Annotated in this window: 55 protein-coding genes (1 of these 55 cut by a window edge); 31 read left to right on the top strand and 24 right to left on the bottom strand. The window is 64.3% G+C overall.

The window, feature by feature from the left end:
* Window positions 1-241: 241 nt before the first annotated feature.
* The 12 genes from J2X62_RS04470 (at window position 242) to J2X62_RS04415 (ending at window position 11,143) form a co-directional block, all read left to right on the top strand.
* Entirely contained in the window at window positions 242-1,240 is a 999-nt protein-coding gene (locus tag J2X62_RS04470) for a substrate-binding domain-containing protein (protein ID WP_027495727.1), read from the top strand.
* A gap of 34 nt (window positions 1,241-1,274) precedes the next feature.
* Window positions 1,275-2,264, top strand: coding sequence for an ABC transporter permease (locus J2X62_RS04465; protein ID WP_027495728.1), 990 nt, complete (start codon window positions 1,275-1,277; stop codon window positions 2,262-2,264).
* Window positions 2,261-3,043 carry an ATP-binding cassette domain-containing protein gene (locus J2X62_RS04460; protein ID WP_027495729.1) on the top strand — a complete coding sequence of 261 codons (783 nt, stop codon included), beginning with the start codon at window positions 2,261-2,263 and terminating at the stop codon, window positions 3,041-3,043. Before J2X62_RS04465 ends, J2X62_RS04460 begins: the two co-directional genes overlap by 4 nt.
* The gene (locus J2X62_RS04455; protein WP_027495730.1) at window positions 3,021-3,947 is read left to right on the top strand and encodes a PfkB family carbohydrate kinase; all 927 of its coding nucleotides are present in this window, start codon (window positions 3,021-3,023) and stop codon (window positions 3,945-3,947) included. The genes J2X62_RS04460 and J2X62_RS04455 overlap by 23 nt, the downstream gene beginning before the upstream one ends.
* Complete coding sequence (locus J2X62_RS04450; RefSeq protein WP_027495731.1) at window positions 3,937-4,587, top strand: nucleoside/nucleotide kinase family protein; 651 nt, start codon at window positions 3,937-3,939, stop codon at window positions 4,585-4,587. Before J2X62_RS04455 ends, J2X62_RS04450 begins: the two co-directional genes overlap by 11 nt.
* 36 nt (window positions 4,588-4,623) lie before the next feature.
* The gene (locus J2X62_RS04445; protein WP_032374853.1) at window positions 4,624-5,634 is read left to right on the top strand and encodes a LacI family DNA-binding transcriptional regulator; all 1,011 of its coding nucleotides are present in this window, start codon (window positions 4,624-4,626) and stop codon (window positions 5,632-5,634) included.
* A 32-nt stretch (window positions 5,635-5,666) separates the two neighbouring features.
* Entirely contained in the window at window positions 5,667-6,689 is a 1,023-nt protein-coding gene (fbaA, locus tag J2X62_RS04440; protein WP_032367298.1) for a class II fructose-bisphosphate aldolase, read from the top strand.
* 93 nt (window positions 6,690-6,782) lie between these two features.
* Complete coding sequence (locus J2X62_RS04435; protein WP_310177856.1) at window positions 6,783-7,190, top strand: YciI family protein; 408 nt, start codon at window positions 6,783-6,785, stop codon at window positions 7,188-7,190.
* Window positions 7,191-7,198: 8 nt separating this feature from the next.
* Window positions 7,199-8,356, top strand: coding sequence for a DUF6596 domain-containing protein (locus J2X62_RS04430; RefSeq protein WP_310179332.1), 1,158 nt, complete (start codon window positions 7,199-7,201; stop codon window positions 8,354-8,356).
* A gap of 110 nt (window positions 8,357-8,466) precedes the next feature.
* Window positions 8,467-9,462, top strand: a complete 996-nt coding sequence (locus J2X62_RS04425) for an alpha/beta hydrolase family protein (protein ID WP_283548458.1) — start codon at window positions 8,467-8,469, stop codon at window positions 9,460-9,462.
* Window positions 9,463-9,526: 64 nt separating this feature from the next.
* Window positions 9,527-9,742, top strand: a complete 216-nt coding sequence (locus J2X62_RS04420) for a DUF2945 domain-containing protein (protein ID WP_027495736.1) — start codon at window positions 9,527-9,529, stop codon at window positions 9,740-9,742.
* A 192-nt stretch (window positions 9,743-9,934) separates the two neighbouring features.
* Window positions 9,935-11,143 (top strand): ricin-type beta-trefoil lectin domain protein, encoded by a 1,209-nt coding sequence (locus J2X62_RS04415; protein WP_310177846.1) that lies wholly within the window; start codon window positions 9,935-9,937, stop codon window positions 11,141-11,143.
* Here the strand turns inward: J2X62_RS04415 and J2X62_RS04410 are convergent.
* Both J2X62_RS04410 and J2X62_RS04405 read right to left on the bottom strand, forming a co-directional pair.
* Window positions 11,125-13,131 (bottom strand): hypothetical protein, encoded by a 2,007-nt coding sequence (locus J2X62_RS04410; RefSeq protein ID WP_310179329.1) that lies wholly within the window; start codon window positions 13,129-13,131, stop codon window positions 11,125-11,127. The genes J2X62_RS04415 and J2X62_RS04410 overlap by 19 nt on opposite strands.
* Window positions 13,132-13,172: 41 nt before the next feature.
* Window positions 13,173-14,414, bottom strand: a complete 1,242-nt coding sequence (locus J2X62_RS04405; RefSeq protein ID WP_027495739.1) for an acetyl-CoA carboxylase biotin carboxylase subunit family protein — start codon at window positions 14,412-14,414, stop codon at window positions 13,173-13,175.
* Between the two features lie 454 nt (window positions 14,415-14,868).
* Here J2X62_RS04405 and J2X62_RS04400 point away from each other — a divergent pair, with 454 nt between their 5' ends.
* The 3 genes from J2X62_RS04400 to J2X62_RS04390 are packed head-to-tail and all read left to right on the top strand — an operon-like array spanning window position 14,869 to window position 17,197.
* Window positions 14,869-16,185, top strand: a complete 1,317-nt coding sequence (locus J2X62_RS04400) for a ricin-type beta-trefoil lectin domain protein (RefSeq protein ID WP_310177842.1) — start codon at window positions 14,869-14,871, stop codon at window positions 16,183-16,185.
* A 54-nt stretch (window positions 16,186-16,239) separates the two neighbouring features.
* Window positions 16,240-16,581, top strand: coding sequence for a GNAT family N-acetyltransferase (locus J2X62_RS04395; RefSeq protein WP_204878601.1), 342 nt, complete (start codon window positions 16,240-16,242; stop codon window positions 16,579-16,581).
* 40 nt (window positions 16,582-16,621) lie between these two features.
* The gene (locus tag J2X62_RS04390; protein ID WP_052053454.1) at window positions 16,622-17,197 is read left to right on the top strand and encodes a hypothetical protein; all 576 of its coding nucleotides are present in this window, start codon (window positions 16,622-16,624) and stop codon (window positions 17,195-17,197) included.
* Window positions 17,198-17,215: 18 nt separating this feature from the next.
* Here the strand turns inward: J2X62_RS04390 and J2X62_RS04385 are convergent, their stop codons facing one another.
* A complete protein-coding gene (locus tag J2X62_RS04385) occupies window positions 17,216-18,148 on the bottom strand; it encodes a DAPG hydrolase family protein (protein ID WP_255032519.1) in 933 nt (310 codons plus the stop codon).
* 80 nt (window positions 18,149-18,228) lie between these two features.
* Here J2X62_RS04385 and J2X62_RS04380 point away from each other — a divergent pair, with 80 nt between their 5' ends.
* Complete coding sequence (locus J2X62_RS04380) at window positions 18,229-18,843, top strand: TetR family transcriptional regulator (RefSeq protein WP_310177832.1); 615 nt, start codon at window positions 18,229-18,231, stop codon at window positions 18,841-18,843.
* A gap of 15 nt (window positions 18,844-18,858) precedes the next feature.
* On the opposite strand, the gene J2X62_RS04375 is transcribed toward J2X62_RS04380, so the two are convergent.
* The 8 genes from J2X62_RS04375 to J2X62_RS04340 all read right to left on the bottom strand — a co-directional run bounded on the left by J2X62_RS04375 (window position 18,859) and on the right by J2X62_RS04340 (window position 27,104).
* Window positions 18,859-19,584 carry a YoaK family protein gene (locus J2X62_RS04375; RefSeq protein ID WP_045842079.1) on the bottom strand — a complete coding sequence of 242 codons (726 nt, stop codon included), beginning with the start codon at window positions 19,582-19,584 and terminating at the stop codon, window positions 18,859-18,861.
* A 50-nt stretch (window positions 19,585-19,634) separates the two neighbouring features.
* Complete coding sequence (locus J2X62_RS04370; protein WP_094695504.1) at window positions 19,635-20,387, bottom strand: TauD/TfdA family dioxygenase; 753 nt, start codon at window positions 20,385-20,387, stop codon at window positions 19,635-19,637.
* Entirely contained in the window at window positions 20,384-21,409 is a 1,026-nt protein-coding gene (locus J2X62_RS04365) for a D-alanine--D-alanine ligase (protein WP_094695503.1), read from the bottom strand. The genes J2X62_RS04370 and J2X62_RS04365 overlap by 4 nt, the downstream gene beginning before the upstream one ends.
* The gene (locus J2X62_RS04360; RefSeq protein ID WP_094695502.1) at window positions 21,409-22,695 is read right to left on the bottom strand and encodes an ATP-grasp enzyme; all 1,287 of its coding nucleotides are present in this window, start codon (window positions 22,693-22,695) and stop codon (window positions 21,409-21,411) included. Before J2X62_RS04360 ends, J2X62_RS04365 begins: the two co-directional genes overlap by 1 nt.
* Window positions 22,692-23,501: an O-methyltransferase gene (locus J2X62_RS04355; protein WP_236253865.1), complete on the bottom strand. Its 810-nt coding sequence runs from the start codon at window positions 23,499-23,501 to the stop codon at window positions 22,692-22,694. Before J2X62_RS04355 ends, J2X62_RS04360 begins: the two co-directional genes overlap by 4 nt.
* A complete protein-coding gene (locus J2X62_RS04350) occupies window positions 23,498-24,709 on the bottom strand; it encodes a sedoheptulose 7-phosphate cyclase (RefSeq protein ID WP_027495749.1) in 1,212 nt (403 codons plus the stop codon). Before J2X62_RS04350 ends, J2X62_RS04355 begins: the two co-directional genes overlap by 4 nt.
* A 57-nt stretch (window positions 24,710-24,766) precedes the next feature.
* On the bottom strand, window positions 24,767-25,432 hold the full coding sequence (locus J2X62_RS04345; RefSeq protein ID WP_032391892.1) for an HAD-IA family hydrolase: 666 nt from the start codon (window positions 25,430-25,432) through the stop codon (window positions 24,767-24,769).
* 115 nt (window positions 25,433-25,547) lie between these two features.
* Window positions 25,548-27,104, bottom strand: coding sequence for an adenylate/guanylate cyclase domain-containing protein (locus tag J2X62_RS04340; RefSeq protein WP_310177814.1), 1,557 nt, complete (start codon window positions 27,102-27,104; stop codon window positions 25,548-25,550).
* A gap of 154 nt (window positions 27,105-27,258) precedes the next feature.
* Between J2X62_RS04340 and J2X62_RS04335 the strand changes: the two genes are divergently transcribed.
* The 4 genes from J2X62_RS04335 to J2X62_RS04320 all read left to right on the top strand — a co-directional run bounded on the left by J2X62_RS04335 (window position 27,259) and on the right by J2X62_RS04320 (window position 32,360).
* Window positions 27,259-28,164 (top strand): diiron oxygenase, encoded by a 906-nt coding sequence (locus J2X62_RS04335; RefSeq protein WP_027495752.1) that lies wholly within the window; start codon window positions 27,259-27,261, stop codon window positions 28,162-28,164.
* Between the two features lie 38 nt (window positions 28,165-28,202).
* Window positions 28,203-29,696 carry an FAD-dependent oxidoreductase gene (locus J2X62_RS04330; protein ID WP_051365042.1) on the top strand — a complete coding sequence of 498 codons (1,494 nt, stop codon included), beginning with the start codon at window positions 28,203-28,205 and terminating at the stop codon, window positions 29,694-29,696.
* Window positions 29,697-29,795: 99 nt separating this feature from the next.
* Entirely contained in the window at window positions 29,796-30,893 is a 1,098-nt protein-coding gene (locus J2X62_RS04325) for a ferredoxin reductase (protein WP_045842078.1), read from the top strand.
* Between the two features lie 24 nt (window positions 30,894-30,917).
* Window positions 30,918-32,360 (top strand): acyl-CoA desaturase, encoded by a 1,443-nt coding sequence (locus J2X62_RS04320; protein ID WP_167325366.1) that lies wholly within the window; start codon window positions 30,918-30,920, stop codon window positions 32,358-32,360.
* Between the two features lie 84 nt (window positions 32,361-32,444).
* Here the strand turns inward: J2X62_RS04320 and J2X62_RS04315 are convergent, their stop codons facing one another.
* Complete coding sequence (locus tag J2X62_RS04315) at window positions 32,445-33,797, bottom strand: MFS transporter (RefSeq protein ID WP_027495755.1); 1,353 nt, start codon at window positions 33,795-33,797, stop codon at window positions 32,445-32,447.
* A 121-nt stretch (window positions 33,798-33,918) separates the two neighbouring features.
* Complete coding sequence (locus J2X62_RS04310; RefSeq protein WP_032391895.1) at window positions 33,919-34,806, bottom strand: DUF5996 family protein; 888 nt, start codon at window positions 34,804-34,806, stop codon at window positions 33,919-33,921.
* Between the two features lie 145 nt (window positions 34,807-34,951).
* Between J2X62_RS04310 and J2X62_RS04305 the strand changes: the two genes are divergently transcribed.
* Window positions 34,952-35,791: a class I SAM-dependent methyltransferase gene (locus J2X62_RS04305; RefSeq protein WP_032386751.1), complete on the top strand. Its 840-nt coding sequence runs from the start codon at window positions 34,952-34,954 to the stop codon at window positions 35,789-35,791.
* Window positions 35,792-35,822: 31 nt separating this feature from the next.
* On the opposite strand, the gene J2X62_RS04300 is transcribed toward J2X62_RS04305, so the two are convergent.
* Together J2X62_RS04300 and J2X62_RS04295 are read right to left on the bottom strand one after the other, a co-directional pair.
* Window positions 35,823-36,260, bottom strand: a complete 438-nt coding sequence (locus J2X62_RS04300) for an SRPBCC family protein (RefSeq protein WP_032386408.1) — start codon at window positions 36,258-36,260, stop codon at window positions 35,823-35,825.
* A 21-nt stretch (window positions 36,261-36,281) separates the two neighbouring features.
* Entirely contained in the window at window positions 36,282-36,749 is a 468-nt protein-coding gene (locus tag J2X62_RS04295) for an SRPBCC domain-containing protein (protein ID WP_032386407.1), read from the bottom strand.
* 195 nt (window positions 36,750-36,944) lie between these two features.
* Between J2X62_RS04295 and J2X62_RS04290 the strand changes: the two genes are divergently transcribed.
* Both J2X62_RS04290 and J2X62_RS04285 read left to right on the top strand, forming a co-directional pair.
* The gene (locus tag J2X62_RS04290; RefSeq protein ID WP_027495760.1) at window positions 36,945-39,125 is read left to right on the top strand and encodes a glutamine synthetase III; all 2,181 of its coding nucleotides are present in this window, start codon (window positions 36,945-36,947) and stop codon (window positions 39,123-39,125) included.
* A 98-nt stretch (window positions 39,126-39,223) separates the two neighbouring features.
* Window positions 39,224-40,297: an alkene reductase gene (locus J2X62_RS04285; RefSeq protein ID WP_027495761.1), complete on the top strand. Its 1,074-nt coding sequence runs from the start codon at window positions 39,224-39,226 to the stop codon at window positions 40,295-40,297.
* A gap of 97 nt (window positions 40,298-40,394) precedes the next feature.
* On the opposite strand, the gene J2X62_RS04280 is transcribed toward J2X62_RS04285, so the two are convergent.
* Genes J2X62_RS04280 through J2X62_RS04270 form a run of 3 tightly spaced genes read right to left on the bottom strand, consistent with a single transcriptional unit; the run spans window position 40,395 to window position 43,433 of the window.
* Complete coding sequence (locus J2X62_RS04280; protein WP_032366793.1) at window positions 40,395-41,900, bottom strand: tripartite tricarboxylate transporter permease; 1,506 nt, start codon at window positions 41,898-41,900, stop codon at window positions 40,395-40,397.
* Window positions 41,901-41,916: 16 nt separating this feature from the next.
* Window positions 41,917-42,447 carry a tripartite tricarboxylate transporter TctB family protein gene (locus J2X62_RS04275; protein WP_032366792.1) on the bottom strand — a complete coding sequence of 177 codons (531 nt, stop codon included), beginning with the start codon at window positions 42,445-42,447 and terminating at the stop codon, window positions 41,917-41,919.
* Window positions 42,444-43,433, bottom strand: a complete 990-nt coding sequence (locus J2X62_RS04270) for a tripartite tricarboxylate transporter substrate binding protein (RefSeq protein WP_032366791.1) — start codon at window positions 43,431-43,433, stop codon at window positions 42,444-42,446. The genes J2X62_RS04275 and J2X62_RS04270 overlap by 4 nt, the downstream gene beginning before the upstream one ends.
* 113 nt (window positions 43,434-43,546) lie before the next feature.
* Between J2X62_RS04270 and J2X62_RS04265 the strand changes: the two genes are divergently transcribed.
* The 3 genes from J2X62_RS04265 (at window position 43,547) to J2X62_RS04255 (ending at window position 46,497) form a co-directional block, all read left to right on the top strand.
* Window positions 43,547-43,954 carry a universal stress protein gene (locus J2X62_RS04265; protein ID WP_236253864.1) on the top strand — a complete coding sequence of 136 codons (408 nt, stop codon included), beginning with the start codon at window positions 43,547-43,549 and terminating at the stop codon, window positions 43,952-43,954.
* A 120-nt stretch (window positions 43,955-44,074) separates the two neighbouring features.
* Window positions 44,075-45,481 carry a hemolysin family protein gene (locus J2X62_RS04260; RefSeq protein ID WP_094621569.1) on the top strand — a complete coding sequence of 469 codons (1,407 nt, stop codon included), beginning with the start codon at window positions 44,075-44,077 and terminating at the stop codon, window positions 45,479-45,481.
* The gene (locus J2X62_RS04255; RefSeq protein ID WP_032374841.1) at window positions 45,478-46,497 is read left to right on the top strand and encodes a hemolysin family protein; all 1,020 of its coding nucleotides are present in this window, start codon (window positions 45,478-45,480) and stop codon (window positions 46,495-46,497) included. Before J2X62_RS04260 ends, J2X62_RS04255 begins: the two co-directional genes overlap by 4 nt.
* A 316-nt stretch (window positions 46,498-46,813) precedes the next feature.
* Here the strand turns inward: J2X62_RS04255 and J2X62_RS04250 are convergent, their stop codons facing one another.
* On the bottom strand, window positions 46,814-47,293 hold the full coding sequence (locus J2X62_RS04250) for a DUF6764 family protein (protein WP_032386402.1): 480 nt from the start codon (window positions 47,291-47,293) through the stop codon (window positions 46,814-46,816).
* A 207-nt stretch (window positions 47,294-47,500) separates the two neighbouring features.
* On the opposite strand from J2X62_RS04250, the gene J2X62_RS04245 reads away from it, so the two are divergent.
* A complete protein-coding gene (locus J2X62_RS04245) occupies window positions 47,501-47,854 on the top strand; it encodes a VOC family protein (protein WP_032366786.1) in 354 nt (117 codons plus the stop codon).
* Here J2X62_RS04245 and J2X62_RS04240 read toward each other — a convergent pair.
* A complete protein-coding gene (locus J2X62_RS04240; RefSeq protein WP_027495770.1) occupies window positions 47,851-48,225 on the bottom strand; it encodes a helix-turn-helix domain-containing protein in 375 nt (124 codons plus the stop codon). The two genes, J2X62_RS04245 and J2X62_RS04240, sit on opposite strands and share 4 nt — an antisense overlap.
* A gap of 114 nt (window positions 48,226-48,339) precedes the next feature.
* On the opposite strand from J2X62_RS04240, the gene J2X62_RS04235 reads away from it, so the two are divergent.
* Window positions 48,340-49,194: an SDR family oxidoreductase gene (locus J2X62_RS04235; protein WP_310177788.1), complete on the top strand. Its 855-nt coding sequence runs from the start codon at window positions 48,340-48,342 to the stop codon at window positions 49,192-49,194.
* 34 nt (window positions 49,195-49,228) lie between these two features.
* Window positions 49,229-49,840: an FKBP-type peptidyl-prolyl cis-trans isomerase gene (locus tag J2X62_RS04230; protein WP_094621571.1), complete on the top strand. Its 612-nt coding sequence runs from the start codon at window positions 49,229-49,231 to the stop codon at window positions 49,838-49,840.
* Between the two features lie 69 nt (window positions 49,841-49,909).
* Here the strand turns inward: J2X62_RS04230 and J2X62_RS04225 are convergent, their stop codons facing one another.
* Both J2X62_RS04225 and J2X62_RS04220 read right to left on the bottom strand, forming a co-directional pair.
* A complete protein-coding gene (locus J2X62_RS04225) occupies window positions 49,910-50,539 on the bottom strand; it encodes a lipocalin family protein (RefSeq protein ID WP_094695500.1) in 630 nt (209 codons plus the stop codon).
* A complete protein-coding gene (locus J2X62_RS04220) occupies window positions 50,536-52,590 on the bottom strand; it encodes an MMPL family transporter (RefSeq protein ID WP_310179326.1) in 2,055 nt (684 codons plus the stop codon). Before J2X62_RS04220 ends, J2X62_RS04225 begins: the two co-directional genes overlap by 4 nt.
* A 147-nt stretch (window positions 52,591-52,737) precedes the next feature.
* On the opposite strand from J2X62_RS04220, the gene J2X62_RS04215 reads away from it, so the two are divergent.
* The gene (locus J2X62_RS04215) at window positions 52,738-53,217 is read left to right on the top strand and encodes a MarR family winged helix-turn-helix transcriptional regulator (RefSeq protein WP_032381597.1); all 480 of its coding nucleotides are present in this window, start codon (window positions 52,738-52,740) and stop codon (window positions 53,215-53,217) included.
* Between the two features lie 217 nt (window positions 53,218-53,434).
* On the top strand, window positions 53,435-53,836 hold the full coding sequence (locus J2X62_RS04210; RefSeq protein ID WP_048320598.1) for an STAS domain-containing protein: 402 nt from the start codon (window positions 53,435-53,437) through the stop codon (window positions 53,834-53,836).
* A 143-nt stretch (window positions 53,837-53,979) separates the two neighbouring features.
* Here the strand turns inward: J2X62_RS04210 and J2X62_RS04205 are convergent, their stop codons facing one another.
* Both J2X62_RS04205 and J2X62_RS04200 read right to left on the bottom strand, forming a co-directional pair.
* Window positions 53,980-54,168, bottom strand: a complete 189-nt coding sequence (locus J2X62_RS04205; protein ID WP_027495777.1) for a hypothetical protein — start codon at window positions 54,166-54,168, stop codon at window positions 53,980-53,982.
* Window positions 54,169-54,418: 250 nt separating this feature from the next.
* Window positions 54,419-56,367 carry the 3' portion of a DUF222 domain-containing protein gene (locus J2X62_RS04200; RefSeq protein ID WP_310177779.1) on the bottom strand. 16 nt of this gene lie beyond the right edge of the window, so the window shows 1,949 of its 1,965 coding nt (coding positions 17-1,965); the start codon falls outside the window, past its right edge; its stop codon occupies window positions 54,419-54,421.

The following is a 56,367-nucleotide window of genomic DNA, read 5'->3' as shown; positions in this document are numbered from 1 at the left end:
GCGCGCATTCGCTGGATGCGCGCGGAATAGCTGGGCGATCGGGCACTATTCCGCGCGCGGATGGCAAACGCGCGCGCGTTTGCGGGAACTGGGGCTGAGCGGCGTGGTGACGAGCTGACGCCGGCCGGTCGGAAAAGTTTTCGGATTTATTTCGCGAAAGCGCATGCGCAAGCGCTTGTATTGGTCGTACGCTCCTGCAATCGAGCGACGCGACCTGCGGAGCGAGGACAAGGGAGTCCAGATGTTCAATCACCGTCGGAAGACCACGCTGACGATCGGAACCGCGTTGATGGCCGGTTCCCTCGTACTCGGACTGACTGCATGCAGCGGTTCGGATTCGGACAGCGTCAAGGTCGGACTCATCACCAAGACGGATTCCAATCCGTACTTCGTGAAGCTCCGCGAGGCAGCTCAGGCCAAGGCGGACTCCAGTGGAGCCGAATTGGTCGCTCTCGCAGGTGCATTCGACGGTGACAACGAGGGTCAGGTCGCGGCGATCGAGAACTTGGTCGGCCAGGGTGTCAAAGGCATTCTGATCACCCCGAACTCCTCCACCGGAGTCCTCGACGCGATCAAGAAGGCACGCGACGCAGGCGTCGTCGTCATCGCCCTCGATACGGCCACCGACCCTGAGGACGCAGTGGACGCGACGTTCGCCACCGACAACAAGGCGGCAGGCGTCAGCCAGGGCGAATGGGTCAAAGGCACGTTGGGAACCACTGCGCCCCAGGTCATCATGCTCGACGGCACCGCGGGCGGCACCGTCGACACGTTCCGTCACGACGGCTTCCTCGAAGGAATGGGCCTGACCGACAGCTCTCCCGAGATCGTCGGCCAGGAAAACACCAACGGCGACCAGACCAAGGCGCAGACGGCCATGGAGAACCTGCTGCAGCGTGCACCGGGCGTCAATGCGCTCTACACGATCAACGAGCCCGCCGCGGCGGGTGCCTACCAGGCGATTCAGTCCGCAGGCCGCGCCGATCAGATCACCATCGGCTCGATCGACGGTAGCTGCACCGGTATCGCGAACGTCAAGTCCGGCATCATCGGTGCGACGGTGCTGCAGTTCCCGGCGAAGATGGCCGAGCAGGGCGTCGACGCTGTGGTCAAGTTCGCCCAGGACGGCACCAAGCCCAGTGGCTTCAACGACACCGGTTCTCAGCTGGTCACCGACAAGCCTGTTGCCGGAATCGAATCCCAGGACACCGCATGGGGCGAAGCGAATTGCTGGGGCTGATCGCAGAAATACGTCGAGGACCAGGAACTGATTCGTGAGCACCGATACCGCCGCGCCTCCCAAGGCTCCGAGCCGGTTCAACGTGGGAACCATCCTGCGTGAACCGCTGCTCGGGCCCATGGCCGCGCTCGTCATCGCCATCATCGTGTTCAGCTCGATTTCGAGCTCGTTTCTCAACCCGCAGAACGTTTCTCTGATTCTGCAGCAGTCCGTGGTGGTCGGCATTCTGGCCGTCGGCCAGACGCTCATCATCCTCACCTCCGGTATCGATCTGTCGATCGGCGCGGTGGCCGTGATGGGCACCATCGTTATGGCGCAGACCGCTGGTGCCAACGGCCCGGTGGTGGCGCTCGGTTCGACGCTTGCCGTCTGTGTCGCATTCGGCGCGATCAACGGCGGGTTGGTGACGATGCTGCGACTGCCGCCGTTCATCGTCACACTCGGCACGTTCACCGCGATCCAGGCAGCCACCAGGTTGCTGGCCGGCTCCGAGACCTACCAGGTGCCGAGCGGGCCGCTGACACTGCTGGGGACGTCGTTCAAGATCGGTAGCTTCTCCACCACGTACGGCGTGGTGGTGATGCTGCTGGTGTACGCCGTGATGTGGTACGCACTGTCCCAAACATCCTGGGGCAGGCACATATACGCGGTGGGTGGTAGCCCGCAGGCCTCGGACCGCTCCGGCATCAAGTCCGGTCGCGTGCTGTTCTCGGTCTACATCGTCACCGGTGTCATCGCCGCGATCGCGGCATGGGCAGCGCTCGGACGGATCCCCAATGCCGACCCGAACGCCTATCAGAACGCCAACCTCGAAACGATCACCGCGGTCGTCATCGGTGGAACCAGCCTGTTCGGTGGCCGCGGCACCGTCATCGGGACTCTCATCGGAACTCTGATCGTCGGGGTGCTGCGCAACGGGCTCACCCAGGCCGGCGTCGACAGCCTGTACCAGAACGTCGCGACCGGCATTCTCGTCATCGTCGCGGTGGCCGTCGATCAATTCGCACGCAGGAGGTCACAGTGACTGCGCCCCTCGCTCTGGAAGCACGTGGTCTGGTCAAGACCTACGGCAGCGTGACGGCCATCAACGGCGCGGATTTCGAGCTGCGGGCCGGTGAGGTACTGGCAGTGATCGGCGACAACGGTGCCGGAAAGTCAAGTCTCATCAAGGCTTTGGCCGGAGCTGTCATTCCGGATTCGGGAGAGATCCTGATGAACGGCTCGCCGGTGTCGTTCAAGAACACCCGCGATGCCCGGGCGGCCGGGATCGAGACGGTCTATCAGGACCTGGCCGTCATTCCTGCGCTCGACATCGCCTCGAATGTCTACCTCGGACGCGAGATCAAGCGCAAAGGCATCAGCGGCAGCATCTTTCGGCGATTGGACATGCCGAGAATGCGCGACGAGTCGTCGAAGCATCTGCAGGACCTCAAGATCGGGATCAAGTCGGTCAACCAGGCCGTCGAGACGTTGTCCGGTGGGCAGCGTCAGGGCGTCGCAGTGGCTCGAGCAGCGGCATTCGGCCGCGGGGTGATCATCATGGACGAGCCGACCGCAGCTCTGGGCGTGCGGGAATCGGGCATGGTGATCGACCTGATCCGAACGATTCGCGACCGTGGGATACCCGTGGTGCTCATCAGCCACGACATGCCGCACGTGTTCGAGGTCGCCGACCGTATCCACATCCACCGCCTCGGCAAACGCGCAGGCGTCGTGGATCCGAAGAAGCGCACCATGTCCGAGGTCGTCGCGCTCATGACCGGCGCGGAGGAGCCGACCGATGAGGAACGCGCCGGCCTCTGATGCGTCTCGTCCGGTCGGCGTTTTCGTCGGGCTGGCGACACTCGATGTGATTCATCGAGTGTCGTCGCCGCCGGCGTCGAACCAGAAGATCACCTCGAACGCGCAGTTCGTTGCGGCCGGCGGTCCTGCCGCCAACGCCGCCGTCACGTTCGCCGCACTGGGTGGTACGGCCGTTCTCGTCACTGCGCTCGGGGACGATCCGGTGGCTGCCTTGATCAAGGCAGAACTTGCGGAATGCGATGTGCGCGTGATCGACTCGATCGCGGGCACCGTGAGAGCAGTACCCGTCTCGGCCGTGACGGTGATCGAGTCGACGGGAGACCGGTCGGTCGTCTCGGCCGACGCCGTGCACTCCGACGCCGCGCCGCCGAACGATCTCGATGCCGTGCTCGCCGGTGCCGACGTCGTACTCGTCGACGGCCACCACCCCCTGATCGCCCGCGCCGCCGTGGAACATGCGGCGGCGCGGGATACCACGTCGGTCGTCGACGCCGGACGCTGGAAACCCGTGATGAGCGAGCTGATTCCGTTCGTCACGGACATGGTGTGCTCAGCGGACTTTCGCACGCCCGGAGCGTCGGACACAGCTGCCACTGCAGCGACGTTGGTGCGCTCGGGCGTACGCACGGTCGTCACCACCCACGGCGGAGAGCCCGTCGAATTCTGGTCCGAGGGCAACTCCGGCTCCGTGGCCGTCGAGGCGGTCACCGTGGTCGATACACTGGGAGCCGGCGACGTCTTCCACGGTGCGTACGCGTACTACTCGACGCAGTTCGGCTCCGTGCAGGAACGTATCCGACGGTCGGCTCGCGTTGCGGCGCTGCGCTGTTCGGTCATCGGCCCCAGGGCGTGGCTACGCGAACTTCCAACCCACGTACTCGAAAGCGACAACAGTGAGCAATGACCGACAGGTGCAGGAAGCATCCCTCGACGAACTCGTGGAGCTGGCCGGGCGGCTCGCCGTGCCGGGAGAGCGGCACATACTCGGCCTGACCGGTGCACCGGGTGCCGGAAAGTCCACCGTGGCACAGCAGTTGGTGGATGCACTGGGCCCCGAGCTTTCGGTGCTGGTTCCGATGGACGGATTCCACCTGGCCAACGAGGTGTTGATCGAACTGGGCCGGCTCGATCGCAAGGGCGCACACGATACCTTCGACGACGGCGGCTATGCGCGTCTCGTCGCCGCGATTCACGATCAACGCCCCGGCGATCCGCTGGTGTACGCACCGAAGTTCAGGCGAGAGATCGAGGAATCGATCGGGTCCGCCGTACCGGTCCCGTCGGACGTTCCGTTGGTGATCACCGAGGGCAACTACCTGCTGATGCAATCCGACGCATGGCCTGCTGCACGGGCGATGATCGACGAGGTGTGGTTCCTGGCGCCGCACACGGCCGTTCGGCACGAGCGTCTCGTCGCGCGGCACGAGGCGTACGGGAAATCGCCCGAGGAAGCGCAGTTCTGGGCATTGGGTTCGGACGAACGCAACGCCGAGCTCATCGGTTCGACCGCCCAGCGCGCCGATCGAATCCTGCGATTGACATGAGACCGCCGGCGTCCGATACCCACGGAGACGACTGACATGCCCACCATGGACGACGTCGCTCGGATCGCCGGAGTGTCGGTGTCGACGGTCTCGCACGTGCTCAACGGAACTCGTAAGGTCAACCCGGCGACCCGGCAACGCGTCGACGCTGCCATCGTCGAGATCGGATACCGGCGCAACGTCGTGGCGCGTTCTCTCGCGGCCGGTCGAACCCACACGGTGGGGCTGTCGATCGCGGCGCTGACCAATCCGTATTTCGGCAGCCTCGTCTATGCCGTCGAGCAGCGGTTGTCGGAGGCCGGTTACGTGTTGATTCTCGGTGACTCGCACGACGAGCCGACGTCGGAGCGGCGCGTCACCGATTCTCTGCTGGACCGTCAGGTCGACGGCATGATCCTTGCGCCTGCGGCCGGCTCGGAGGAGTCGACGATTCCCGAGATCATGCGCAGCGGAACACCTCTGGTGCTGATCGACCGTATGCTGGATATCCCGTGCGATCAGGTGGGCCCGGAGAACGAGCAATCCGCGTACGAGCTGACGGCCCATCTGCTCGACTCCGGACACGACCGAATTGCGATCGTCCGCGGCATCGAGGGAATCTCGTCCACCACAGAGCGTTTCGCAGGTTATGCCAGGGCGCTCGCCGACCGGGGAATCGATGTCGACCCTCGGTTGATTCTCGAGGGAAGGTCCAATGTCGAGGTGGCCGAGACGGAGGTACGTCGACTGCTGACGGGTTCGGACCGGCCTTCGGCTCTGGTGTCGATGAACAACTCGATGACCATCGGTTCCCTCAAAGCAGTTCGCGGCCTTGGTTTGTCGATTCCCGACGACCTGGCGTTCGTGTGCTACGACGATTTCGAGTGGTCCGATCTGTTCGAGCCGCGCCTGACGGCCGCCGCGCAGGACGTGCAGACCATCGGCAGAACCGCTGCCGACCTGTTGATCGGTCGAATCGAAGGCCGTGACGACGCGCCGCGATCCATTTCGGTACCGACTACGTTCACCCACCGCAATTCGTGCGGCTGCGCTGCAGCAACACGCTGAAGACCAGCCGCACCCGAAAGAGAGAACAGCCCATGCCGATTGCCAGTCCGGAACAGTACGTCGCCATGTTGGACCGCGCGAAGGAGGGCGGGTTCGCGTACCCGTCGATCAACGTCACCAGCTCACAGACCCTCAACGCGGCGCTGCAGGGATTCGCCGAAGCCGAGAGCGACGGCATCATCCAGGTGTCGGTCGGTACCGCGCTGTACCTGTCCGGCAATGCCGTGCAGAACCGCTTCGCCGGCTCGAAGGCGCTCGCGCAGTACGCCCACGAAGTGGCGCAACACTATTCGATCTCGGTGGCCCTGCACACCGATCACTGCCCCGCAGAGAACCTCGACGATTGGGTGCGCCCACTGCTGTCCGACGCGATCGAACGACGCTCGCGCGGCCTGGCACCGCTGTACCAATCACACATGTGGGACGGCTCCGCCGTGCCGCTCGACGAGAACTTGCGTATCGCACGCGAACTGCTCGATCTGTCGGTGCAGGCCGACACCATTCTCGAGATCGAGGTGGGAGTGATCGGCGGGGAAGAAGACGGGGTGTCTCACGAGATCAACGAGCAGCTGTACTCCACCGTCGACGACGCCCGCGCCACGATCGCCGCGCTCGGTGCAGGCGAGCGTGGTCGATACATGACGGCACTGACTTTCGGCAACGTCCACGGTGTCTACAACCCGGACTCGGTACATCTACGTCCCGAGATTCTCGACGAGATCCAGTCGGTCGTCGGTGCCGAAACCGGAAAGGACAAGCCGTTCGATCTGGTCTTCCACGGTGGATCGGGCTCGAGTGCCGCCGACATCGCGTCGGCAGTGGCGAGCGGGGTGATCAAGATGAACATCGACACCGACACCCAGTACGCGTTCACCAGGTCCATCGCGGGCCACATGATCGGCAAGTACGACCAGGTTCTCAAGATCGACGGCGAGTACGGCAACAAGAAGGCCTACGACCCCCGATCGTGGGGCAAGCCGGCCGAGTCGGCCATGGCAGCCCGCGTGGTCGAGGCAACCCAGATGCTCGGCTCGGTCGGACGCACGATGCGGTGAAGTTTTTCGGCCGAGTATGTAGATATCGGCCGACCGGCTCCGTCCCAGGGGCGAATGCAGAAAGAATGACTGCATCCGACGCTAGGAGACATCATGGCCAAGTACCTCATGCTCAAGCATTACCGCGGGGCCCCCGAGCCTGCCGGCTGGATTCCGATGGACCGGTGGACCCCGGCCGAAGTGCACGACCATATCCAGTTCATGCAAGACTTCGTCGCCGAGCTCGAGAAGACGGGCGAGTTCGTCGACGCGCAGGCCCTGGCCCCCGAGGGAACGTGGGTGCGGTCGGACGGGGCCGGAAAGCCCCCGGTCACCGACGGTCCGTTCGCGGAGACCAAGGACTTGATCGCAGGTTGGATGGTCATCGACGTCGAGTCCTACGACCGCGCACTCGAACTCGCGGGGCAGCTCTCGGCAGCACCCGGTGCCGGTGGTGAGCCGATCGGCGAATGGCTCGAGCTACGTCCGTTCATGGAGGCCCCCGCCACGATCGACGAGTGACGGCACTCGTGGATCCTCACGCGCTGCGGATGCTGACTCCGTCCGTGATCGGCGTCCTCGTCCACCGTGGAGCAGATTTCGCGGCGGCCGAGGACGCCGTCCAGGAGGCGTTGGTGCAGGCGGCCTCGGTGTGGGGAGCGTCGGCAGGGGCGGGTGACGCGCCGTCCGACCCGAAGGGGTGGCTCGTCACCGTGGCGTGGCGCAAATTTCTCGACTCCCAGCGATCGGAGAAGGCTCGACGGGATCGAGAGAACCGGGTTGCGGCCGAGCCGGAACCGGGCAGTGTCCACGGCGTCGACGACACACTGCAGTTGTTCTTCCTCTGCGCGCACCCGGTGCTGACACCCGCAGCAGCGGTAGCGCTGACGTTGCGTGCCGTCGGGGGTCTGACGACGCGGCAGATCGCGCAGGCGTATCTGCTGCCGGAGAAAACCATGGCCCAGCGCATCAGCCGAGCCAAACGGGCGGTGCGCGACGTCCGTTTCGACGCTCCGGGCGACCTCACGACGGTTCGGCGGGTGCTGTACCTGGTGTTCAACGAGGGGTATACCGGCGACGTCGATCTCGCGGCCGAGGCGATCAGGTTGACGAGGCAGCTCGCGACCCTGTCCGACGACGCGGAGACCGCTGGACTGTTGGCGTTGATGGTGTTGCACCACGCCCGGCGCGCTGCGAGAACCGGATCCGACGGCCGGCTGATTCCCTTGGCCGAGCAGGATCGGTCGAGCTGGGACACCGTCTCGATAGCCGAGGGAGTTCGGATTCTGCAGGCGGCGCTCGCTCGGGATCGGCTGGACGAGTTCCAGATACAAGCCGCCATTGCCGCCCTGCATGCCGATGCGCAACGGGTGGAGGAGACGGACTGGGTACAGATCGTCGAGTGGTACGACGAGTTGCTCGCGATCACCGACAGTCCGGTAGTACGGCTCAACAGAGCTGTCGCGGTGGGGGAAGCGGACGGCCCGGCCGCCGGACTCGCGGCGCTCGCCGCTGTCGATTCCGCAGTACCGCGGTACCACGCGGTGGCTGCGCATCTGCACGAAAAGGCCGGCGATCTCCGGATGGCGGCCGATCTGTTCGTGCGGGCGGCCGAGTCGGCGTCCTCGGTGGCCGAGCGGCATCATTTGACGCTGCGCGCCACTCGAATTCGTACCGCAGGTCGGTAGAGATACCTGGAAACAGCGAACGGACCGCGCGGTTTTGTAATCGGATCGTTAGCGGTCGAAAGCGGAATTCGTGCAACCCTCGTATGGTGCTTATGTTGCCTGTGGGACAGATGAGAAAGAAGCTGACTCGATCCACCGCGGTGGTGACGGCGGCCGTACTGGCGTCGATAGTGTTGGCCGGAAACCCGGCGCAGGCGCTGCCGGGCACTACCGGATCGGCCGACGCGGCGGTCGGGGCCGTCGGAATCCACCAGGTGTCGGCAACGCGCGCGGTGCTGAACGTGTTCTCTCCGTCCATGAATCGGGTCATCTCCAACGAGGTGCTGCACTCGCCCGGAGGTGGGCCCGCGCCCACGCTTGTTCTGCTCAACGGTGCCCTCGGCAACGAGGACGGGGTCGGCTGGCTCAACAACTCCGGCGTCGAACAGTTCTTCCTCGACAAGAACGTCACCGTCGTCGCACCGATCGGCGGTCGGTTCAGCTTCTACACCGATTGGCAGACAACCGATCCGGTGCTGGGGACCAACCTCTGGCAGACCTATTTGAGCCGGGAACTACCCGCGGCCGTGGACGCCGCCTACGGCTCGACGGGCAAGCGCGGCGTCGCGGGCCTGTCGATGAGCGGTGGCCCGGCGTTGGATCTGGCAATCCAGGCTCCCGACGTGTTCGACGCGGCCGCGTCGTTCAGCGGATGCCCGGCACCATCCAATCCATTTGCCACCGCCGGCATCTCGGCCATGATCGCCGGCGGACTCAACAACCCGTTCAACATGTGGGGGTTGCCGGGAAGTCAGGGATGGCGCGACCACGACCCGTCGCTCAACGTCGAACGACTTCGTGGAACGGCGGTGTACGTGAGCTCGTCACGCGGTGCGCCCGGCGCCGTGGATCGCATTCCCGACGGTGCCGTTCCGCCGTTCGGCGGCATGGCGGTCGAAGCGATGGTCAACTACTGCACATCCATCTTCGTCGACGCCCTGCGTCGGGCCGACGTTCCGGCGACGGTATCCATGCGCGACGAAGGTGCGCATACCTGGCCGCTGTTCGAGGACCAGTTGCGAGAGGCCTGGTTCACCACACTGGCTCCGGCTCTGGGAACCAGCTGATTGCGCCGACGCGCTCGTGGGTAAGTGTCGATGGACAGACCACCGACGAAGGGATCACCGGAACATGTCGAAGGACGATTTGCACAAGGGCGACAAGGTCGAATGGCAGACCCACGGAACTACCACCGAGGGAACGGTGCAGGAGAAGATCACCTCCGAGACCGAAGCCGCCGGCCGCAAGGTCAAGGCCTCGAAAGACGACCCGCAGTACCGCGTCGAAAGTGACAAGTCCGGAAAGGACGCAGTGCACAAGCCCGAATCGCTCGACAAGAAGGACTGATCTCGCTCCGTAAGCTTCTCGAAAGTTGCTCCTGCTGACGATCTGTACCCTCGGCTGGGACGGATCGTCACTTTGGAGGCAACGATGGGGACGACCCCGATGCGGATTGTTCGTGCACGTTCGCGTCTCGGTCGGTGGGGTAGCGGTTGCCGCACGGGGAGGACTCTTGTCGCTACGGGGACGCTGGCGATCGTGTCCGTACTCGTCGTGGGCTGCGGCGTGTTCTCCGGGGACTCGACCACGGACGCGGACACACCGTCTGCAGTGACCTTCACCGGGCAGATCGAGTCTCCCGACAAGCTCTGCCTCGATGGAAGTGACACCGACACCGTCCGTCTCGCGACGTGCAACGGAACGCCGGCACAGCAAGTAGTCGCCGAGGCCGACGGCACGGTTCGGTCGCAATCACAGTGCCTGGTGCCGAAGAACGGCGAGGCCGCAGCCGGTGTACCTGTTGTCCTCGGTAGTTGCGACGACAGTGCGGTCGCCGGTTGGACGGCGGGCAAATCCGGTGCGATCGCTCTGACGGGCACCGGCCTCTGTCTCGCGGACGACGCACGGCAGACCTCTCGGCGTGTGGCCGTGCTGGCCGAATGCGACGGCTCGTCGGTGCAGACATGGACACCGGTAGCGGCCGCGGAACCGACCGCCGACAACCCCGGCGGAATTGCTGCACCCACCGGGGATCTGCCCGGCTGGAAGCAGATATTCGTCGACGAGTTCACCGCCCCGTCCGCCACCGGCAGTTGGGCCAATCAGTGCGACCCCTCGAAGGTCGTCTACACCGGAGCCGAGGGCCAGCGGTGGCGCACGTATCCGTCGTGCTATCCCGACACCTACGACAAGCGGCCGTATCGGCCCGATGCAGTGCTGTCCACTGCCGACGGCGCTCTGCAGTACCACCTAGGTCAGGTCGACGGCGTTCCGGCCGGAGCGAGTATCTCCCCACTGATCGGTGCCGACCAGTATCAGACGTACGGAAGATATTCGGCGCGTCTGAAAGTCGATTCACCGGATCTGTCCGAGTACTACGCGGCATGGTTGCTCTGGCCGCAATCCGAGAACTGGCCGTACGACGGCGAGTTCGATTTCCCGGAAGGTGCGCTGTCGGGCAACGTCGGTGGGTTCCATCATTTCTCGGGCGAAGGCTCGTGCGCCGACGGGTGCAAAACGCCCGCCCTCGACATCGGCGCGCAGTTCACCGACTGGCACACCTACACCATGGAATGGTCACCGGGAAGGATCCGGTACCTCCTCGACGACACGGTCGTGTTGGACTCGACCGACTTCGTGCCGTCCACGCCGATGCGATGGGAGCTGCAGACCGAAACCAAGGGAGACGGAAACAGCGAGGGCAATCTGATCCTGGACTGGGTCTCGGTCTACTCCTGGAACGGCTGATACGCGGCCCGCGCCGAGCGCTCGGCACCCCAACTGCGTTCGATGTAACCGACGATCGTGTCGATGTCCGCGTTCGGAATCTTCTCCGGCTCACCCTTTTCCAACGGATCCGTGTGGAAGATGTACAGGCGAGACGCGAATTGCTCGAACGGTAGCGAGCCTTCGCCCGCGCGTTCGCCGTTCCCTGCCGTTCCGACGACGACTCCGTCACCCCAATCCTGCCCACTGTCGTTGTTGGGATTGAAGAAGTAGACCCGCATGACGCCGTCGGGATCGGGGGCAACACGCAGAATGGCGATGGCGTGCCACCCCACATACCGTGCAGCGCTGTCGGTTACGGCCACCCCGGCGGGTTGCGGGTGGATCAGCGGCTGATGGCCGTTGTACTCGGGGTGATAAGCGGCATGGAACTGCCGCAGGAAACCATCGAGATCGACCAGATTTCCGGTCGCGACGTCCACGTCGATATGGAACTCGCGGGCCGACCACCACCCGTGGAATTCGGGATTGACCCAGCGATGCGGATCGCCCGGTCTGTCGGCGCAGCGTCGGACCATCTCGGCGTAGATCCGGTCCAGGTGCGGAACCAGAATCAGCGATGCCGGGTCCAGATCGACCGGATCCGAGGTCGCGACACCACTTTCGCTGTCGACGGACGAGATCGACTGGCCCTCGAAGTGCATGACGATCTCTTCGTCTCGTGCCGCCCACACCACCATCTGCAGCAGGTAGTCGGGATCGTTGTACGCCCACATCGACAGCGCGCGCGCCGACTGGCACGTGGGATTGTCGCCCTGGCCGACACCGAGCGGTTGTCCGAGCATGGAGAGCAACCCACCGAGCAATCGCGACTCCGGTGCCGGAACCGGACCGAAAGTGGTGATCAAGCGTTCTCGCACTGCGGGCGCGAGGGTGAGCGATAGTTGACGCCACAGGGACGGCACGATCGGCGGCTGATGCAGGATTCCGCGGTCGAGGAGCAGTGCCAATCCGTAGAGACTTTGCGCCGTCTCGGGATACACGGTTTCTTCGATCAGACGGTGGACCAATTCCGGGTAGCGAGTGAGGCACGTACGCCCGGTGTCGGACAGCCCCAAGGCCTCGGGTAGGACATACGAGTAGTGGTCGACGAGATATTGCGTGAGTGTGGCGTGGTACGGCGAAACGAGACCGGTGTCGTGCATCGCCCGTGCGAAACCGCGGGCCTCGAACTGCAGTGCCTCGACGTCCATGGCCTCGAGGCGGTTCCGGTAGACCTCCACGCCCGGGTCCTCGCGGCACGCGTCGGTGGTGCCGAACAACGCCGTGGTCAACCGATCGAGTCCTTGACCGGACGTGCCGAGATCGACGGTCGGGTCGTCGCGATAGATCGCAATGCGCGTGACCATGGACTTGATGGTGTCGACCTGGATCGGACGCTGACGCAGAATCCGCCAGATCTCTTCGAGCAATTCGTCCAGCACACTGTCGTAGCCGATTTCCCCGGCAACGTAGCCGAAGAGATCGCGGATCAGATGTGCTGTCCGACCCGAACGGACTCGTTCCGATTCCGAGGGCGGGGTGAACAACACCTCGAGGTTCAGGGCGAGTACCTGGGAGAGGAAGCGTCGCGCATCGTCAGCTGTCACTGCGGGATGCTCGTACTCACCGGCGACGATCGCGACCATCCGCAACTCGCTGGCTGCTTCGAGAACCACGGTGTCGTCGTTGCCACTGCGCAGGCTCGGACCCACGAACGCGGGAACGAGAATGTCCGGCTGCGCCCAGTCCGTACCGGCGAACAGCCCGGCGTTCTCCAGCACCGCGGCGCGTTCGCGTACCGCGCTACAACCGCCGGGCTGCAACAACACTCGGTGCACAGAATCCAGAACCCGTCGCACCTTGGTGCTCTTGCTGAACTCCGGTGCGGCGGCCAGCGCGTCGACGGCGTGATCGAGTTGCGCCAGCCGCGACACCAGAGCCTTGTCGATCGGTGCAGCGTCGTTCATCGTCTGCGTCGTGGGTTCGTGGTCGTTGCCGAGTTGCTGCTTCACACGTAGAAGTCCAGTTCTTCCTGTTGCTTGAGCAGGTCGCGCATCCGGTACGGATCATCGCCGAAGAAGTACAGCAAGCCCCAGTGGGTACCGAAAGCCGTTCTCTTGGTGACGGTTTCCTCGACCGGTGCCGACAGGTCGTTGGTCTCGTAGTAGTCGTCGTCGGCAGTCACGTCGGGGATGACGAGATCGCTGACGACGCGTCGCCGTGGGTACACCCCGAAGCATCCCGCGTGACCGGTGGCATCGACTACCTCGCGCGGGAAGAAGGCGTCGATCTCTTCCTCGGTGGTCTTCGGGTCGAAGGCGAGGGCCAGGCCCTGGTACGCGTTGAAGCCGTACGCCCGCTCGAGGAGCTCGAACACCTTGAAACCTGGTGGACGATAGGCGACTTCGCCGAAGTACATTTCTCCGTCGCTGGTGACGAAGTACTCCGGATGGATGAACCCGAACTCGATGTCGAACGCCTTGATGAGCTTCTCGATCTGGACCGTGATCTGCTCGCGGTACTTCTCGAGCTCCGGCGTCGCGGGGACGAACACCGAATACCCGAGCGTGACGTACTCGGAGATGTTGAGGAACTTGATCTTTCCGTTGTGGATCCACGCCTCGACAGCGAACTCCCAGCCGTCGAGATGCGACTCCATCAGTACCGGGAACTCCTCGTCCGGGATGGAGTCGACTTCGTCGGGGGTCCGAATGACGCGGTGGCCCAGGCATCCTGCCTTGTCGAAGGCCTTGAGGTGGATGGGGTCGTTCGGGTCACCGTCGAGTTTGAGCAGCGTCTGGTTCACCCGGCGCAGAAAGCGGATGACGTCCTCACGATCGTGCGCTTCCTCGAAGATGCCGACACGAATGCCACCGAGCTGTGCGCGGCGCTTCATCAGCGCTTTGTCTCGGAGCAGCATCGCCTGGCCGAACAACCTCGGATTGCCCAGCAGTACGGAGTTGATGGCACCGGCCCACTCGACTGTCTCCTCGTACAGCGGTATCGCTACATCGACGCCTTTGTCTCGGAGAGTCTCCGCGATCTCGAGGGACCTGTCGTTGAGTCGCTCGAAGTTCCACGGTAGGTACGGAATGTCATGCTCGGTGCAGTACGCCTCGGCCCACTCGGGCGCGACGACGACGTAGCGTCGATCGAACGCGTCCAGGGCTTCCACTGCGGCCAAACTCCAGCCCAGCAGCGCTACGAAGCCTTTGTTCGGGTCTTTCTCCAGCCTCTGTGGCCGATCCATGAAGTTCCTTTCCCTTGTGATGCGCGGTCGAGGTCCTTCGCTCCACCGTACAGAGGGTGTTCGGTGCCGCTTTCCGGACCCGGTGCTCGGGAAGCCGCGATGCTGTGCGCACCGTCCCTCGAATTGTCGCGCCGGATCCTGCACGGGGCTGGCGATGCGCTCGTTTGCCAGCAAAATGATCGGTACGACGTCGTAAAAAGTCCAGATGCACGATTTGCTTGACAATTCGATACGCGTGAATAGATTTTCGATTCGGAGCAACTAGTTTAATATTTAATCTCTAATTCGTACCGGTCGTATTTCTTTCAGTTATGCCTCTGACCAGGCGTTTAAGGGTGAATGCGAATTCACTGCGCAATGTTTGAATCATCCCTATGATTCGAGATGCCGGCAATCAATTGTATTTATCCGCCGTGTATCCAATGCGATGTTCGGTCTCTCGAAGGATGAAACCATGACTGTTTCGGGCCGTGCTGTTCTGAAGCGTTCCTTGGTGACGCTCGGAACCACCGTATTACTTTCGGCTTTCGTAGTTCACGTGCCACAGGCCGCGGCTGCCACCTCGGGACAGATCAAGACGCCCGCAGGGTTCTGCCTGGACAATAAGGGCGGCCTCACCGGACAGAACAATCCCGTCCAGATCTGGGATTGCAACGGTACCGGCGCGCAGACGTGGACCGGTACCGAGGACGCCACGATTCGAGTGCAGGGCCGATGCTTGTCGCCGGCATCGGGCTACGCGGCGGCCGGCGTCTCGTTGACGACGTGGGCGTGCAACGGCAAGCCTGCGCAGCAATGGTCGATCCGTGGGGACGGTTCGATCTCGTTGCTGCAGAAGACCGGCCTGTGCATTCAGAATTCGCGTGAGGTCAACGGAAACCGACCGGTGTTGGCGAAATGCAACGGGTCTGCTGCTCAGAAGTGGATCACCGCGACCACGCCGTTTCCGACGACACCGCCCACGACGACGACACCGCCCACGACCACACCGCCCACGACGCCACCGACCACTCCGTCCACCACGCCCAGCGGGGTAGCCGCGCCGGTGGGCGACCTACCCGGTTGGAAGCAGATCTTCGTCGACGACTTCGCGAAGCCTTCCGCCGTCGGCAGTTGGGCCAACGACTGCGATCCCACCAAGATCGTCTACGTCGGTGCGCAGAATCAGCAGTGGCGCACGTACCCCAAGTGCTACAAGGACACCTATCAGAAGCGCCCGTACCGAGCGGACGCCGTGCTGTCCACGCACGACGGCCTGCTCGATTACGGATTGCATAATGTCGACGGTGTCCCGGCAGGGGCCAGCGTCTCGCCGGTGATCAACGCGGCCGGGCAGAACCAGACATACGGAAGATACACAGCGCGATTCAAGGTCGATTCGGCAACTCTGGCCGAGTACTACGTTGCGTGGCTGCTGTGGCCGCAGTCCGAAAGATGGCCTGCGGACGGTGAAATGGACTTCCCCGAAGGAAGTCTCGCGGGGCAGGTCGGCGGCTTCCACCACTACTCGGGTGCCGGTTCGTGCGTCGGCGGCTGCCAGGACGTCGCCCAGAACATCGGTGCGAACTTCACCGATTGGCACACGTACACCATCGAGTGGTCCCCGGGCCGCGTGCGCTACATCCTCGACAACACCGTGGTTCTGGACAGCACCAAGTGGGTTCCCTCGGGTCCGATGCGCTGGGAACTGCAGACCGAGACCAACGGCACCGGAAACAGCAACGGGCATCTGTTGCTGGACTGGGTTTCGGTGTACAGCTGGGTAGGCTGACCCGGCCGCGTACCCAACCGACTGGGGCGTGCCATCGAGAGAAGGGGAGCGTCGATGACGGTCGACAAAACCGGTGCCGAAGTCGAGATCGACCAGCAGGCAGACAGGTTCACGATTTCGGTCGAGGGCACACAGGTCGGCTTCACCGAGTTCGCCGACGACGAGCAGGGCAGGCGCGTCTTCTTCCACACCGAAGTGGATGCGGCCTACGGCGGACGTGGTCTGGCCACGATCGTCGTTCGACACGCGCTCGACGCGACGCGTTCCGAGAACAAGCACGCCGTCCCGATCTGTCCGTTGGTGGCCGCGTTCGTCGGCGAACATCACGAGTACGACGACATGGTCGAGCCCGTCACGGACGATATTCGGCAGTGGTTGGCCGACCAGCAGGGATGATTCGTCGACCGATCGCCGGCGACGTGCGACGATCTGCACCATGACCGATCCCGGACACCGCCCCGGTGGCACCCATCTCTACCGTCGGTTGGTCACCCGGTCCGACGGCCCCTTGACGCCCGTTCGGGCGGCCAGGAGGCTCTCGGCGTACATCTACGGCAACATCCTGGTCCTCGCCGCGGTTGCCGCCTCCACGCCGAGTTCCATCGGGCATGGGACGGCGGCTGTTCTCGTAGCGGCCACTGCGGCAACGACCTTTCTCGCGCATGTGTTCGCAGATTTCGTCGCCGGGAGCCAGATACCGGAGGCGCACGGTGATGCGACGGACGAACAGCGCACGTTCGAGGCCATCGAGGAATTCCGGGATGCAGTCCCCATTCTGAGCTCCGGGACGTTTCCGGCGGCCATGCTGGCGCTCGGGTGGCTGTCGGTGCTTCCGGCGCAATGGGCCGAACTACTGGCCGGTGCGGTGATCGTCGTACGAATCGCCACCATACCGATTGTCACGGAACGAATTCGCGGGAACCGTCCGACGTTTCGGGCCCTGGTGATCGGGCTCGCCACTGCCGCCGTCGCGGCTCTCATCGTGCTGGCGAAAGTATTCTTGGGCCACTAGCTGCCCCTCGTGGACGGATCAACCGCCGAACTCTGCGTGCAGCTCCGGCAGAAACCCTGCGAGGTGGTTCATCTCCTGTCCGCAGTGCAGCAGCAGATCTCGGGCGAGGTCGAGTCCGAGAACGAGGTCGCCCGGATCCACGGACGCACCCCGGCGAACTGCGCACACGGCCTGCTTCGGATCGGGAACGTGCAATCCCCGTAGGTTCAGATAGAACCGGCTGCGCATCTCGGCACCGCCCTGCACCGGCCGAACCTGATGGGCGAGCCAGCCCAGATCCACCGGTGCGATGGAACTTCCCACTCGGCCGAAGACGACCGTCTGGTCTGGGGGAACGTCGAAACCGTGTGCAACAGGGTCACGGAAGCCGATACCCAGCTGCTGAAGCTTCGGGCCGACGTACTCGTCGACGAACGATGTGTTGCCGATGTACTTCGCCTTGTCCGGAATCGCGTGGGCCGTCCGGTCCTCGGCGAGTGCGGCGTGGAGGTGGGCATCGGGGTGCCACAGTTTGTAGCGGGCCGCCTCGGCGGAATGCCAACCGAACCACCAATCCCACATCGCTGCCGTGACCCGGGGCATCGCGGTGCGCACCGCCACGAACGTCATGCCGTCGGCGCGTCGTCCGTAGCCGGTTTCGATCGCCGAATATCCCGTCGGCGCGAGATCGGTTGTGATGGAATCGAAGTGCGGGACCCACTCGGGCGCTATCGGCGGCCCGCCGACTGCGTCGGTCACGACGGCCGGTGCCGGTGTCGTCCGTGCGGCGAAGAAATGGGCATAGGGCCGTCCTCGGTCGATGTCGCGGTAGCCCTGATACCGCTCGCCGCAGTGTTCGCTCGAACCGGTGCCGGGAGCTGCGACCGCTCGTGCTGCGGGGCCGAACACAGCCGTGGCCGCAGCCGCGGCGGCACCCACCATCATTTGTCGTCGCGACGGGCCGCGGCTCATCGGGCGGGGTTCCTCAACATCGGTTGAGACTACGACGTGACTTCGGCGACTGTCAATGGTGGGGCACTAGACTCCGTGGTATGAGTCCTGCCCGTCCCAAGGACGACGAGTCGAGAGTGCGTCGGCGCGACGAAATCGCCGCGGCAGCAATCGAAGTGTTGGCAACGCAAGGTTTTCGCGGCTTGACGCACCGGGCGGTCGACGCTGCAGCAGGATTGAGCCCCGGGTCGGTCAACTACCACGCGCCCACTCGCGGACGACTGTTGCACCTGGCGCTCGAGTTGTTGTTCGCCCGCGACTACGACACTGCCGGCGCGACCTTCGGTGGTCTGGTCGACGTCAAACCACTCACCGTGGACATCGTCGTGAACCGCATCATCGACTTCATCGAGGCGATGACCACCGGAGAAGCAACGAAAAGAGTGATCGCGCGCAGCATCCTGCTCGGTGAAGCGCAACACGATCGGGAAATCCGCGATCTGTTCGACTCTCAGCGGGCCGCGTTCGTCGCGTACACCCAGTGGATAGTCGCGTCGTTGGAATCCGAAGACCCCCAGGGGGATGCGGAGATGCTCGTCGTCATGATCGAGGGTCTCGTGGGGAGGCAGGTGCTGATCGGATCGCGGCTGCAACGTCCCGTCGTCGACCGAATGCTGCGCACGATCGTCGGCGCATCCCCGATGGTCACCGATTAGCCGATCAGCCACCGATCAGCCGAGCAACGAGTTCCGTTCGGTGTGGGTGAACGTGAAGATCGTTGCACCGAAGCTGATGAGCGCAGTGAGCAGTAGCACCTGCGGCCCGGTGATCACGACGCCGATGAAGGCACCGACAGCACCTCCCGCCGCGAAGGAGCCCAGAAGCGTTGCGTAGCAGAGCCAGTCGTAGTGTGTTCCGCCGCCGAAGAGGTGACGCTCGATTCCCTGGCCGAGCTTGACCACCGTTCCGGTGACGTAACTGAGCGGGATGTACGTCTCCTCCTTCTTCGTGAATGCGGTGTTCAACGCGCCCAGCGCGAAGGCGACGAGGAGGATCGGGTAGAAGTTCACGTTTGCCGACGACCACCCGGAGACGGCGATGTCGATAAGACCCGCCGCTCCCAGCGCAACGGTGGTCAACACCGTCGCTCCATGGGGGTGGTTGGACCAGTAGCGGCGCCGACAGATCGACGAGACGATCACGCCGCCGAGAAACGCGGCCATGAGGGCCAATGCGGCCCAGGGTGACGCCCCAGGCGCCACCTCCTTGCCCTCCGGATGGCCGAAGTGTCCGACGACGGCTCGTTCGGTGTTGCCGGTCATGAAGGTCACGAAGTAGCCAGCGGAATGCAGGAACGCGACCGCACCCACCATGCCTGCCAGTCCGGACAGGATCCAGGACAGACGAGCTTCGGCGCCGACGGCTGTTTCGCGGCTGATCGCCAAGGGGGAAGTCATGACTCGATTCTCCGGGCGTGAGCCGCGGCGGCAAATCTTTGAGTCATCGGTCACACAGAGGCAGTCGGGTGGGTGCTCGCCACCATCCCGCGGTGCATCACCCGGTTGCCGACCACCCCGCTGTGATCGGCGCGGTGCATCACACACCTGTTGTCCCACATCACCATGTCGTCGGGGGACCAGTTGTGCCGCAGCAGGTTGTCCTCCCTCGTGGAATGCTCCACGAGGTAGCGAACGGTGTCTCGTGCTTCGTCTTCGGTCAGTCCGCTGATCGCGACACAGCGAGCGGGCGCGGACAGCGACAGCGCGGTGCGTCCCGATATCGGGTGAACGGCGAAGAGTGGATGGTCGGCGGAAGAATCGGAATCCGACGCCACGCCGGTCACTCGGTGCGTCACCGTGCGCCCGGCCAAATGCTCCTTCACTTCCGCTGGAAGCGTCTCGTATGCGGCGTATTGGTCGCTGAACAACGTACTGCCTCCGGCCGCGGGAACTTCGACCGCGCGTAACGCGGTGTAGGCGGGAGGATTCGGAATGTAGGTGGTGTCGACGTGGAACGTGGACTTCGGCGGCGTGGAACGGCCGACGTTGCTGATGACGTTCAGATCCGGACAGTCGGGAACAGGCGTCTCGCCTTCGGTGAACATCAACTCTCCGAACCGGCGCAGGAACGCCAGGAAGCGCTGATCGTCGACGGGCTGGTTCGGCAGGATCAACACCCCGTGTTCGGCGAGGAGCTCTCGAAGTTGCTCTATTGAAACCGATTCCAAGTTCAGATCGGCCATCTCGGTTCCCAACGTCATGACGACGACTCCTTCACCGGCAGTTCTTCGAGCGCGAATGCGAACAATTCTTCGACGGTGATGCCCGCGGCTGCGGCCATCACCGCCAACACGCTGGACGGCGAATAGGAGCAGTAGAGGCTGGCTTCGAGAAACCACGGCTCGCCGTCCGGGTCGATGCGAAAGTCGAACAGGCCGTAGTGTCGACATCCCAGTGCGACATGACTCGATCGTGCTGCTGCCCAGACTTTTTCGGTGATCGGATCCGAGACGTCGACCGTCCACGCTCTGGTCTGCTCTTTCGCGACCAGGTAGAGATCGCCGTCGGATGTGCGATTCAACTTGTCCGCACTACTGCGGACGGAGTCGACGGCGTACTCTTCGAGGGGCAAGCACACGAGTTCGCCGTCTCGGACGATGATCCCGCACCGAACTTCACGACCCAGTGGAACGTACGTCTCCACCAGTGCAGCAGGCGAATACGTCAGAGCCTCTCGAATCGCGGGTGCCAGCCCGTCGGAACCGTGGACCAGCGAGACACCCATCGAGTTGTCCGAATCCACGGGCTTGACCACGACAGGCAGGGCGAGGTCCATCACGTCGTCGGCGGATCGGACGACCACGCCGTCGGGAACACGCACGCCGGCCGCCGCGACGACTGCGCGGGCGCGGGCCTTGTTCGCCGTCAACGCCATCAGGTCCGGACCGTTGCCGGGGTAGGGCACGCCCAGTAGATCGAACAGGCTGCGGTACGTCGTCATACCCGGCATGCAGAACATCTGCGGAACCATGACGTCGAAGTCTCGCACCGCGATGTGCTCCACCGCCTGTGCCAACGGCATCTGCTGCGCCGCAGCGATACTCGAATCCTCGAGATCGGTGGGGAAACTCCAGAGGCCGCCGGGAGAGACGAACGCGATCTCGAAACCGTACGCGGGGTCGTTACCGAGGGCACCCAGGAAGCCGCCGGCGTAGACCCGAGAGAGATCACTGTGAAAGCGGTCCACCGAGGACCCGACGAGCACCACGACCGACAACGTCATCAGTCGCCTCCGTTTTCCACGAGTTTGCCGATGTTGAAATCGATTCGGGACCAGCCACGCCGCTCGCGGAGGTTCCGGATCAGCAACGACGGAATCTGAAGATGATGTACCAACAGATACGGCAGGGGATCCCAACCGGTGAGGATGGCGTCCTTGCCTCGAAAGATGGTGCGGAGCCGTGATACTCGATCACCCTCGGTGATCAGACGCCACAGCTCGTGGTAGATCCAGTACGTCGGCCGGGCCGTCGCACGCGGCACGATCTCGGCATGCCCGTCGTCGAGGTACGCGGCAGCCAGGTCGGGGTGGTCGTAGAACATCGTGATGGCCGAGTGGGTGCGCGGGTTGCATTCGATGGCGTAGATCCGTCCGTCGGCGGCGGACTCGATGAAGTCGAACGAAAGCTGCCCGGTGGTGTCGAGCGAGGAGACGAATGTCTCTACCCAGCGCAGGATTTCGGGCTTGTCCACCATCTCGTAGTTCACCTGGAAGGCGGACGACACGCAGCAGCCGTACACCTGCAGGCGACCCTCGCGCACCGTGCCGTGCGTGCAGTACTCCTGTCCGGCGATGAATTCCTGCAGGATCCACGGGTCGTTCTCGGTAATGTGCAGGCTCCGGGCGAACGCGGAGTTGCGTTCCGGCGTGTGCGCCGTCAACCGCGTCAGATCCATTCGGCCGACCGGGTTGTACGAGATCCGCTTGAGGATGTACTCACGACCCGGCTCGAAGTCGAACTCGTCGATCTGGGCGGGGTCGGTGATGCGCCTGAAGTCGGGAACACGGAGTCCCAATGACGCTGCGTGCTCGGAGAATCGGGACTTGTCGTCGACCATCCGTACGGTATCCGCGTCGCCGTGGATCACCTCGCAGTGCGCATCGAGGAGTGCACGCGCGTCGGCGTCGTGAATACTCGCAGCCGGGCTTGCCACGGGCACGAAGACGTCGACGCCCTCGCGGCGCACGATGTCCAGCAGAGCCTGCGCATATCCCGAATCACCCGGGTCGGGAATGCAATGGAAACGGTCGACAGCGCGGGAGAAACGATGTCCGGTCCAGCGGTACTTCGCCGATTCCACGAGGATCACCCGATGGCCGGCGAGATGGAAGGACCGTGCGAGTTGCAAGGCTTTGGTCATCTTGCCGCCACTGATCAGAATCGTTCTGGGCGAATCGGTTCGATGGGCGACGGGCCGGGTACCTCGCAGCGCCGCCACCCCCACCGCCGCGAGGTCGACGGGGAGGGTGACCGTGAGGCCGATCAGCGCCGCAACGGTGCGGATCATGTGCGCCGGATCAGTGTGACACCGTCGCGCAACGGAATCAGAACCTGTTCCACGCGAGGGTCGTTCGCGACATAGTCGTTGAACTCGGCGATGGCCCGGCCGTTCTCGTTCGGCTGCGGAGCGTAGGGCTGACCCTGCAACAGGGTGTTGTCGACGGCGATCACGGCACCGTCGGAGAGCAGATCGCTCTCGAGCAGGTACTCCACGTACCCGCGGTATCCGCTCTTGTCGGCGTCGACGAACACCAGATCGAACTTCCCGTCGAGCCCATGCAGAGTGTCGAGCGCAGGCCCTACCTGCACCGAGATGGCAGATCCTGCAGTCGATTCCGCGAAGCAGGACTGCGCGAACTCGGCCACGTACGGATCCACCTCGCAGGCGACGACCTCGCCGCCCGCGGGCAGCGCCTCGGCCATCGCCAACGCCGAGTAACCGGTGAACATACCGATCTCGAGCACCCGAGTCGCCCGCGTCATGTGCACGAGAAACGCCAGGAAGCGTCCCTCCACATGGCCGGAGAGCATTTCCATCTCCAGGGGCCCGGAACCGGAGACCACGTCGCGTGATCCCCAATCCGCAGAGCGGGTCCGCGACGCCAACGTGGCCAGTGCCGCAGATTCGGAGGTGGTGCAGGTGTCGAGATACGGGTCGAGTCCCGCGGCGAGATCGCGGGCCCGATGAACACGGGTGGTCAACTCGTCGGTCACCCCGGCGTCGGCGTCGAGTAGCGAGGCTATCTCGCTGAGCTCGCGCGCCAGGATCGTCGTCGGGGTGACCGGACGCGGCGTCATGGCTGCATCGGTCACGGCGTGGGTGCGGTGAACATGTCGAGACCCTCGCCCGCCCGTGGGAAGTCCAGACAGATCTTCTTGTGCAACGACAGGACGTCGGCCAGTTCGCGAGGTTCCAGGTCGTTGAGGAAGCGGCAGGTGCCGATCGGGTCGGGCACCGCGGCACGCAGAATCCCGTCCCGAGTCTTGAGGATGGATGCTGTTGCCTCGGTCAGCAACTCGGGTGTCAGGTACGGGCTGTCCAATGCCAATCCGATGCTGCTCATGACTCCGAGCACGCGGTCTCTATCAGCCGTCGACAGGTGGCCGCGTTGTTCGGCGACCGTCGTCGACAGGGCCATGTCGATGTTGATCGCGTGGCCGTGGAAGAACGGCGCGGGCGGCGTGAGCTCGAGCGTGGGACTCCACGTGTGCCCGAATGCAATGACTCGGTCGAGGTCGATCTCGTGCAGGTTGGGTGCCTCGAGCTCGAGCATCGTCGCGATTGCCGAGTACGTCAAACGGTCTGCGACCGAACGCAACTCAGGAGTTCCGTCGAGGTGGCCGAACCGGGTGCGTAGCAGCTCCGGGCCGTACTGCTCGAGCAACTCGAAGATCTCGAGGTTGCCGACCACGGAGATCTTGATGAGCTCCGCCATCCCGTTGCGGACCTGATCCTCGGGCAGCGTGCCGAGGAAGGAAAAGTCCAACAGCACCTTCTGCGAGGCGTGGTAGGCCCCCAAACGATTCTTGTGCTTGCCGTAGTTGACGGCCACCTTGATCGAGACGCTCGCATCGATCAGGCCGATCAACGTGGTGGGAATGCGGATGTAGGGAGTGTTTCGGCGGTAACTCGCGCACGCGAAACCGGCTACGTCCGTGGTCAATCCACCACCCACCACGAGGACCGGCTCGGTTCGCACGAGACCGAACGCGTCGAACTCGCCGACGATGCGCTCGAACGTCTCGAGTGATTTCGCGGTCTCCGCAATGTGGACCGGCACCACTGTCAGGGCGATACCGTGGTGATCGAAGTATGCACTGATCCGGTCGCCGTAGATGGCGTGCACCGATTCGTCGACAACCATCAGGGCGCGCCCGTACGGACGGTAGCTGTCGGCCAATTCGGTGTTCTCGATCGCGAACACTCCGTCGACGTAGATCAAGTCGTATTCGATCCGCTCGTATCCCTCGACACGAAACGATCGGTCGCCGGCGACGACCTGGGCCTGAAGATTACTCACTTGTTGCTCCTGAGATGGATGAAGGATCGGGCAAAATGCTCACTCCGCAGGCTCCGCTCAGGCTGAAATCAGGGCGCGGACGCGCTCGGGATCGAGTGCATCGACGGTGTCGGTGGCCGAGCCGAAATCGGTACCGGCAGTGTTCTCGTTCGGGAACGCGACACAGGTGACGCCCGCTGCCGCTGCCGCCTGCACTCCACCGGCGTTGTCCTCGATCGCCACACTGTCGGACGCGTTCTCGCCCAACGTCTTCAAGGCGAATTCGTACGACGCGGGGTCGGGCTTGCCAGCGTCGACCGACGAGGCGTCGACGATGATGTCGAACGAATCGGCGGTGAGCTCGGGAGACAGGGCAGTGAGCAGTGCGTCGATGTTCTCTCGCGAGGTCGTGGTCACGAACCCGACCTTCAACCCGTTCGCTTTCGCGGAGTCGATCGTGTCGGCCACGCCCGGTCGCGTCTTGACGTCGGATTCGCCGATCAATCGCTGGAAGATCTCGGACTTGGTGGCGTGCACGGCGGCCGCGTCCACCTCGGTTCCGGTGCTCGACGCGTATTCGCTGATGCGGTCGGCACCACCGTTCGATCCGAGCATGGACCGATAGTCGTCCTGCGACCAGTTCCAGTTCAGATCGTGGGCGGCGAAGGCCTCGTTGAACGAGCGTCGCTGTAGCTCGGAGGTGTCGACGAGAGTGCTGATGGAGCCGAACAGAATTGCGGGCATGGGTGCCTTTCGGAGCGAGAGACGTTGTACCAGCAAATGTCTCGCGCCAGCGCGATGGGTGGGTTGGTTCGGGGGGTATGCCCCATCGGCACCGAAAGGGAAACCTTCGAATTTTCTACCGTGTGCTCGCCTGTTCGCCGCGCAGTATCGGAGCCGCCAGAACCGTCGGTGCGGATCGCCCGCGAAGGGTCACGGACCGACCCGATTCCCACAGTTGCCGCTCGTCCGAGGTTGCGTGTTCGAGCACCGTCGACGATGTGAGCACGTCGGTGTCGGGGTCGTCTTTTGCGAGATCGGTGAGCCGCGCAGCCTGATTCACCGTGTCGCCGATGACGGTGTACTCGAAACGGGACTCGGCCCCGATGTTGCCGGCGATCACCGGCCCGTACGTGACGCCGATGCCGATCTCGAATCCGCCGTCGGCGCGAAGCGCGGCGGCGAGGGTGCGTGCAGTGCGCAGCGCCGCGGTGGCCGGGTCGAAATGATCGACCGGAGCGCCGAAGATCAGCAGGGCGGCATCGCCCTCGAACTTGTTGACGAAGCCGCCGTTGCGCTCGCCGTGTTCGACGACCACTGCGAAGAACCGATTGAGCAGGTCCACGACCGTCGCGGCGGATTCGCGCTCGGCCAGTGCGGTCGAGCCGACCAGGTCGATGAACAGGACGGCGACGGTTCGGTTTTCGCCGCCGAGACGGGGCGCGCTGGCCAACGCGCGCTGGGCGACGTCGTGGCCCACGTGCCGGCCGAACAGCGAACGGAGTCGTTCGCGCTCGTCGAGACCGACGACCATCTTGTTGAACCCGTTCTGCAGCCTGCCGATCTCGGACGCGTCGTAGACGTCGACGCGGGTATCGGTGGCACCGGCCTCCACTCGCTGCATGGCAGAGCTCACCTGCTGCAGCGGATCGGACACCGAGCGACCGACGAGGAACATGCCGCCGAAGCCGACGACGAGGGCGATGGCAGACAGTGAGACCATCGCGGGGGACAGGTCGACGTCCGGGGGTATGACGGTGTCGATCAGTCGGCCGAGTCCGATCAGCCCGAGCCCCAGGATGGGAATGGCCGTGCTCAGTACCCAGATCAGGACGACGCGCAGTTTCACGCCGAGTGCCGCGGCGTCGGTGACCTCGCTGACCTCCATCACAGCCGCGGTGATCGGCCGCAGGGTCCGTTCGGCCACCAGGTAGCCCAGCGAGCAGGTCGCCAGTCCGCCGAAGCTGACGGCGATGGCCACGATGATCGACAGTGCAGCCCCGGCCGAGGCGTTGACGCCGACGAACACCGCAACACCGAGCGCCCACAACAGAACGTGCACGCCGAGTTGCCGGAGGGGCAGCCGGATCACGGCGATCGTGGTCTCGTCCGACGGCGTGCCGCCGGTGTGCAGCCACTCGACGAGCGGTCTCGCGACGCGAAGTCCGAGCGCGATCCCTATACCGATCGCGACCGGTAGGTAGACGAAGAACGCCAGGTAATTTCGGTCAGGAGCGCAGCCTGCGGAGTGACCTCCAGAGCAGAACAGGATCTCCTCCGATCCGACCGGCAGCGGCAGGATGAACCGCGCCAACACGAAGACGATGACCGCCCCGATGGCGTTGGCCGACACCATTCCCGCCGCGTAGAGGCGCATCGGGGTGCGGGCGAGGGCGGACCTCAGTGCTGCGATCACTGGCGCTTCTTCGTTCTCTGCACGCTCGAACTCTAGGTGCCCCGACGAAAAGAATTCGGGCGATTCTGCCCGAGTGACTATCTGTGTCGACAAGTACCTGGTAATCTCCGTAACAGCTAACCACTCCTGTTCGACGATGAAAGGAACGACGGCGATGACCAGCACACTCTCCAGGAACGATGTCCTCGAGCCCGAGGATGTTTCCGCACGTTTGCTCGATTCCGCCGCCCAGCTGTCGTACGACCCGGCCGAAGAGGTCGACTGGGAGGCCGATCTCGATCCGTCCCTCTACGGTCTCAATCCGGAGTGGAGCACGCTCTACGGCACGAAGTTGTGGGACGAGATGAGCGAGGAACAGCGCATCACGCTCACTCGCCACGAGGTCTGCTCGATCATGAGCACCGGCATCTGGTTCGAGATGATCCTGCAGCAGATGGTGTTGCGCGATCAGTACTGCAAGGACTCGTCCAACTCGGATTTCCAGTTCGCGCTCACCGAGATCGCCGACGAGTGCCGTCACTCGATCATGTTCGCTCGGGCCTGCCAGAAGATGGGCATCAAGGCGTACCTGCCGCGCCGGTCGAGCATCGAACTCGGCCGCGGATTCAAGGCCCTGGCATCCGCCGAGGTCGCCTACGGCGGCATCCTCGTCGCCGAAGAAGTTCTCGACGTCATGCAGCGCGACTGGATGCGCGGCGAGAACGTCCTGCCCCTCGTGCGCACCACCAGCAAGATCCATGTCGTCGAGGAATCGCGGCACATGACGTTCGCGCGCGCGCAGATGCGTGAAGACATCGAAGGCAAGAGTCCGGCTCGCCGCAAGGCCAGCGCGCTCGTCGTCGCGATCGCCGCTCGACTGATCGTGTCCAACATGGTCAACAAGGAGGTCTACGCAGCAGCGGGCCTCGATGTCGACCGTGCGGTGAAGGAAGCGAAGAACAACGCCCACCACCACACGATGATGCGCACCTCGAGCGAGCATCTGATGGCATTTCTTCTCGACTGCGGTTTGATCACCAAGCCGGCGGAGATGATCTACCGTCGTCTGCACATGCTCTGACCACTCTTTTCGAGGCCGTGAAGGACATCCGATAACCCATGCCGTTCGCGATCACGCAGAACTGTTGCAACGACGCATCCTGCCTGTCGGTGTGCCCGGTCAACTGCATTCATCCGACCCCCGACGAGCCGGATTTCGGTAAGACCGAGCTGCTGTACATCGATCCACGATCGTGCATCGACTGCGGTGCGTGTGCGGATGCGTGCCCGGTCGACGCGATCACCCGGGTGTCCCGGTTGACTCCGGACCAGCAGATCTACGCCGAGATCAACGCGGATTACTACCGCGACAAGCCGGCGGTTGCGGAGTGGGGTGAGCCGCGCTTTCCGGTGGCGACGGTCAACGAGCTGCCTCCGGTCAGTATCGCCATAGTGGGCACCGGTCCGGCGGCCTGCTACACCGCGCAAGCCCTGCTGCGCGTGCCGGGAACCACGATCACGTTCTACGACCGGCTGCCGACCGCAGGCGGTCTGGCGCGCTACGGCGTGGCACCGGACCACCTCGGCACTCGACGCATCAGCGAGCACTTTCGCGGAATCTTCGCGCACCCACGCGTGACGATGAAGCTCGGCATCGAGGTGGGCAAGGACGTCGATCACGTCGAGCTGGCTCGAAAGTTCGACTCCGTCGTCTATGCCGTCGGTGCCGACAAGGATCGAGCGCTCGAGATTCCCGGTGTCGATCTCGACAATTCGGTCAGCGCGCGCACCCTGGTCGGCTGGTACACCGGGCATCCCGACGTCCCCGCCGACGCCATCGATCTCACGGGCGTCGACCGCGTCACCATCATCGGCAACGGCAACGTCGCCCTCGACGCCGCGCGCATTCTCACGGCCGATCCCGATTCTCTGAACGGAACCGAGATCGCCCCACACGCGTTGGCAGAGCTCCGTCGCAATCGCGTGCGAGAGGTGGTCGTCCTGGCTCGACGAGGACCGGAGTTCGCGGCATTCACACGATCGGAGTGCAAGGCGCTCGTCGATCGCGCCGGAGTCGACGTCGTCGTGGCGGGACCGGACGGAATTTTCGACGCGATCGACCGGCTGCCGTTGTCCGCTCCCGCATCGGCGCTGGCCGGTGCGGCCCGAGTCGATCTCGGATCCGGCGCGCACGGGCGTCGCATCGTGTTCGCCTTCGGGCGGGCACCTTCTGCTGTGCATGGGCAGGGCTCGGTGGAGTCCATCGAGGTGGGAGTGGGTGAACACGCGGTCACTCTCTCGACGGAGCTGGTGCTGCTCGCGATCGGTTATCGCGGAACACCGTCGCCGGGCGTCCCGTTCGACGACATCACCGGCACCATCCGTAACGAGGGCGGCCGCGTCACCGCGGCCGACGGCACTCCGGTGCCCGGGTGTTACGTGGTGGGGTGGGCCAAGCGCGGGGCGACCGGTGGCATCGGCGACAACAAGATCGATGCCGAGGAAACAGCCGAGGCGTTGTTGGCGGATGTACCCACTCGAGGTACCCGGCCGCTGGGCTGGTATGGCAAGGTCAGTGCCGCCTTGGGAGACCGAGTGTCGCGAGCACGCTGACCGGTCGGTATTTCCCGGTTCTGTTCATGTTGTGTAGCAGTCTCATTCGAGTCTGAGCAATTCCGGCGCGCGGCAGGCCGCCCGGGGTTACCGTTGAGTATGGCTGAACGGGGGGCCAAGCCCCAGGTTTCTTTTGTGAGACGGACGATGCTGCGCGCAGTCCGGTCGTTGTTCAATCCGCTCCGGCCCGACGACTACCTGTCGATGATCAATCCGCTGTGGACCACTCGTGAGCTCCGCGGCAAAGTCGAACGTGTGGTTCCCGAGGGATCCGAGGCCGTGTCGGTGTACATCCGTCCCGGTTTCGAGTGGCAGGGCCACACGCCGGGCCAGTACGTACGGCTCGGGGTGCTCATCGACGGCCGCTATCACTGGCGGGCGTACTCCCTCACGTCCGATCCTGACCCCGAGGACGGGTTGGTCAGCGTCAGTCCCAAGCTCGTGCCGTCGGGGACCGTGTCGCCGTATCTGGTGGGCACCATCAGAACCGGCGACATCGTCCGGCTCAGCGAGGTCGAGGGTGAGTTCACGATTCCGAGTCCGGTTCCGGACAAGATGGTGTTCATCAGCGCCGGCAGTGGCATCACGCCGATCATCAGCATGTTGCGATCCCTGGATCATCACGACCAGGTCCGCGACGTGGTCGTGGTGCACTCGGTGCACAACCGTGAACAGTTGATGTTCGCGGATACGCTCGAGGAACTGGAAGCCAAGCACGGCGGACTGACGGTGAAGCTACGTATCACCAGTGACGAAGGTCGGATGAAGGCGTCGGAACTGGACGAACTGGTCCCGGATTGGCGTGAGCGAGAAGCATTCTGCTCCGGTCCGGGCGAGCATCTCGACGATCTGCGCTCGTACTGGAAAGACCAGGGCGAGTCGGAACGCTTCCATTACGAGAGTTTCCAGCCCGTCATCGGCGGTGGAGACGACGCTGGTGAAGGCGGAACCGTGCGCTTCGTCAACAGCGAGAAGGACGTCGAGTGCGACGGCGGCACAACGATTCTCGCCGCGGGCGAGGAAGCCGGCCTGGATCTGACGTACGGCTGCCGAATCGGCATCTGCCATACGTGCGTAGGTACCCTGAGGAAGGGGCGTTTACGTGACCTACGTAACGGGGATATCTCCGAACCTACGGGGCAAGCGGTTCGGATCTGTGTCAACACTGCTGAGGGCGACATCGAAATCGAACTCTGATCTTCCATTCGAACAGGGGAATGTATGTCTATCGACGAAACCACCAGGCGCGTCACCGACACCGATGAGCCGGTGAACCCGCTGGCGCACCTGAGTGACGAGACGATCGCCGAACTCGCCAAGGAGTTCGACGCCATTCACGACGAGGTGTACTCCAGCCTCGGTGACAAGGACCGCAAGTACATCACCTCGGTGATCGCAGCCCAGCGTCAGCTGCTGGTTGCCGGCCGCGTGCTGTTGCTCGGCTCCACCAGCAAGCCGGCGTGGCTGGCCGGCACCGCATGCCTCGGCATCGCGAAGATCCTCGAGAACATGGAGATCGGCCACAACGTCATGCACGGCCAGTGGGACTGGATGAACGATCCGGAAATCCACTCCTCGGTGTGGGACTGGGACACCGCGTCCACCGCCAACTCGTGGAAGCACTCCCACAACTACGTGCACCACACGTATACGAACATTCGCGGCAAGGACAAGGATCTCGGCTACGAGATCATGCGTATCGATCCACGTCAGAAGTGGAGCCCCGTCTACCTGGCCCAGCCGTTCTACAACGTGCTGCTGATGGCGTTCTTCGAGTGGGGCGTCGCCCTGCACGATCTCGACATCGAGGCTATCCGTCGCGGAGAGAAGCCCGTCAAGGAGCTCGTCGAGGACCTCAAGGGCATCGGCGTCAAGGCACGGAAGCAGTTCGTCAAGGACTACGTGGGCTGGCCGCTGATCAGTGCCGGGGCATTCGCGCTGGCGCAGCTCGCCTCGGGTGGTCGTCTACCCGAGAGCAAGAGGTCTCGCCTCGCGTCCAAGCTGCGGGGATCCGCGCGTTTCGGCAAGAACCGCCGGACGGCCGCCCTGTTGGACAGTCGCCTCAGCGGTGTCGAGAGCACGTTCCTCTCGACGGTCGTCGCGAACTTCACTGCCAACATCATTCGTAACGTCTGGTCGAATGCCATCATCTTCTGCGGTCACTTCCCGGACCAGGCATACACGTTCAGCCAGGAAGAGGTCGAGAACGAGACCCGCGGCGGATGGTACGTTCGCCAGCTCGTCGGTGCCGCCAACATCGACGGCGGACCGCTGTTCCACCTGATGAGCGGCAACCTGAGCTACCAGGTGGAACACCACCTGTACCCGGACATGCCCAGCACTCGGTACTCGGACGTCGCGCCGAAGATCAAGGACATCTGCGAGCGCTACGAATTGCCCTACAACACCGGGCCGTTCTTTCAGCAGTGGGGCATGGTCCAGCGGACCATCGCGCGATTGGCCTTCCCGGGTGGCAAGGTTCGGCCGAAGCCGGGCCCCTACCGTCCCGAGGAGAGCTGGCGTCGCAAGTTCGCCGAGGGTGCCACCAAGGACAGTGAGGCCGCCAAGACTCGCGGTCGCGTACCGGCCGAGCACCCCGCGGCGGGACCGGAGCACAACTCCGGTGGCGTCGACGTTCAGCCGCCGCCCCGTGGCGACGACTGAGTCTCGTTCCAGGACAGCTGGTAAGAACCGCGGCCACCCGACTTCCGGGTGGCCGCGGTTCTTTTGTGTGTGGGTTGTGGGCCCCTACGCCATGTCGACATCCTTGGTCTCGATCAGTCTCTTGGTGCAGACCAGACTCAGCACCGACAGCAGAGCCAGCATCACGCCGATCGAGATACTGCCGAACGCGGCCGTGAGCGGTGCGGCAAGCATCGGCGGAATCGCGCCACCGAGAACGCCGGCGAGGTTGTAGCCCAAACCTGCTCCGGTGTAACGGAATCGGGTCTGGAAGAGCTCCGGAAGCAGAGCTCCGGTCGGGCCGTACGCAACACCGAAGATCGCGAGCGTCACGCACATGCCGATCACGAACGCGACCGGTGAGCCCGAGTCCAGCAAGGGGAACAGTGCTATCGACCACGGCACCGCGACGATGCACGCCGCCATGATGACCCGGCGTCGGCCGACGCGATCGGAGTAGGTTGCCGAGGTGGCGATGGCAATACCGAAGATCACCGCAGCGCCTATCCCGGTGACCAACACGAACGGGCGGTCGAACCCGAGGGTTTTGGTGCCGTAGCTCGTCAGGTATGCGGTCCCCATGTAGAAGAAGGCGAAGAGGGATGCCAATGCGCCTGCCGCAGTGATGATTTCGCGCTTCTGGATGCGCCATGCGTCGAAGATCGGCAGTTTGGTCGGTGCCGAGTTCGCCGGAGCGTGCTCCTCGGCGAGCTTGTTGGCTCGAAAGACCGGGGTCTCTTCGATGGCCAACCGCATGTAGAGGCCGATGAGGACCAGAACAGCGCTGAGCAGGAACGGAATTCGCCACCCGTAGTTGAGGAAGGTCTCGTTGGTATCGCCGAACAGCAGGCCGGTGGCGAGGAAGGTCGCACTGGAGAAGATGAACGCGGCCGAGGGTCCCAGCTGCGGGAACATCGCATAGAACCCACGCTTGCCGGCCGGTGCGTACTCGGCAGTGAGCAGCGTGGCACCCGCCCACTCTCCGCCGACGGCAAATCCCTGCCCGAATCTGAGCAGTACCAGAATGATCGGGGCTGCGACTCCGATGGTGGCTGCGCCGGGCAGTAGACCGATCGCGAAGGTGGACACCCCCATCAACAGCAGGGTCGAGATCAGGGTTTTCTTACGACCGATTCGGTCGCCGAAGTGGCCGAACAGCACCGCACCGACGGGCCTGGCGATGAACGCGACGGCGAACGTCGCGAACGACGCCACGGTGCCCGCGGTCGATCCGAGCGCCGGGAAGAAAATCGTGGGGAAGACGAGCGCGGCGGCAGTGCCGTAGATGAAGAAGTCGTAGAACTCGATCGTGGTGCCGATACCACTGGCAACCGCAACTCGGCGGACGCTCGTCTTCGTCTGCACCGCCGGTGGGGTCGGAGTGGCGACGCCCGGATCCTCGGGCGAGACAGCGGTCATGGTTCCTCCGTTTTTGTCGGGTATCGGGTATATGTGCGATACCGAATGCGACGAACGGTAGTGATCCGGGTCACCCGTGGGATACCCCCGAATGGGGGGAACGATGACCGCCCCACCCGAGCTAGTCCCAGTGGGCGGTCTCGACGGCAGCGCGGTAGGTGTTCTCGAGAAAGGCGAGCAGAAGTGCGTCGGGGTCCTCGGCGGTGCGGACGGACTCGTACGGAAGTACGTACTCGCCGAGATCACGATCGAAGTACGCGGGGGCGGTGACGGCCGGATGACTGTCGTACCCGTCCGGGTTCGGGTAGGCGTACGCGTAGAACGCGCCCTCCGCGGCCCCGCCCGGCCAGAACCCGGCGCTCGACACCTCGTCGCTGTATGCCTCGTGCATCACCCAGTCGGGACAGTTGGGAACACCACCGGGATGTTGTGGTGCAGGCCTTCCGGAGAATCGTGTGACCGCGAGATCGAAAGCGCCCCAGAAGAAGTGGACCGGGCTGGATTTGCCGCGGAAGCCGGCTCGAAACTCCGAGAACACCCGATCAGCGCTGACGAGCGCTCGCCAGAACTTCTGGACGGCATCGGCGTCGTACGACGCGTGCTCGACGTCCTCGGCGAACGGTGTCACGTGTGGCAGTTCGACCGGCACTGCCACGATCGGAGCCTCCACGCCGAGCCCGGAGAGCAGATCGGTGTACTCGGCGTAGAAGTCCGCAACGGTTCGAGGCTCGAGCTTCATGGTTCGGCGCTCGCCATCGGTGGTGGCGAGGATCAACTGGTGTGCGAGAAAGTCGAAGCGAATCTCGAGGCCTCGATCCCCGAGTGGCATCAGCGACGTCGTCAGGCCCGACGCGTCGACGTACAGCGCAACTCCCCACCAGTGGTTGAGCGGGGGAGACAACGCCATTCGGGTCTTGCCGACTATCTGGGTCCACAGTTGCACCGTGTCGCGCGTGTCCGCCCAGCTGTCGACTCGAAGTTCGGGCCACGCGTCGTACGAATTCGTCATATGTCGATGATGCACGGACGAGGGGAACCAGACCATACCTGTGCCGAGACGCCGGGGCAGCACCTCAGGCGCGCCTCAGGATTCGTCGGTACGGTCGTCGGCAGTTGCGGTACGTCCGCAGCTCGTGAACGGGGAGGTGTCCGAGATGTCCACCGACTCCAACCGGGGTGTTTTCGACGATGCTCGGGTCGCCGCCACGTACGTGGAATTCATGGGACCCACCGACGGATTTCTCGATCGCGGTGAGGCCGCAGCCTTGGTCGCCGCCGCAGACCTGGCCCGCGGGGTTCCGGTGTTGGACGTGGGTGTGGGGAGCGGCCGCACCACGCCGCTGCTGCGATTGCTGTCCGACCGCTACGTGGCAATCGACTACGCCCCCAACATGATCGACGCTTTCCGGAAGAATTTTCCCGATCTGCCTGCGCACGTCGCCGACGCTCGTGACCTGGCGGCGTTCGAGGACGGTGAGTTCGGCTTGGTCGTCTTCAGCAACAACGGACTCGATACCGTGGCCCACGAGCAACGCCGCCGCGTACTGGCCGAATTCGCGCGGGTGACCGACGAGACAGGCGTCGTGGTCTTCTCGACGCTCAATCGAGGTGGTCGGTCGTATCTGGAGAGCCCGTTTCAGTTACGGCGACCGACGACTCGGCCACAGTTCTCGCTGCGAGCACTTCTCGTCGCCGTCGGACGTCGTCTGCTCGATCCGTCTGCGCAGGTGCGCGGCGTGCGGAACTGGCTCGTCAATCGGTCGAAAGCCGAGGATCACCGATCGTGGGCTCTGGCCCCGTTGCAAGCCCACGAATTCGCACTCGTCATGCACTTCTCGACCCTCGACGACGTCCGCACTCTGGTGGCCGGCGCAGGCCTCGAACTGATCGCCGTCTACGGCGACGACGGCGAACGCATCGCGCCGGACCGACACGAATCCTCTGCCGACAACTTCACCGTCCTCGCGAAAAAGCCCGCGCTGGAACGAAATTGACCGAGAGGTACTGAGCTTGGAAGCGCCGAGGTCACAGTCTTTCCAGCGCGGCGGTCATCTTCTTCACGGTCTCCGGAGCGACCTTCGCCTCGAAGCCCGCCTTCAGGAACGGGCCGGCAACCTTTGCCGCACCGTTGAATTCGACGTGCGCGTGGTAGTCGATCCGGGTCGACGCGGGGCCTTCGGCCGTCAGCGTGATGTCGTCGACGCTGGTTGCCGTCTTGTTCTTCCCCTCGAGCACGACGTGATCGGGCTCGTCGGTGACCAACGTATACGTCAGTTCGGTGGTGACTCCGAACAACTTCGAGACGTTGTGCCACTGGGTTCCGACGGCCACCGGGCCGTCGGAGACCTGGGTGCAGCTCTCGGTTCCCGGATCCCACGTCGACGCATTGGAGAAGTCGCGCAGGAATGCCGCGGCCTTGTCGAGCGCGACAGCGGCGGTGAAGGTTCGGGTGACGTCGACCATGAGGTTCTCTCTTTCGATGGATCAGTTCTCGACGGTGACGCCGAGGTGTTCTGCGAGACGGCGCATCGTGCCGACGATCTGTTCTTCGGTCACCCTCGGAAAGCCGGCCATCTTTCGGAACTCCGGATCGGTGACGCGGGACCAGTCGTAGACCTGCGTCAGCGCTGTCCTGTCGTGGGCGACCTCCTCGAGTTCCCAGGACCACCGCGTGCCACGGGGTTCCATGCCCCGGCGATTGGGAATCCAACCGATGCGTCGGTCCTGCTCGAACACGAACACGGTGTTCTCCATGACGTACTCGCCCAGTTCCGGTTGATACATATCCATCGCGAAGGTGTCGCCCACCGCGTTCAGCGGCGTCGGATCGATCGCGCCGCGGAGCATGTCCGAGCCATCGACCGCGGCCTGGACCTCGGGATCGGCGAGCGCGGTGAAGACGGAGGCGGGAGGAGCGTCGATCACGCGGCGGACGGTCAGTTCGTCGGTCATGGGGCCACGCTTTCCGGTTGATTACGCTGGCTACGGACTTACCCCCGTCTAAGTGGAAGGAAACTCCTGCCTTCCGACGGTTTTGCATTGCAGTGGACACAGCGACGAAACACCACCGCCACGAGGCATTCGTACAGTCGCCGAGTCGGACTCCGCACACACCAGGTGCGGAGCGCACCTTGCCAAGGGGTAGCCATGAGTGGAAATACCGTCCGCCTGCAGGCGATCAAAGACGTCGAGGCGTACGTGCCGCCTGCGGTCAGCTTCGTCGGAGACGAGAAGCCGGGCGAGATATTCGGTGAGAACGTCTTCAGCAAGGTCGTCATGCAGAAGCGACTGCCCAAGTCGGTCTTCAAGTCGGTGATGGCCACGATCGACAAGGGCAAGAAGCTCGACCCCATGGTGGCCGACGCGGTGGCGTCGGCGATGAAGGACTGGGCTCTGGAGAAGGGCGCAACGCACTACGCGCACGTCTTCTACCCGCTCACGGGGTTGACGGCCGAGAAGCACGACAGCTTCTTCGATCCCGTCGGTGACGGCAGTGCGCTCGCCGAATTCGCAGGCAAGACGCTGATTCAGGGCGAGCCCGACGCGTCGAGCTTCCCCAACGGCGGCCTGCGCAACACGTTCGAGGCACGCGGATACACAGGCTGGGACGTCACCAGCCCGGCGTACGTCCTCGAGAACCCGAACGGTAACACCCTGTGTATCCCGACGGTGTTCGTCTCGATGACCGGTGAGGCCCTCGACCACAAGACGCCGCTGTTGCGTTCGCAGCAGGCGATGGGCGGACATGCCGAGCGCATCCTGAAGCTGTTCGGACACGAGAACATCGAGAACATCGTCTCGTTCTGTGGCCCGGAGCAGGAATACTTCCTCGTCGACCGGCACTTCTTCCTGGCCCGTCCCGACCTGCTCAATGCAGGTCGCACCCTGTTCGGCTCGAAGCCGCCGAAGGGCCAGGAATTCGACGACCACTACTTCGGTGCCATCCCCGAGCGCGTGCTCGGCTTCATGATGGACACCGAGCGTGAGCTGTTCAAGCTCGGCATTCCTGCCAAGACCAGGCACAACGAGGTAGCACCCGGACAGTTCGAGATCGCGCCGATGTTCGAGCGCGGCAACATCGCGGCCGATCACCAGCAACTGTTGATGACGACGTTCAAGACCATTGCCAAGAAGCACGGCATGGAGTGCCTGTTCCACGAGAAGCCCTTCGAGGGTGTCAACGGCTCCGGCAAGCACGTCAACTTCTCGCTCGGCAACTCCGACCTGGGATCGCTGTTGGTGCCCGGCGACAATCCGCACGACAACGCGCAGTTCCTCGTGTTCTGTGCCGCCGTCATCCGCGCGGTGCACAAGTACGGCGGTCTGCTGCGCGCCTCGGTGGCGTCGGCGACCAACGATCACCGCCTCGGTGCCAACGAGGCACCGCCGGCAATCATCTCGATCTTCCTCGGCGACCAGCTCGCCGACGTGTTCGACCAGATCGCCAAGGGTGCAGCCACATCCTCGAAAGGCAAGGGCACCATGATGATCGGTGCCGACACCCTGCCCGTACTGCCGACCGATCCCGGCGACCGCAACCGAACCAGCCCGTTCGCCTTCACCGGCAACAGGTTCGAGTTCCGCGCCCCCGGTTCGATGCAGACCGTCAACGGCCCGATGGTCACGATCAACACGATCATGGCCGAGGCGCTCGACTACATGGCGACCAACCTCGAAGCGGCCGTCGCTGACGGCACCGATTTCGACACCGCCGTGCAGAATCTGCTGACCGAGATCATCACCGAACACGGCGCGGTGGTGTTCAACGGCGACGGCTACTCCGACAACTGGCAGATCGAGGCCGAGGCACGCGGCCTACCGAACCTGCGTACGACGCTCGACGCGTTGCCGGAGTTGATTTCCGAGTCGGCGATGGAACTGTTCGAGAAGTACAAGGTGTTCAACCACCGAGAGATGCACTCGCGCTACGAAATCGGGCTCGAGCAGTACGCGTTGACGGTGTTCGTCGAAGCGCGGTTGACGCTGGAAATGGGTCAGACATCGATCCTTCCCGCTGCACTGCGCTACCAGACGGAATTGGCGCAGAACGTCAGTGCGCTCAAGGGCGCGGGCGTCGACGACGTGGACATGACTGCGCTGCACGCAGTCTCGGCTCCACTGTCGGAGCTGCGGGCAGCGTTGGCGACATTGAAGACCGCCCTCGAAGCGAATCCGGGCGGCGACGCTCTGGCCGAGGCCACCCACGCCAAGGACGAACTGTTGCCTGCGATGGCGGCTGTCCGTTCTGCGGCCGACACCCTCGAGGCAATGGTGGCCGACGATCTCTGGCCGCTGCCGACGTACCAGGAGATGCTGTACATCCTGTGAGTGAGCAATGTCTCGGATCGGAATAGCTTCATGGATCTCGGTCGTTCGAGTGATCAGTGGCAGGTACTGTGCACGCACTCGTAAGGAGATAGAGAACCATGAAGTTGTTTTCCCCGTTGACGCTCGGTGACCTGAAGCTCGACAACCGGTTGGTGATGGCTCCGCTGACGCGGGTGCGCTCAGGACGTGACGGAGTGCCGGGTCCGCTGGTGGTCGAGCACTACAAGCAGCGGGCGTCCCTCGGTCTCATCGTCAGTGAAGGCACCTACCCGAGCCATGCGGGCCAGGGCTTCCCCGGTCAGCCCGGTCTGGTGACCGACGAGCAGATCGAGGGGTGGCGCAATGTGGCCGACGCAGTGCATGCCGACGGCGGGCTGATCTTCGCTCAGGTGATGCATGCCGGGCGCGTGACCCACGAGGCGACGACGGGTGGCCGTGAGGTCGTCGGCCCCAGTGCCATCGCCATCGACGGCGAGACTCACACGTACGAGGGAAAGAAGGCGTACCCCACCCCGCGTGCACTGCGGGAGGACGAACTGCCCTCGGTGATTGCCGATTTCGTACAAGCCTCGAAGAATGCGGTCGCTGCCGGTATGGACGGCGTCGAGGTTCACGGTGCCAACGGTTACCTGTTGCACGAGTTCCTTTCGCCCGCCTCGAACCAGCGTGACGACAAGTACGGCGGTTCGCCGGAGAACCGGGCGCGGTTCGTGGCCGAGGTGGTCGAGGCCGTGGCCGCGGCACTCGGAGCCGGCAAGGTCGGCATCCGCATTTCGCCCGAGCACAACATTCAGGATGCGCTCGAGACGGACTCCGACGACGTGCGTGCCACCTACCGCGCGCTGGTCGAGCGGCTCGCGCCGTTGGGTCTGGCGTACCTCAGTGTGCTGCACAAGGATCCGTCGGGCGAGCTGGTACAGGATCTGCGGCAGGCGTTCGGTGGTGCCGTGCTCGTCAACAGCGGCTTCGGTGAGATCACCACTCGCGACGAAGCGCTGTCGCTGCTCGACGACAACGTCGGCGACGCCGTCGTGGTCGGACGTCCGGCAATCGCGAACCCCGATCTCGCGTACCGCTGGCGTGAGGATCTTCCGCTGAACGAGCCGGACCAGAGCACGTTCTACACCGACGGTGCCAAGGGCTACACGGATTACCCGGCTCTGCAGCACTGAGTGCTTCGCAGTGGTGTGGTTATGCGCCTGCGGGCGCGCAGGAGTGAAGCCTGCGGAACGACCCGGGAACAGAGCCACACCACTGCGCGGAGGGCACTCAGAAGTCGGCGGTCTTGCGGGCGCGGATCTTGCTGACGATCGAGAACACCACGGCGATGATCATCAGTGCGTAGAGCACGATGGTGATGCCGCTACTGACCAGAATCGACGGGTCGCCCTCGCTGACGGCCAGCGCGCGTCGAAGTGATTCCTCGGCGAGTGGGCCGAGGATCACGGCGATCAACACCGGTGCGAGCGGAATGTCGTAGCGCCGCATCATGAATCCGACGATGCCGAGCCCGAGCATGAAGATCAGATCCACGATCGACGCACTGGACGCATAAACGCCGAGGGCGGCGAACACCGAGATACCCGCGTACAGGTAGTTCTTCGGGATCTTCAGCAGCTGCGCCCACAGTGGTGCGAACGGCAGGTTGAGGATCAGCAGCACGATCATCGCCAGGAAGAGGCTGGCCAGCAGGGCCCAGACGATGTCTCCACTGCGCTCGAACAGGAGCGGTCCGGGTTGCATACCGTACTGCTGGAACGCTGCGAGCATGATCGCCGCCGTGGCGGACGTCGGTAGACCCAACGCCAGTAGCGCTCCCATGGCCGTACCGGCCGTGGAGTTTCCGGCCGCCTCGGGTCCTGCCACACCACGAATGGCACCTTTGCCGAACATCGGCTTCTCGCGTTTACGATCGAGCCGACGCTCGGTGCCGTACGCCAGGAAGCTCGGCACCTCAGCGCCGCCTGCTGGTATGACGCCGAACGGCACACCGAATGCCGTCCCGCGTAGCCAGGCCGGGAGTGCTTCGCGGAACTCCGCCTTGCTCAGCCACGGTCGTCCCTGCGACTTGATCAACGACCGATCCTCGGGCCGCCCGATCTTCGACGCGATGTGGATGACCTCACCGAGGGCGAGCATCGCGACGGTGATGACGACGATGTGGATGCCGTCGAACAGGGCAGGTACCTCGAAGGTGAATCGTGAAGCCCCCGACGGACCGTCGATACCGATCACGGCCAAAGTGAGACCGATCAGCAGTGCGGTCAGACCTTTGAGGGCGGAGTCCGAGACCACCGCCGAAGTGGCGATGAACGCGAACACCGCGAGTGCGAGATATTCGGCGGGTCCGAAGTTGGTCGCCAGCGCCGCAAGCGTCGGTGCGAAGAACACGACCAAGGTCGTGGCGATCATGCCACCGATGAACGACGCGATGGCCGAGGTCGCCAAAGCCTGTGGGGCGCGGCCGTTCTTGGCCATTCGATGTCCCTCGAACGTACCGGCGATGGCGGTGCTGTTGCCGGGGGTGTTCATCAGGATGCCCGAGATGGAATCGCCGAACAGGCCGCCGAAATACACTCCGGCGAACATGATCAGCGCCGCGGTGGGGTCGAGAGTGAACGTGACCGGCAGCAGAAGCGCCACCGCCATAGCAGAACCGAGTCCGGGTAGCACGCCGACGGCGGTGCCGAGCAGTGCGCCTACGAACACCCACACCAGGTTCATCGGAGTCAGCGCGGTGCCGAACCCGTCGAGAAGATTACTCAATGAATCCATCGGAAATTCAGCTCCGTCAGAAGATCTGGGCGAGAACGCCGCCGGGCAAGGTCAGGCCGAGGCCCGCGGAGAATACGATCTGGACGGCGCTCGAGACCAGCAGTGCGACTGCCGCGTCGAACACGTAACGGCGACCACCCAATCCGACCGAGACACCCCAGAAGAGGATGGCACCGGCGAGAACCCAGCCGAGCGGGTCGAGGAGAGCGATGAACACTGCCACCGATCCGACGGTGATCGACAGGGTTCGCCAGTTGCTGACGGTACCGGTGTGCGGCACGCCGTCGTCGTCGACGCCGCGATCGATGACGTCTGGCTTGACCATGAGTTGGATCGTGACCAACACGGCGACCACGAAGCAGCCGCCGGCGACGATGGCCGGAAAGACCTGCGGGCCAGGGGAGGTGGCGGTGGGAGGAACATCCATCGTGATGGTTCCGTAGACCAGGAATGCGCCCAGTGCGACGAGCAGTGCCGGAACGATCAGGCCGCTACGGCCCGTCCAGAAGGAGCGGGAGGTTGCGGTGTCGGGAGTCGTCGTTGTCATACCAGCCCCAGCTCTTCCAGAATTCCGGTGATACGTGCCTGCTCGACCTCGAGGAATTCCCCGAATTCGTCTCCTGTGACGACCGATTCCTTCCAGCGGTTTCGGTCGACGGCCGTCGCCCACTGCTCGGTCTCGACCATCTCGGTGACGATGTCGACGAGCGTCTGCCGGTCCTCGTCCGAAATCCCGGGCGGCGCAACGATTCCGCGCCAGTTCACGAGGTCGACGTTGTAGCCCTGTTCGATGAACGTGTCCACGTCGAATCCCTCGAGCGGCTCGGGCGCGGCCACGGCGAGGGCACGCACGTTGCCGGCTTCGATCTGATCGCGGAAGTCGTTGAATCCACTGACCGCGACGCCGACGGTGTTGGACAGCAGCGACGTGAGTACCTCACCGCCGCCGGAGTAGGCGATGTAATTGATTGCGGCCGGATCGATGTCGGCTTCCTGGGCCAATTGGCCCGCCACGATGTGGTCGATGCCGCCGAGCGACCCGCCGCCGATCGGCAGGCCACCGGGGTTCGCTCGCCATGCCTCGATCATGTCCTCGAGATTCTGGATCGGCGAGTCCTTCGGGACGACGAACACCTCGAAGTCCTCGGCGAGCTTGGCGATCGGCACGGTGTCGGCCAAGGTGGTGTCGGAGTTGTTGATCGCGATGCCGCCGAGCATGACGGTGCCGGTGATCATCACCGTGGTGGGCTGACCGCTGAGGTTCTCGAGTTGGCTCAGGCCGATCGTGCCGCCGGCCCCTGGAACGTTGACCACCTGCGCGTTGTTGACGATGCCATCGCTGCGCAGCGCTTGCTGCGACTCGCGGGCGACCAGATCCCAGCCGCCGCCCGCAGCAGCCGGAGCGATCAGTGTCAGTTTGGCTCGGGCATCGGAGCCGCTGGCACTGCGAGCGGCGTCGATACCCGCCACGGTCACCGCTCCCACCACCGCCAGGGCACCGACTGTTCGAAGCAACGTGGGCGGTATCGCCATCAGAGACCTTTCGTGTGGTGTGTCACAGCGTCAGGTTAGATACAGTTTGTCCGATTAGTCCCGTTCACAACATCGAGGTCGATCTTCGGTGGATTCGAGCAACGGGAGAGACCGTGTCTTCAGCGAACACAGCGGTAGGCAGCGCAGTGGCAGTAGCGATGAGCAACACCCCCGAGGGGCAGGAAGCGTTGCGGCGCGGTGCCGCGGAGGCAGAGCTGCGTCGGACCGAGCTGATCGTATTGTCCGTGGTGGACCGCGATTCCGTATCGGCGGAAGACCGTAGCGCGGCGCAGGCCGAGGTGGAGCGGACTCTCCCCGGAACTGCGACGACTGTGCGCGTCGAACCGGATGGCGGCGACCCGGCCGGCGCACTGGTCGATCTCGTCGCCGACGTCGGTGCGGGGATGCTCGTCATCGGGTCCAAGCGCAGATCGGCGGTCGGCAAATTCCTGATGGGCAGCACGGTGCAGCGCGTTCTGTTGGACAGCCCGGTCCCCGTCCTCGTCGTGAAAGCGCCGTGACCCGGTAGTATCGGACAAATATCCCACCACTCGACCTCGAGGAATCATGGACAGCGATAAACCCGGGCCGGACACGGCTCCCCGCACTACAGCTACTACGTGCGAGGCGGTGTCCGGCGAATGAGCGTTCTGCTCACTCTTCTGCTCGGCCTGCTCGTCGTTTTTCTCATCACCGTCGCAACCGGTTACTTCGTTGCGCAGGAATTCGCGTACATGACCGTCGACCGGTCCCGGCTCAAGGCGCGTGCCGAGGCCGGCGACGCCGTCGCAGCTCGCACGCTGACCGTCACCAAGCGGACCTCGTTCATGCTCTCGGGTGCACAGCTGGGTATCACGGTCACCGGCCTGCTTGTCGGCTACGTCGCCGAACCGCTGATCGGGCAGTCGTTCGGAGCGATACTGGGCGGCGTCGGTGTTCCGACAGCAGTCGGTGTCGGCCTCGGTGCCGTTCTGGCGATCACGTTCGCGACGTTCGTACAGATGCTCTTCGGTGAACTGTTTCCGAAGAACTTCGCCATCGCCCGCCCCGAGCCCGTGGCTCGATGGCTCTCGCTGTCGACGACCATCTATCTCAAGCTCTTCGGTTGGCTCATCACCATTTTCGACCAGTCGTCGAACCTGTTGCTCAAAGCACTCAAGATCGAGCCGGTGCACGATGTGGAACATTCGGCGAGCCCACGCGACCTCGAGCACATCGTGTCGGATTCGCGGGAGACCGGGGATCTGCCCGACGAGCTGTCGACGCTGCTCGATCGCATTCTCGACTTCCCTACGCGCAACGTCGAACACGCCATGATCCCGCGTTCGCGTGCGGCGACGGTCCGCGACACCGACACCCTCGGTGAGGTGAAAACACTGATGGGCCAAGAGCATTCTCGATACCCCGTGCTCGACGAGGCCGACGGAATCGTGGGCGTGGTGCATCTGCACGACGTGTTGGCCTCCACCGCGCCGGATTCGACCCCCATCGCAGACCTCACCCGCGATGCGCTGATCCTTCCCGAGATGCAGAGCCTGCCCGACGCGATGCGCGAGCTGCGGGCGACACGGAACCAATTGGCTTGTGTCATCGACGAATACGGTGGTCTCACCGGAGTGATCACCATCGAGGACCTGGCCGAAGAGCTCGTCGGCGAGATCACCGACGAGCACGACGACGGCGTACTCGACCCGAGCCCGGTCAGCGCCGACGACGGCAGCTGGACGATGGCAGGGGAGGTGCACGTCGACGAGGTCGAGCGCGCCATCGGCGTCGACCTCCCCGACGGTGAATACGAGACCATCGCGGGATTCGCCATCGCCCATCATGGTTCGCTACCCGACATCGGGACCCGTATCGAGGTCGATCTGCCGCCGGACAACGCGGACCTCGCCAACGACGACGAGTCGCCGATTCGATTCGTCACGATCGAGGTGCAGGAGATCGACAGTCACGTGCCGTCACTACTGACCCTCACCATCGACGAGCGGACAACCGAGCACGACGAGAATTCGGCCGAGTCCGATACTGCAGGAGCGCACCGATGAGCAACCTCTGGGTCTTTCTGGCCGTCACCATCGGTCTGATCGCTGCGAGCGCCTTCTTCGTTGCCGTGGAGTTCGCACTTCTTGCGGCCAAACGGCATCGCCTCGAGGATGCTGCCCCCAACTCGCGGGCGGCGCGGGCTGCTCTGCGCAGCTCCTCGGAATTGACGGTGCTGCTCGCCGGATCGCAGCTCGGTATCACCGTCTGCACCCTCGCGCTCGGCGCGACCACCAAGCCTGCGGTGCACTACTGGCTCACGCCGCTGTTCGAGAGCATCGGCCTGCCCTACTGGTTCGCGGACGTCCTCGGCTTCGTCCTGGCCCTGATCATCGTCACGTTCCTGCACTTGGTCGTCGGCGAGATGGCTCCTAAGTCCTGGGCCATCGCACATCCCGAGAAGTCGGCAACGATGCTCGCAATCCCCATGCGCGCGTTCATGTTTCTCACGCGTCCGGTGCTGACGGCCCTGAACAACATGGCGAACTGGTGCCTACGCAAGGTGGGCGTCGAGCCGGCCGACACCGTCGGCACCGGGCAGAACGCAGACGACCTGCGTCAGCTCGTCGAGCACTCGGTCAACGTGGGAGCCCTGGACGCCAGCTACCAGGCGCAGATATCCGGGGCATTGGAATTGCAGGATCTGACCGTCGGTGACCTGGTGGCCGGAAGTGGCGCGCCGACGTCGGTACCGTCGTCGGCGTCGATCGACGACGTGCGGGAGGCGTCCCGGATCAGCGGCCATCTGCGCATCCTCGTCAGTGACGACGACGTAGTGAAAGGTGTTGTGCACGTGAGGGATACGTTGACCGAGCCGGAGTATCTCGCCGAGATCACCCGCCCGGCCTACACGCTGGATCGGACGACACCGGTCTACGTCGCCCTGCAGTCGATGCGCGAGACCAGACATCATCTGGCGCTGGTCGTCGAACCGTCGGCCGAGGCGGGTGACAGTGCGCGCACTATCGGCGTTGTCACCCTGTCGGATGTGTTGACGCGGCTGCTGCCCGAGCCTGTCTGATCTTCGGTCACCCCATACGAATCATCCCCGCCCGGCCAACGCAGCCGAGCGGGGATTTTTCGTGAGCACCGGATCCGAATGTCAGATCGGGGCGATGACCAGAAGGTGTGCCCAATACGACGCGACGTCGTGGCCGAGTTGGGGGAGCAGAACGTCGTAGAGCAGGTAGGACATCATTGCCGTCGAACTCCTTGTTCAGCGGGCCGTCACCGGCTCGCGTACCGAGACTGTAGTCAGTGAGACTGTAGATCAACCTGGGCCCGGCGGCACTGATATGGCCTGCGCAAGTCGTGTTTCACCCCGACGACGACGGGCATCAGCCGATGCAGCCCTGCAGGGTGGTGAAGCTTCCGGCGAAGCCGGCACCGTTGCAGGCGGCACCCTCGGGGGTGAGGGTTATCGTCGAGCCCGGCGCAGCCACGGCGATCGACAGTCCGAGGCCGGCCGCAGTGTTCTGCGCGATGGCACCGGGACCGAAGGCGATCGCAGCAGGCGCGCCGCCGAAGCCGGCGTTGCTGACGGCAGTTCCGCCGTTGAGACCGAGGGCCAGTGCCGCCGCGTTGTTCATCGCCTCCGCCGAGCCCCATCCCTCGAGGCCGACTCCTGCTGCGGCACTTGCGCCGTCTGCGGAGCTGTCGCACTGTGAACCTCCGACGAGCGCGGCGACGTCGGCCCCTCCGGGTGCCGTGGTGCAGGCGACCGGTGCGGCCGAGGCCGTGCCGGGCACCAGGGCCGCGAAGGTACAGGCGAATCCGAATGCTGCCGCTCCGCCGAGAATTCTCTTGGTATGGAACATGGTCGATGCCTCCAAGATTTGGCGCAGGCACCGGGCGTGCCGCGCTCCTGCGGTTGCCGGATCGACATGCTCGTGCGCCCCGACGACCTTCCTCGAGTGTTACCCCGTAGCGACGCGCTCAGAGATCCGCATGGTCACGAGTGCATCTCGGTATGATCACAGCGCGGTAAACAGCGTTCCCCCACCCTCGGTGCTTACGATGGCTCCATGATCGGACGTATCGACGAGGTCGTATTCGACTGCACGGAACCGGCTGTGCTGGCCCGATTCTGGGCGGGTGTGCTCGGTGGTCAGCCCGTCGTGCGCGACGACTCGTGGCATTTCGTCGATGTTCCCGGGTTCACCCGGATGGCGTTCCAGCGAGTGCCCGAGGGTAAGTCCGGCAAGAATCGACTACATCTCGACGTGGACGTTCCCAGCATCGACGTTGCCGTCGAGCAGGCAGTAGGTCTGGGTGCGACGGCGGTGGGGGACCGGCACACCAGTGCGGCCGGGTCGTTCCAGGTGCTACTCGACCCCGAGGGCAACGAATGGTGTGTAGTGACGCCCCCAGCTGACTAGCGGGCGTCGTGCTCGGCGCGTGCTTCGAGCACGGCAGGCATCGAGCCCTCGATCAGTTCGATGAGGTCGGTCAACCGTGATCCGACCTCACGTCCGAGCGGGGTGAGGCTGTATTCGACCTTGGGCGGGATGGTCTCGAGCACGGTACGCACGATGAGGCCGTCGCGTTCGAGGGTCTGCAGCGTCTGTGCCAACATTCGCTCGCTGACGCCGTCGACGCGTCGGCGCAGGGCATTGAATCGGTAGTCGCTTTCGGTGAGGGCCGCCAGGACGAGCACTCCCCACCTGCTCGTCGCGTTCTGCAGCGTCTGCCGTGACCCGCATTCCCGTGCGAAGACGGATGCTTCGAGAGATTCGACGGCCTCGGACATTTCTCCATGTTAGCGCAGGCCGTACCGGCAGCGCTAAATTTTGATGTTGCACTGCACGAAAAGTAAGTGCATGATGAAACGGAACTTGATACTTCAACCTCGGGAGCGTTTTCCATGACCACAGCCATCACCGGAGCGACAGGCAATCTCGGCGGGCTCGTCGTCGCCGCACTCATCGATCGCGGCGTCGCGCCTGCCGACATCGTCGCCGTCGTACGCAACGCCGACAAGGCGGCCGCACTCGCCGATCGCGGTGTGGTGGTGCGGGTGGCCGACTACAGCGACACCGACGCGCTGACGTCTGCGTTCGCAGGTGTCGAGAAGGTGCTGTTGATCTCGGGATCGGAGGTCGGTCAGCGAATTGCTCAGCACAACAACGTCATCGACGCCGCCGAGGCAGCCGGAGTGGGCCTCGTTGCATACACGAGCGTGCTCGCTGCCGACACCTCCGGCATCAGCCTTGCGCCGGAGCACAAGGCCACCGAAGAGCGATTGACGGCCTCGCCGATTCCTGCTGTGTTTCTGCGTAACGGCTGGTACTGGGAGAACTACCTGGGCTCGCTCGGCCAGGCCATCGACAGTGGAGTGTGGCTTGGTGCAGGCGGGAACGGCAGGATCGCCGCTGCCTCACGCGCCGATTACGCCGCCGCTGCCGCGGCTGTGCTGACTCTCGAGAACCAGGGCGGGAAGATCTACGAGCTCGGCGGGGACGAGCGCCTGACCTATGCCGAACTCGCGGACGTTCTCGCCGGCATCTCCGGGAAGCCGGTCGTCTACAAGGACGTCACCGAGTCGGAGTACGCCTCGATTCTTCAGGGCGCAGGACTGCCCGATTTCGTGGCGACCATGCTGGCGAGCGCGGATGCCGGTATCTCCCGCGGGGAACTCGACACCGATTCCGGTGACCTGCAGGCATTGATCGGCCGCGCGTCCGCCCCGGTCGCCGAGGTGTTCCGCTCCGCGATCTGACGGGATACACGGGGCCCCGTATGCCACTTGTAGCGTGGGCCCCGTGAAACTCACCTCGACCCGCACCCTGTTCCTGGCCGCCACCACCTCACTCGTCCTGTTGACGGGTGCATGCAGTTCCGACTCGGATTCTGGGACGACGCAGACGACGTCCTCGGCGACGTCCTCCACCGATGCGACGGCTTCGAGTAGCTGCCCCACGGGCACACCCGACCCGTCGGCCACCCCGGAGTGGACACTGGCAGGCGACACCGGCAGCATCGCCGTCACCGGATCGACGGATACAGCGGCCCCGGCCGTCGACGTCGAAGCCCCGTTCAGCGTCGCCGAGACGCAGGTGAAAACGCTGAAGGCCGGGGACGGCCCGATCGTCGCCGACGACGCGAACGTGTCCGTCTGCTACCTGGGCGTCAACGGACGCGACGGATCGACGTTCGACAGCAGTTTCGAGCGCGGCGCACCGGTCGAGTTCCCACTGACCGGCGTGGTGGCGGGCTTCCAGAAAGCCATCGCCGGACAGACCGTCGGCTCGACCGTCGCCGTAGCGGTGACGTCGGCCGACGGTTACGCGACCGGCAATCCGGCAGCCGGAATCGAGCAGGGCGACAGCCTGATCTTCGCTATCTCGATCCTGTCCGCGAGCTGAGTGCCTCCGGCAGTGGCGTGGTTATAAGCCCTCTGCGGCACATAACCACGCCACTGCGGCTCCGCCGCACTACACGGTCGAGAGCTGCTGAATCGTCGTCGCGCCGCCCGGGGTGGGCGTCGTGGTGATGAAGTTGGAGTCGTAACCCAGCGATTCGACGACGCTGCGGATCTCGCGGAACTGCTCGACGCTGACGTCGGGCGTGCGCTTGAGCACGAATCCGGACGTGCGGCTGGGGCTTCCGACGAACGCCCACGAGTAGTCGTCTGCGATGTAGGCCACGATGTAGTTGGTCGGCCCCTCCTGGCTCTCCTGCGTGGGGACGCCCGGGAAGCTCACGTGCAGTTGGGCTTTGGTGACGGTGTCGTTGACCCGAGCATTGCCGACGATGCGGTTCTCACCGCCGGTCCAGGTGGTGCAGGTGTTCTCGACGCGAATGTTGAATTCGTCGATCATCTGGTAGTTCGCCTGCGTGTCACGGGCGCAGATCAGGTTGAACGGCTGCGGCACCGCGGCAACCTGGTTCCACGTGCCCAGGTACCGTTCGACATCGAGTGACGGGATCGGAGCCAGTGGCTCGAGACCGACCGACCCCAGAGGGCCGACCGGTTGCGCTTGCGCCGGGGCCGCGCCGAGCAGGGCACCTGCGGCGACTGCTCCTGCAATTGCGGTGCGGCTCAACATCGTACGTACCTTCATGAATTTCGCTCCTTGGTTGCGGTCGTCTCGTTGTCGATCGTGCTCGGCCACCAAATCCCCGGGCCGATGAGGGTGAACAGGGCGGGAATCACGACGGTGCGTACCACGAAGGTGTCGAGCAGAATGCCGAGGCCGACGATGATTCCCAACTGGGTGAGGGTGATCAGCGGTAGGACGCCGAGGACGCAGAACACTGCTGCCAGAACGATTCCCGCGCTGGTGATGACGCCGCCGGTGGCCGAGACCGCCCGCACGATCGCAGATCTGGTGCCGTGCCGAACCGTCTCCTCCCGGGTCCGCGTGACCAGGAAGATGGTGTAGTCGACACCGAGGGCGACGAGAAACAGGAACGCGAACAGGGGAGTGTTGTCGTCGAGCGCGGGAAAGCCGAAGACGTGCAGACTCACCCAGCTACCGATACCGATGGCGGCCACGGCACTCAGGACCGTGGTGGCGACGAGAATTAACGGTGCGACGACGGCGCGAAGCAGTATCAACAGCACGAGTAGGACGACCGCCAGGATCGCCGGTATCACCACGATCCGATCGCGGGCGGCAGCGTCGGTGGTGTCGAGTGCTTTGGCGTCGCTGCCGCCGACTCGTGCGTCGTCGACACCCGCAAGGGCGGACCGAAGGTTCTCCACGACGGTGAAGGATTCGTCGGAGGCGGGGGCAGCGTCGGTGACCACCGACAGCCGGGTCAGTCCGGTACCGGAATCAGCGACCCGATCCACCGAGACGACGCCGTCGACGTCCCGGACGGTGGCGACGACGCCGTCGATATCCGAGGTGGGTGCGAGAACCGTGATCGGGTCTGCGGATCCGGCCGGAAAGTGTTGCGAGAGAGTGTCGAATCCTTCGACGGATTCGGCGGTCACCCGGAATTGCTCGGTCTGCGACAGCCCGATCTGTGTGCCGACCAAGGCCGCGCAGCAGGCGAGCAATACGGCGATGGTGATGGAGGCGGTCGCCACCGGACGACGAGCGACACCGGCGGCCACCGAATGCCAGACGCCCTCGGTGGTGGTATCGCGATTGGACGGCTTGGGGACGAAGGGCCAGAACAACTTCGGGCCGCACAGTGCCAACAACGGAGGCAGTACGAACAGCACGAACACCGATGCGACGACGAGGCCGGCCGCGGCCAGCGCTCCCAAGCTGCGAGTGCTGGGGAGGATGGCCAGCAACAGAGTCAGCAGTGCGAGGACAACGGTGGCATTGCTGGCGAGGATGGCCGGTCCCGCGTTCCGGACGGCGTGGCGCAACGCGAGCCGGTGATCGGACTCGCGGCGGAGTTCCTCGCGGTAACGAGAGATCAGCAGCAGGGCGTAATTGGTGCCTGCGCCGAACACGAGCACGCTGGTGATCCCCGAGGTCGAGCCGTCGAACGACAGCCCGGTCGCCTCGGCGAGGGCCGTGCCGACGGTGGAGGCGAACCGATCGGCGAAACCGATGACGGCAAGCGGAACCAACCACAGAATGGGCGATCGATAAGTGGCGATGAGGAGCACTGCCACCACGAGTGCGGTGACGGCGAGCAACGTGAAATTGGCCCCGGAGAACGAGTTGGCGATGTCCGCTCCGAATGCCGGCCCGCCGGTGACCTGGGCGTTGAGATCGGACGGTAGGCCGACCGTCGCCGCGGATCGGAGGCTTGTGATCAGGTCGTTCAGGGTGAAGCCGGACAGTTCCGAGTTCACCTGAACGAACGCGATTGCGGCCTTCCCGTCCGGTGCGACGATCGGAGGGGGTCCAGGTTCGTCGGTCACCGACCGGTCGACGGTGAGCAGCCTGGCCTGCGCAGCAGCGGCTGCCTCGATATCGGCCGGGGTCAGGTCACCGCCATCGACGCGGCTCAGAACGAGGATCACCGGTGCGGTGTCGGAGTCCGGGAACTGGGAGAGCAGCTCGTCCACCTGGTACGACTCGGCGGATGTCGGCAAGGAGTTCGGCGACTGACCGGCAGAATCGTTGCTACCGACGAGCCCGATCACGGCAATCGAGAGAATCAGAATGGCGAGGGCGAGCGCCCACGATCGACGATGCGTCACGGCCGCGGCGATGCGGTCCCAGGCTGCGGTGGTCTCGGTACGGGTGCTGTCCACGAAGAAACAATCTCATTTACTTAGATATTAAGCAACTGAATCTCTTGTGGGCAGTAGTCTGACCATGACCGCAGCGAAGGAGTTACCACCGCCATGACCGACCGAAACCACCTCGAATCCGCGATATCGGCGGACCTTCGGGCGCTGTCATCGGTGTCGGAACAGATCGGTCAGGTATTCGGTGCGTTGCACAGCTTGCGGCCCAACGACTTTCGCGCTCTGCTGCATGTGATGGTCGCCGACGTCGAGGGTGCGCCCCTCACCGCGGGTGAGCTCGGCACGATGCTCGGACTGTCGTCCGCGGCGATGACGTATCTGGTGGAGCGGATGATCGCGTCCGGTCATATTCGACGCGAATCCGACGCGTCGGACCGACGTAAAGTCATACTTCGCTACGACGAGCACGGTATGGAGGTTGCTCGCGGGTTCTTCGGACCACTGGGAGCGCGCACCAGCGCTGCGCTCGAGGACCTACCGGATTCGGATCTCGACGCTGCCCACCGAGTGTTCGAAGCGCTCATCGGAGCCATGCGCGAGCATCACGCCGACCTGGGAAACAGCACCCGCTCGTAGCCCGCGTTCGCATCGGGATGTTCGAACCGCTGGTGGGGGCCCGCATTGTGCCAATGCTGGACTCCGAGCGTGCCGGTGCCGTAGGGTTGGCCGTGGTTGAGCTAACAGCCGGTCACGGGGAAACGCAGCGAAGTGTGCGCCCGGGTCAGGCGAAGAATTCTGCTCCCGTTGCGTAGATCGGTTTCCCCTTCAGTTCGACCGATCGATGGGATCTGCCATGAGTGTTGAATCACGAGGCAACAAAGTTCGAACCACTTCGGTGAGCGTCGCGGAGAAGTCCGTGTCCGTTGCAGCAACCGGAGCCATCTTCACCGCGCACGACGGCACCGACGGTTCACTCGTCGTCGCCGTCCACGGCGACATCGACATGCTCAGCGCGCCGATGTTCTCCGATTTCGTCTGCAGTCGCGTGTCCAGCAAACGGCATCTGACTCTCGACCTGTCCAATGTCGAGTTCTTCGGCATCGCCGGACTCACCGTCTTCGATGCAGTTCGTGAATACACGGCTGGGATCGGTGCTTCGTGGTCGATCGTGGCAAGCCGATCGGTGACCCGCCTGCTGCAGGTTGCCGACCTCGAGTCGACGATTCCGACCTCCCGACCGACGACCGACCAATAGAACTGGCGGCGACATCGCCGCGACAAGAGGTGGGCAGCTCCTGCACAGGGGCTGCCCACTGTCGTTTGCCGTCCCCCCGCACAACGATCGGGCGGTCCCGCGAATCACTGGGACCGCCCGATTGTCGTGTGAAAGCACAAGGTCTAGTCCTTGGTGCCTTCCGAGTCGCTGAAGAATGCCCAGTCGCCGTCGTGCTCGACTTCGAGGCGCCAGCCCAGCTCCTCGTTGTCGGCGCGGCTGTCCTTGAACCAGGCGTGCGCGTCCTCGGAACTGGTGATGTCCTTGGTGGCGACGACGGTTCCGTGCGGGTCGATAACTCTGTAATTTGCCATGCGGTGAGGGTGCCCCGATGTTGCGCAACCTAACCCAGCCGCATTACCGGCACAGCCGCTACGAGAAGTGGAAGCCAGTGCCGCGCACTCCCGGACAGAGCTGGGTAGAAGGCGGGGCTGGGTAGTAAGGCCGGGTTGTCTTGGAGGCCGGGCTGTGTGGGGACGGCCGGGCTGTGTGGGGACGGCCGGGCTGTGTGGGAGGCGAGGCTGTGTTGAAGGCAGAGCTGTGCCGTGGTGGTGGTGTGGGTCGTCATGCGGGTTTTCGTGGTTCTTCGTCGCCGGTGTCGCCGGTGTCGCGGGTGTTATCGCTGTGGTGGTCGGGTGGGTACAGGACTTCCTCGGGGTGGTGTGCGTGGTTGATCAGCCCGCGGCGTGTGGGGTCCATTCCGGCGGGTGGGTGCCACAGGGTGCGGCCCGGATAGCGATGTCCTGCTGTGGTTTTGGTGGTGGCCCACTTTCCGGGTCCGGTGCCGACGAGTGCGTGGTGCATGTCGCAGGCGAAGGTGAGGGAGTCGATGTCGGTGGGTCCGCCCTCGACCCAGTCGTCGAGGTGATGTGACTGGCACCAGGTCGCGGGGCGGGTGCAGGAGGGGAAGCTGCAGCCGCGGTCGCGGGCGATGAGGACGATGCGTTGGTCGGCGGAGGCGATGCGTTTGGATCGGCCGAGGTAGAGGGCTCTGCCGTTGTCGTCGAAGATGGTGAGGTAGTGGTGGGCGTGCGAGGCCATGCGGATGGCGTCGCGGATCGAGACGCGGGATCCGGTGGCGGTCATAGCGTAGCCGCAGCCTGATTCGAGATTGTTCAAACTCATGGTGACGATGGCGGTGACGGGCAGCCCGCGATGGGTGCCGAGCGTGCCGGAGGCGAGGGTGTGCCGGAGCGCCATCTTCAGGGCATCGTGACGGCGTTCGTTCTGGGTGCGTCGATCACGCGCGGCGGCAGCATCACGAGCAGCGGTGTCCGATGCGTCGGCGTCGGCTTGGCCGCCGGGTTCAGCAGCGCTGTCGGAGCCGGCATCGTCGTTGGTGTCATTGGTGTCATTGGTGTCGTTGGTGTCGTTGGTGTCGTTGGGTGTGCTGTGTGGCGTTGTGCCGCAACCACAATCGCTGCTGTCGGCGCACTCACCCTCACCGCGGCCGTCGCCACTGCGGTCGTCGCCACTGCGGTCGTCGTGACCGTAGAAGTTGGCACCGTTGTCGTCGGTCCCATCCCACAGGTATTCGTCATGCGATCGAGCATCGCTGGATCCTGCCTCGTCGGGCATCGGCCCGGGCTTTGGCGTAGCCGCACTGCCGTCCCCGCCGCCGTCCCCGCCGCCGTCCCCGTCCTCGCCGCCGCCGTCCTCGTCCTCGTCCTCGTCCCAGCCGCCGTCCTCGTCGCCGGTGGTCTCATCCTCGTGGACGATCGATGTCGGGTCTGCAGGATTGTTCACACCGGGTTTCGCGGCTTTCGAGAACAGGGCTTCGAGGTAGGCGCGTAGTTCGGAGTCGACGCAGAACTTTCCCTCGGACATTCCGTCGGAACCCTGCTCACCGAGGTAGAAGAACGCATCCCGTTTCCGTGGCCTCGGCTTTGCGTTCTTGTCTTCGTCTTCGTTCTCGTCGACGTCGCCGTCGGGGTCGAGGATCGAGTCAAGGTGCGCGACCAGTGGTGCGAAGTCGTCGGGCCGTCTGGTCGAGGCGAGACCCACCAACTGCTGTTCGGCGCGATCCCGAGTTTGCGGATCGACACTCGACGGCAGATGCTTGAAGAATTCGCGGATCATCTGCACGTGCTGGGCATCGAGCAATCCCGCCCGCACCGCTGCAGCGGTGTGCGGCAACAACGGAGGCAGCACTTCGCCGGACAATGCGGTGCGGTCACCCAACTCCGCGGCCAGACGTACTCGCGCCCCGGCCGCGCGTGGGGTGATTCGCAGCATCCATGCCACCGAGCACGGCACCGAACCCGGATAGACGTCGAGGCCGTGTTGTGCGATCAGTTCGTTGAGCCAGGTGTGCGAGTACGCCGTCACAGACCGCGACACAGTGTCCATGCGTTGGATCACCGCACGCCGGTCGGCGTTCGACCACGCCACCGACGCCTGCCCCGCCAACTCGGCGACCGCCGACTCCACCGCGTCGACCAACCCCGCCAAGACAGGGTCGGACACGTCAGGGGCAGGCGGCACCGTCTCGATGCCGTCCACCCCTGATCCGC

This window comes from Rhodococcus sp. 3258 (genome assembly GCF_031456475.1).
In the GTDB taxonomy this organism is placed as follows: Bacteria; Actinomycetota; Actinomycetes; order Mycobacteriales; family Mycobacteriaceae; genus Rhodococcoides; species Rhodococcoides fascians.
The sequence above is the reverse complement of the archived record's forward strand: the minus strand, read 5'-3'. Positions and strand labels throughout refer to the sequence as shown.

What these genes read in the sequence shown, in the direction of transcription:
- J2X62_RS04470 (WP_027495727.1), top strand. Translation starts at nt 242, where the DNA reads ATGTTCAATCACCGTCGGAAGACCACGCTGACGATCGGAACCGCGTTG.
- J2X62_RS04455 (WP_027495730.1), top strand. Translation starts at nt 3,021, where the DNA reads ATGAGGAACGCGCCGGCCTCTGATGCGTCTCGTCCGGTCGGCGTTTTC.
- J2X62_RS04445 (WP_032374853.1), top strand. Translation starts at nt 4,624, where the DNA reads ATGCCCACCATGGACGACGTCGCTCGGATCGCCGGAGTGTCGGTGTCG.
- fbaA (WP_032367298.1), top strand. Translation starts at nt 5,667, where the DNA reads ATGCCGATTGCCAGTCCGGAACAGTACGTCGCCATGTTGGACCGCGCG.
- J2X62_RS04435 (WP_310177856.1), top strand. Translation starts at nt 6,783, where the DNA reads ATGGCCAAGTACCTCATGCTCAAGCATTACCGCGGGGCCCCCGAGCCT.
- J2X62_RS04425 (WP_283548458.1), top strand. Translation starts at nt 8,467, where the DNA reads ATGAGAAAGAAGCTGACTCGATCCACCGCGGTGGTGACGGCGGCCGTA.
- J2X62_RS04420 (WP_027495736.1), top strand. Translation starts at nt 9,527, where the DNA reads ATGTCGAAGGACGATTTGCACAAGGGCGACAAGGTCGAATGGCAGACC.
- J2X62_RS04410 (WP_310179329.1), bottom strand. Translation starts at nt 13,131, where the DNA reads ATGAACGACGCTGCACCGATCGACAAGGCTCTGGTGTCGCGGCTGGCG.
- J2X62_RS04405 (WP_027495739.1), bottom strand. Translation starts at nt 14,414, where the DNA reads ATGGATCGGCCACAGAGGCTGGAGAAAGACCCGAACAAAGGCTTCGTA.
- J2X62_RS04400 (WP_310177842.1), top strand. Translation starts at nt 14,869, where the DNA reads ATGACTGTTTCGGGCCGTGCTGTTCTGAAGCGTTCCTTGGTGACGCTC.
- J2X62_RS04395 (WP_204878601.1), top strand. Translation starts at nt 16,240, where the DNA reads ATGACGGTCGACAAAACCGGTGCCGAAGTCGAGATCGACCAGCAGGCA.
- J2X62_RS04390 (WP_052053454.1), top strand. Translation starts at nt 16,622, where the DNA reads ATGACCGATCCCGGACACCGCCCCGGTGGCACCCATCTCTACCGTCGG.
- J2X62_RS04385 (WP_255032519.1), bottom strand. Translation starts at nt 18,148, where the DNA reads ATGAGCCGCGGCCCGTCGCGACGACAAATGATGGTGGGTGCCGCCGCG.
- J2X62_RS04380 (WP_310177832.1), top strand. Translation starts at nt 18,229, where the DNA reads ATGAGTCCTGCCCGTCCCAAGGACGACGAGTCGAGAGTGCGTCGGCGC.
- J2X62_RS04375 (WP_045842079.1), bottom strand. Translation starts at nt 19,584, where the DNA reads ATGACTTCCCCCTTGGCGATCAGCCGCGAAACAGCCGTCGGCGCCGAA.
- J2X62_RS04370 (WP_094695504.1), bottom strand. Translation starts at nt 20,387, where the DNA reads ATGACGTTGGGAACCGAGATGGCCGATCTGAACTTGGAATCGGTTTCA.
- J2X62_RS04365 (WP_094695503.1), bottom strand. Translation starts at nt 21,409, where the DNA reads ATGACGTTGTCGGTCGTGGTGCTCGTCGGGTCCTCGGTGGACCGCTTT.
- J2X62_RS04360 (WP_094695502.1), bottom strand. Translation starts at nt 22,695, where the DNA reads ATGATCCGCACCGTTGCGGCGCTGATCGGCCTCACGGTCACCCTCCCC.
- J2X62_RS04345 (WP_032391892.1), bottom strand. Translation starts at nt 25,432, where the DNA reads ATGCCCGCAATTCTGTTCGGCTCCATCAGCACTCTCGTCGACACCTCC.
- J2X62_RS04335 (WP_027495752.1), top strand. Translation starts at nt 27,259, where the DNA reads ATGACCAGCACACTCTCCAGGAACGATGTCCTCGAGCCCGAGGATGTT.
- J2X62_RS04330 (WP_051365042.1), top strand. Translation starts at nt 28,203, where the DNA reads ATGCCGTTCGCGATCACGCAGAACTGTTGCAACGACGCATCCTGCCTG.
- J2X62_RS04325 (WP_045842078.1), top strand. Translation starts at nt 29,796, where the DNA reads ATGGCTGAACGGGGGGCCAAGCCCCAGGTTTCTTTTGTGAGACGGACG.
- J2X62_RS04320 (WP_167325366.1), top strand. Translation starts at nt 30,918, where the DNA reads ATGTCTATCGACGAAACCACCAGGCGCGTCACCGACACCGATGAGCCG.
- J2X62_RS04315 (WP_027495755.1), bottom strand. Translation starts at nt 33,797, where the DNA reads ATGACCGCTGTCTCGCCCGAGGATCCGGGCGTCGCCACTCCGACCCCA.
- J2X62_RS04310 (WP_032391895.1), bottom strand. Translation starts at nt 34,806, where the DNA reads ATGACGAATTCGTACGACGCGTGGCCCGAACTTCGAGTCGACAGCTGG.
- J2X62_RS04305 (WP_032386751.1), top strand. Translation starts at nt 34,952, where the DNA reads ATGTCCACCGACTCCAACCGGGGTGTTTTCGACGATGCTCGGGTCGCC.
- J2X62_RS04300 (WP_032386408.1), bottom strand. Translation starts at nt 36,260, where the DNA reads ATGGTCGACGTCACCCGAACCTTCACCGCCGCTGTCGCGCTCGACAAG.
- J2X62_RS04295 (WP_032386407.1), bottom strand. Translation starts at nt 36,749, where the DNA reads ATGACCGACGAACTGACCGTCCGCCGCGTGATCGACGCTCCTCCCGCC.
- J2X62_RS04290 (WP_027495760.1), top strand. Translation starts at nt 36,945, where the DNA reads ATGAGTGGAAATACCGTCCGCCTGCAGGCGATCAAAGACGTCGAGGCG.
- J2X62_RS04285 (WP_027495761.1), top strand. Translation starts at nt 39,224, where the DNA reads ATGAAGTTGTTTTCCCCGTTGACGCTCGGTGACCTGAAGCTCGACAAC.
- J2X62_RS04280 (WP_032366793.1), bottom strand. Translation starts at nt 41,900, where the DNA reads ATGGATTCATTGAGTAATCTTCTCGACGGGTTCGGCACCGCGCTGACT.
- J2X62_RS04275 (WP_032366792.1), bottom strand. Translation starts at nt 42,447, where the DNA reads ATGACAACGACGACTCCCGACACCGCAACCTCCCGCTCCTTCTGGACG.
- J2X62_RS04270 (WP_032366791.1), bottom strand. Translation starts at nt 43,433, where the DNA reads ATGGCGATACCGCCCACGTTGCTTCGAACAGTCGGTGCCCTGGCGGTG.
- J2X62_RS04260 (WP_094621569.1), top strand. Translation starts at nt 44,075, where the DNA reads ATGAGCGTTCTGCTCACTCTTCTGCTCGGCCTGCTCGTCGTTTTTCTC.
- J2X62_RS04255 (WP_032374841.1), top strand. Translation starts at nt 45,478, where the DNA reads ATGAGCAACCTCTGGGTCTTTCTGGCCGTCACCATCGGTCTGATCGCT.
- J2X62_RS04250 (WP_032386402.1), bottom strand. Translation starts at nt 47,293, where the DNA reads ATGTTCCATACCAAGAGAATTCTCGGCGGAGCGGCAGCATTCGGATTC.
- J2X62_RS04245 (WP_032366786.1), top strand. Translation starts at nt 47,501, where the DNA reads ATGATCGGACGTATCGACGAGGTCGTATTCGACTGCACGGAACCGGCT.
- J2X62_RS04240 (WP_027495770.1), bottom strand. Translation starts at nt 48,225, where the DNA reads ATGTCCGAGGCCGTCGAATCTCTCGAAGCATCCGTCTTCGCACGGGAA.
- J2X62_RS04235 (WP_310177788.1), top strand. Translation starts at nt 48,340, where the DNA reads ATGACCACAGCCATCACCGGAGCGACAGGCAATCTCGGCGGGCTCGTC.
- J2X62_RS04225 (WP_094695500.1), bottom strand. Translation starts at nt 50,539, where the DNA reads ATGAAGGTACGTACGATGTTGAGCCGCACCGCAATTGCAGGAGCAGTC.
- J2X62_RS04215 (WP_032381597.1), top strand. Translation starts at nt 52,738, where the DNA reads ATGACCGACCGAAACCACCTCGAATCCGCGATATCGGCGGACCTTCGG.
- J2X62_RS04210 (WP_048320598.1), top strand. Translation starts at nt 53,435, where the DNA reads ATGAGTGTTGAATCACGAGGCAACAAAGTTCGAACCACTTCGGTGAGC.
- J2X62_RS04205 (WP_027495777.1), bottom strand. Translation starts at nt 54,168, where the DNA reads ATGGCAAATTACAGAGTTATCGACCCGCACGGAACCGTCGTCGCCACC.